General features: G+C 49.5%; 56 protein-coding genes and 6 pseudogenes (1 of these 62 running past the window's edge). 37 read left to right on the forward strand and 25 right to left on the reverse strand.

Translation table 11 applies throughout. From position 1 onward, the window contains the following. The 5 genes from P3L56_RS20980 (at position 1) to P3L56_RS21000 (ending at position 3,469) form a co-directional block, all read left to right on the forward strand. On the forward strand, positions 1-873 hold the full coding sequence (locus P3L56_RS20980; protein ID WP_052219406.1) for a RepB family plasmid replication initiator protein: 873 nt from the start codon (positions 1-3) through the stop codon (positions 871-873). A gap of 518 nt (positions 874-1,391) precedes the next feature. Beyond that, the gene (locus P3L56_RS20985) at positions 1,392-1,877 is read left to right on the forward strand and encodes a hypothetical protein (RefSeq protein WP_226617273.1); all 486 of its coding nucleotides are present in this window, start codon (positions 1,392-1,394) and stop codon (positions 1,875-1,877) included. Positions 1,878-1,939: 62 nt separating this feature from the next. Further along, positions 1,940-2,371, forward strand: coding sequence for a hypothetical protein (locus tag P3L56_RS20990; protein ID WP_144138807.1), 432 nt, complete (start codon positions 1,940-1,942; stop codon positions 2,369-2,371). Between the two features lie 185 nt (positions 2,372-2,556). Further along, entirely contained in the window at positions 2,557-3,039 is a 483-nt protein-coding gene (locus P3L56_RS20995) for a hypothetical protein (protein ID WP_042847038.1), read from the forward strand. A 58-nt stretch (positions 3,040-3,097) separates the two neighbouring features. Beyond that, positions 3,098-3,469 carry a hypothetical protein gene (locus P3L56_RS21000; RefSeq protein WP_042847037.1) on the forward strand — a complete coding sequence of 124 codons (372 nt, stop codon included), beginning with the start codon at positions 3,098-3,100 and terminating at the stop codon, positions 3,467-3,469. Positions 3,470-3,631: 162 nt separating this feature from the next. Here the strand turns inward: P3L56_RS21000 and P3L56_RS21005 are convergent, their stop codons facing one another. After that, on the reverse strand, positions 3,632-4,210 hold the full coding sequence (locus P3L56_RS21005; protein ID WP_042847036.1) for a hypothetical protein: 579 nt from the start codon (positions 4,208-4,210) through the stop codon (positions 3,632-3,634). A gap of 243 nt (positions 4,211-4,453) precedes the next feature. On the opposite strand from P3L56_RS21005, the gene P3L56_RS21010 reads away from it, so the two are divergent. Genes P3L56_RS21010 through arsC form a run of 5 tightly spaced genes read left to right on the forward strand, consistent with a single transcriptional unit; the run spans position 4,454 to position 8,738 of the window. After that, positions 4,454-4,789, forward strand: a complete 336-nt coding sequence (locus tag P3L56_RS21010; RefSeq protein WP_042847035.1) for a metalloregulator ArsR/SmtB family transcription factor — start codon at positions 4,454-4,456, stop codon at positions 4,787-4,789. Positions 4,790-4,836: 47 nt separating this feature from the next. After that, on the forward strand, positions 4,837-5,202 hold the full coding sequence (arsD, locus tag P3L56_RS21015; RefSeq protein WP_042847034.1) for an arsenite efflux transporter metallochaperone ArsD: 366 nt from the start codon (positions 4,837-4,839) through the stop codon (positions 5,200-5,202). A 13-nt stretch (positions 5,203-5,215) separates the two neighbouring features. Beyond that, positions 5,216-6,967 (forward strand): arsenical pump-driving ATPase, encoded by a 1,752-nt coding sequence (gene arsA / locus P3L56_RS21020; RefSeq protein WP_191901270.1) that lies wholly within the window; start codon positions 5,216-5,218, stop codon positions 6,965-6,967. 54 nt (positions 6,968-7,021) lie between these two features. Next, positions 7,022-8,311, forward strand: a complete 1,290-nt coding sequence (locus P3L56_RS21025; RefSeq protein WP_166267946.1) for an arsenic transporter — start codon at positions 7,022-7,024, stop codon at positions 8,309-8,311. 10 nt (positions 8,312-8,321) lie between these two features. Continuing rightward, positions 8,322-8,738 carry a glutaredoxin-dependent arsenate reductase gene (arsC, locus tag P3L56_RS21030; RefSeq protein WP_094963199.1) on the forward strand — a complete coding sequence of 139 codons (417 nt, stop codon included), beginning with the start codon at positions 8,322-8,324 and terminating at the stop codon, positions 8,736-8,738. A 300-nt stretch (positions 8,739-9,038) separates the two neighbouring features. On the opposite strand, the gene malG is transcribed toward arsC, so the two are convergent. From malG to malE, 3 genes are all read right to left on the reverse strand, one after another. Continuing rightward, on the reverse strand, positions 9,039-9,929 hold the full coding sequence (malG, locus tag P3L56_RS21035; RefSeq protein ID WP_094963198.1) for a maltose ABC transporter permease MalG: 891 nt from the start codon (positions 9,927-9,929) through the stop codon (positions 9,039-9,041). 15 nt (positions 9,930-9,944) lie between these two features. Continuing rightward, on the reverse strand, positions 9,945-11,483 hold the full coding sequence (gene malF, locus P3L56_RS21040) for a maltose ABC transporter permease MalF (RefSeq protein WP_094963197.1): 1,539 nt from the start codon (positions 11,481-11,483) through the stop codon (positions 9,945-9,947). A 66-nt stretch (positions 11,484-11,549) separates the two neighbouring features. Then, entirely contained in the window at positions 11,550-12,740 is a 1,191-nt protein-coding gene (gene malE, locus P3L56_RS21045; RefSeq protein WP_094963196.1) for a maltose/maltodextrin ABC transporter substrate-binding protein MalE, read from the reverse strand. 354 nt (positions 12,741-13,094) lie between these two features. On the opposite strand from malE, the gene malK reads away from it, so the two are divergent. The 4 genes from malK (at position 13,095) to P3L56_RS21065 (ending at position 17,115) form a co-directional block, all read left to right on the forward strand. Continuing rightward, positions 13,095-14,204 (forward strand): maltose/maltodextrin ABC transporter ATP-binding protein MalK, encoded by a 1,110-nt coding sequence (gene malK / locus P3L56_RS21050; protein WP_094963195.1) that lies wholly within the window; start codon positions 13,095-13,097, stop codon positions 14,202-14,204. 41 nt (positions 14,205-14,245) lie between these two features. Next, positions 14,246-15,547, forward strand: a complete 1,302-nt coding sequence (locus P3L56_RS21055) for a maltoporin (RefSeq protein WP_094963194.1) — start codon at positions 14,246-14,248, stop codon at positions 15,545-15,547. A 64-nt stretch (positions 15,548-15,611) separates the two neighbouring features. Then, entirely contained in the window at positions 15,612-16,514 is a 903-nt protein-coding gene (malM, locus tag P3L56_RS21060; RefSeq protein WP_094963193.1) for a maltose operon protein MalM, read from the forward strand. A 268-nt stretch (positions 16,515-16,782) separates the two neighbouring features. After that, entirely contained in the window at positions 16,783-17,115 is a 333-nt protein-coding gene (locus P3L56_RS21065) for a DUF2628 domain-containing protein (RefSeq protein WP_094963192.1), read from the forward strand. 250 nt (positions 17,116-17,365) lie between these two features. Here P3L56_RS21065 and malT read toward each other — a convergent pair whose 3' ends face one another. Beyond that, positions 17,366-20,074 (reverse strand): HTH-type transcriptional regulator MalT, encoded by a 2,709-nt coding sequence (gene malT / locus P3L56_RS21070; RefSeq protein WP_094963191.1) that lies wholly within the window; start codon positions 20,072-20,074, stop codon positions 17,366-17,368. 421 nt (positions 20,075-20,495) lie between these two features. Here malT and malP point away from each other — a divergent pair, with 421 nt between their 5' ends. Continuing rightward, on the forward strand, positions 20,496-22,904 hold the full coding sequence (malP, locus tag P3L56_RS21075) for a maltodextrin phosphorylase (protein WP_094963190.1): 2,409 nt from the start codon (positions 20,496-20,498) through the stop codon (positions 22,902-22,904). Positions 22,905-22,912: 8 nt separating this feature from the next. After that, positions 22,913-25,000 carry a 4-alpha-glucanotransferase gene (malQ, locus tag P3L56_RS21080; RefSeq protein ID WP_094963189.1) on the forward strand — a complete coding sequence of 696 codons (2,088 nt, stop codon included), beginning with the start codon at positions 22,913-22,915 and terminating at the stop codon, positions 24,998-25,000. Between the two features lie 144 nt (positions 25,001-25,144). Here malQ and P3L56_RS21085 read toward each other — a convergent pair whose 3' ends face one another. Both P3L56_RS21085 and P3L56_RS21090 read right to left on the reverse strand, forming a co-directional pair. After that, positions 25,145-25,876 (reverse strand): class I SAM-dependent methyltransferase, encoded by a 732-nt coding sequence (locus P3L56_RS21085; RefSeq protein WP_172412311.1) that lies wholly within the window; start codon positions 25,874-25,876, stop codon positions 25,145-25,147. Between the two features lie 38 nt (positions 25,877-25,914). Then, on the reverse strand, positions 25,915-26,391 hold the full coding sequence (locus P3L56_RS21090) for a GNAT family N-acetyltransferase (RefSeq protein WP_272680491.1): 477 nt from the start codon (positions 26,389-26,391) through the stop codon (positions 25,915-25,917). Between the two features lie 72 nt (positions 26,392-26,463). Here P3L56_RS21090 and P3L56_RS21095 point away from each other — a divergent pair. Then, positions 26,464-27,632 (forward strand): IS3 family transposase gene (locus P3L56_RS21095; RefSeq protein WP_094963256.1). Its coding sequence is split into 2 segments (ribosomal slippage): positions 26,464-26,713 and positions 26,713-27,632, totalling 1,170 coding nucleotides; the frame shifts between segments, so codons are not numbered across the junction. Positions 27,633-27,641: 9 nt separating this feature from the next. Here P3L56_RS21095 and P3L56_RS21100 read toward each other — a convergent pair. From P3L56_RS21100 to P3L56_RS21110, 3 genes and pseudogenes are all read right to left on the reverse strand, one after another. After that, positions 27,642-28,451 (reverse strand): annotated as a pseudogene (locus P3L56_RS21100) (DNA polymerase V subunit UmuC); the annotation flags it as partial. Next, positions 28,451-28,687 carry a S24 family peptidase gene (locus P3L56_RS21105; protein WP_214192967.1) on the reverse strand — a complete coding sequence of 79 codons (237 nt, stop codon included), beginning with the start codon at positions 28,685-28,687 and terminating at the stop codon, positions 28,451-28,453. The gene P3L56_RS21105 and the pseudogene P3L56_RS21100, both read right to left, overlap by 1 nt. Before the next feature lie 173 nt (positions 28,688-28,860). Beyond that, complete coding sequence (locus P3L56_RS21110; RefSeq protein ID WP_033557184.1) at positions 28,861-29,151, reverse strand: hypothetical protein; 291 nt, start codon at positions 29,149-29,151, stop codon at positions 28,861-28,863. A gap of 24 nt (positions 29,152-29,175) precedes the next feature. Here P3L56_RS21110 and P3L56_RS21115 point away from each other — a divergent pair, with 24 nt between their 5' ends. The 8 genes from P3L56_RS21115 (at position 29,176) to P3L56_RS21150 (ending at position 37,458) form a co-directional block, all read left to right on the forward strand. Further along, on the forward strand, positions 29,176-29,880 hold the full coding sequence (locus tag P3L56_RS21115) for an IS6-like element IS26 family transposase (RefSeq protein ID WP_001067855.1): 705 nt from the start codon (positions 29,176-29,178) through the stop codon (positions 29,878-29,880). A 631-nt stretch (positions 29,881-30,511) separates the two neighbouring features. After that, the gene (locus P3L56_RS21120; protein ID WP_001446887.1) at positions 30,512-31,249 is read left to right on the forward strand and encodes a recombinase family protein; all 738 of its coding nucleotides are present in this window, start codon (positions 30,512-30,514) and stop codon (positions 31,247-31,249) included. Further along, positions 31,246-31,470, forward strand: coding sequence for a hypothetical protein (locus P3L56_RS21125; protein WP_000743213.1), 225 nt, complete (start codon positions 31,246-31,248; stop codon positions 31,468-31,470). The genes P3L56_RS21120 and P3L56_RS21125 overlap by 4 nt, the downstream gene beginning before the upstream one ends. Before the next feature lie 210 nt (positions 31,471-31,680). Then, positions 31,681-33,174 carry an IS91-like element ISVsa3 family transposase gene (locus tag P3L56_RS21130; RefSeq protein WP_001120888.1) on the forward strand — a complete coding sequence of 498 codons (1,494 nt, stop codon included), beginning with the start codon at positions 31,681-31,683 and terminating at the stop codon, positions 33,172-33,174. Positions 33,175-33,204: 30 nt separating this feature from the next. After that, positions 33,205-34,089 (forward strand): DUF3363 domain-containing protein, encoded by an 885-nt coding sequence (locus P3L56_RS21135; protein WP_001447541.1) that lies wholly within the window; start codon positions 33,205-33,207, stop codon positions 34,087-34,089. 216 nt (positions 34,090-34,305) lie between these two features. Then, positions 34,306-35,520: a chloramphenicol/florfenicol efflux MFS transporter FloR gene (gene floR, locus P3L56_RS21140; RefSeq protein ID WP_000214122.1), complete on the forward strand. Its 1,215-nt coding sequence runs from the start codon at positions 34,306-34,308 to the stop codon at positions 35,518-35,520. A gap of 27 nt (positions 35,521-35,547) precedes the next feature. Beyond that, positions 35,548-35,853 carry a LysR family transcriptional regulator gene (locus P3L56_RS21145; protein WP_001255015.1) on the forward strand — a complete coding sequence of 102 codons (306 nt, stop codon included), beginning with the start codon at positions 35,548-35,550 and terminating at the stop codon, positions 35,851-35,853. A 111-nt stretch (positions 35,854-35,964) separates the two neighbouring features. Then, positions 35,965-37,458, forward strand: coding sequence for an IS91-like element ISVsa3 family transposase (locus P3L56_RS21150; protein WP_015344975.1), 1,494 nt, complete (start codon positions 35,965-35,967; stop codon positions 37,456-37,458). A 235-nt stretch (positions 37,459-37,693) separates the two neighbouring features. Here P3L56_RS21150 and glmM read toward each other — a convergent pair. Both glmM and sul2 read right to left on the reverse strand, forming a co-directional pair. Next, positions 37,694-37,936: pseudogene (gene glmM, locus P3L56_RS21155) on the reverse strand (phosphoglucosamine mutase); the annotation flags it as partial. Positions 37,937-38,022: 86 nt separating this feature from the next. Then, positions 38,023-38,838, reverse strand: coding sequence for a sulfonamide-resistant dihydropteroate synthase Sul2 (sul2, locus tag P3L56_RS21160; RefSeq protein WP_001043260.1), 816 nt, complete (start codon positions 38,836-38,838; stop codon positions 38,023-38,025). An 89-nt stretch (positions 38,839-38,927) separates the two neighbouring features. On the opposite strand from sul2, the gene P3L56_RS21165 reads away from it, so the two are divergent. Continuing rightward, positions 38,928-40,018 (forward strand): IS4-like element ISAba1 family transposase gene (locus P3L56_RS21165; RefSeq protein ID WP_085940648.1). Its coding sequence is split into 2 segments (ribosomal slippage): positions 38,928-39,468 and positions 39,468-40,018, totalling 1,092 coding nucleotides; the frame shifts between segments, so codons are not numbered across the junction. 196 nt (positions 40,019-40,214) lie between these two features. Here the strand turns inward: P3L56_RS21165 and P3L56_RS21170 are convergent. From P3L56_RS21170 to P3L56_RS21175, 3 genes and pseudogenes are all read right to left on the reverse strand, one after another. Next, the gene (locus P3L56_RS21170) at positions 40,215-40,700 is read right to left on the reverse strand and encodes a hypothetical protein (RefSeq protein ID WP_006581703.1); all 486 of its coding nucleotides are present in this window, start codon (positions 40,698-40,700) and stop codon (positions 40,215-40,217) included. 37 nt (positions 40,701-40,737) lie between these two features. Beyond that, positions 40,738-40,872 (reverse strand): phenol hydroxylase subunit, encoded by a 135-nt coding sequence (locus P3L56_RS22660; protein ID WP_223231885.1) that lies wholly within the window; start codon positions 40,870-40,872, stop codon positions 40,738-40,740. A 53-nt stretch (positions 40,873-40,925) separates the two neighbouring features. Further along, positions 40,926-42,425, reverse strand: a pseudogene (locus P3L56_RS21175) (Tn3 family transposase); the annotation flags it as partial. Positions 42,426-42,510: 85 nt separating this feature from the next. On the opposite strand from P3L56_RS21175, the gene P3L56_RS21180 reads away from it, so the two are divergent. Then, entirely contained in the window at positions 42,511-43,263 is a 753-nt protein-coding gene (locus P3L56_RS21180) for an IS6 family transposase (protein ID WP_000602738.1), read from the forward strand. 110 nt (positions 43,264-43,373) lie between these two features. Here P3L56_RS21180 and P3L56_RS21185 read toward each other — a convergent pair. From P3L56_RS21185 to aac(3)-IVa, 4 genes and pseudogenes are all read right to left on the reverse strand, one after another. Beyond that, positions 43,374-43,679 (reverse strand): annotated as a pseudogene (locus P3L56_RS21185) (AAC(3) family N-acetyltransferase); the annotation flags it as partial. 5 nt (positions 43,680-43,684) lie between these two features. Then, a complete protein-coding gene (gene aph(4)-Ia, locus P3L56_RS21190; protein WP_000742814.1) occupies positions 43,685-44,710 on the reverse strand; it encodes an aminoglycoside O-phosphotransferase APH(4)-Ia in 1,026 nt (341 codons plus the stop codon). Then, positions 44,697-44,831, reverse strand: coding sequence for a hypothetical protein (locus P3L56_RS21195; RefSeq protein WP_257468680.1), 135 nt, complete (start codon positions 44,829-44,831; stop codon positions 44,697-44,699). Before P3L56_RS21195 ends, aph(4)-Ia begins: the two co-directional genes overlap by 14 nt. Before the next feature lie 107 nt (positions 44,832-44,938). Next, positions 44,939-45,715, reverse strand: a complete 777-nt coding sequence (gene aac(3)-IVa / locus P3L56_RS21200; RefSeq protein ID WP_001199192.1) for an aminoglycoside N-acetyltransferase AAC(3)-IVa — start codon at positions 45,713-45,715, stop codon at positions 44,939-44,941. A 113-nt stretch (positions 45,716-45,828) separates the two neighbouring features. On the opposite strand from aac(3)-IVa, the gene P3L56_RS21205 reads away from it, so the two are divergent. The 10 genes and pseudogenes from P3L56_RS21205 to P3L56_RS21250 all read left to right on the forward strand — a co-directional run bounded on the left by P3L56_RS21205 (position 45,829) and on the right by P3L56_RS21250 (position 52,822). After that, on the forward strand, positions 45,829-46,533 hold the full coding sequence (locus P3L56_RS21205) for an IS6-like element IS26 family transposase (RefSeq protein ID WP_001067855.1): 705 nt from the start codon (positions 45,829-45,831) through the stop codon (positions 46,531-46,533). Positions 46,534-46,676: 143 nt separating this feature from the next. After that, entirely contained in the window at positions 46,677-47,231 is a 555-nt protein-coding gene (locus tag P3L56_RS21210; RefSeq protein WP_063840321.1) for a fluoroquinolone-acetylating aminoglycoside 6'-N-acetyltransferase AAC(6')-Ib-cr5, read from the forward strand. Between the two features lie 130 nt (positions 47,232-47,361). Beyond that, a complete protein-coding gene (locus P3L56_RS21215) occupies positions 47,362-48,192 on the forward strand; it encodes an oxacillin-hydrolyzing class D beta-lactamase OXA-1 (RefSeq protein WP_001334766.1) in 831 nt (276 codons plus the stop codon). Between the two features lie 137 nt (positions 48,193-48,329). Beyond that, on the forward strand, positions 48,330-48,962 hold the full coding sequence (locus tag P3L56_RS21220) for a type B-3 chloramphenicol O-acetyltransferase CatB3 (protein ID WP_000186237.1): 633 nt from the start codon (positions 48,330-48,332) through the stop codon (positions 48,960-48,962). An 84-nt stretch (positions 48,963-49,046) separates the two neighbouring features. Further along, positions 49,047-49,499, forward strand: coding sequence for an NAD(+)--rifampin ADP-ribosyltransferase Arr-3 (locus P3L56_RS21225; RefSeq protein ID WP_001749986.1), 453 nt, complete (start codon positions 49,047-49,049; stop codon positions 49,497-49,499). A 222-nt stretch (positions 49,500-49,721) separates the two neighbouring features. Then, on the forward strand, positions 49,722-50,090 hold the full coding sequence (gene qacE, locus P3L56_RS21230) for a quaternary ammonium compound efflux SMR transporter QacE (protein WP_272686060.1): 369 nt from the start codon (positions 49,722-49,724) through the stop codon (positions 50,088-50,090). Further along, positions 50,084-50,923, forward strand: a complete 840-nt coding sequence (gene sul1, locus P3L56_RS21235) for a sulfonamide-resistant dihydropteroate synthase Sul1 (RefSeq protein ID WP_000259031.1) — start codon at positions 50,084-50,086, stop codon at positions 50,921-50,923. The genes qacE and sul1 overlap by 7 nt, the downstream gene beginning before the upstream one ends. 127 nt (positions 50,924-51,050) lie before the next feature. Then, on the forward strand, positions 51,051-51,551 hold the full coding sequence (locus P3L56_RS21240; RefSeq protein ID WP_000376623.1) for a GNAT family N-acetyltransferase: 501 nt from the start codon (positions 51,051-51,053) through the stop codon (positions 51,549-51,551). A gap of 320 nt (positions 51,552-51,871) precedes the next feature. Next, positions 51,872-51,940: pseudogene (locus P3L56_RS21245) on the forward strand (EAL domain-containing protein); the annotation flags it as partial. Between the two features lie 117 nt (positions 51,941-52,057). After that, a complete protein-coding gene (locus P3L56_RS21250) occupies positions 52,058-52,822 on the forward strand; it encodes an IS6-like element IS6100 family transposase (protein ID WP_001389365.1) in 765 nt (254 codons plus the stop codon). A gap of 139 nt (positions 52,823-52,961) precedes the next feature. On the opposite strand, the pseudogene P3L56_RS21255 reads toward P3L56_RS21250, so the two are convergent. From P3L56_RS21255 to merC, 6 genes and pseudogenes are all read right to left on the reverse strand, one after another. After that, positions 52,962-53,027: pseudogene (locus P3L56_RS21255) on the reverse strand (EAL domain-containing protein); the annotation flags it as partial. Positions 53,028-53,059: 32 nt separating this feature from the next. After that, the gene (locus P3L56_RS21260; RefSeq protein WP_000993245.1) at positions 53,060-53,272 is read right to left on the reverse strand and encodes a DUF3330 domain-containing protein; all 213 of its coding nucleotides are present in this window, start codon (positions 53,270-53,272) and stop codon (positions 53,060-53,062) included. Between the two features lie 65 nt (positions 53,273-53,337). Continuing rightward, entirely contained in the window at positions 53,338-53,574 is a 237-nt protein-coding gene (merE, locus tag P3L56_RS21265; protein WP_001087807.1) for a broad-spectrum mercury transporter MerE, read from the reverse strand. Next, complete coding sequence (merD, locus tag P3L56_RS21270; RefSeq protein WP_001277466.1) at positions 53,571-53,936, reverse strand: mercury resistance co-regulator MerD; 366 nt, start codon at positions 53,934-53,936, stop codon at positions 53,571-53,573. The genes merE and merD overlap by 4 nt, the downstream gene beginning before the upstream one ends. 17 nt (positions 53,937-53,953) lie before the next feature. After that, positions 53,954-55,639 carry a mercury(II) reductase gene (gene merA, locus P3L56_RS21275; protein WP_168550181.1) on the reverse strand — a complete coding sequence of 562 codons (1,686 nt, stop codon included), beginning with the start codon at positions 55,637-55,639 and terminating at the stop codon, positions 53,954-53,956. A 38-nt stretch (positions 55,640-55,677) separates the two neighbouring features. Further along, positions 55,678-55,928, reverse strand: partial view of an organomercurial transporter MerC gene (gene merC / locus P3L56_RS21280; RefSeq protein ID WP_000522996.1) — the 3' portion only. Its footprint extends 175 nt past the window's final position; 251 of the gene's 426 nt are visible here — the last part of the coding sequence; the start codon falls outside the window, past its right edge; the stop codon is at positions 55,678-55,680.

Consider the following 55,928-nt stretch of genomic DNA (forward strand, 5'->3'; position numbering starts at 1 on the left):
ATGCAACAAAATTGTAGTAATAACATCCTGTTATTCAAGGATGCGATACCTGCTGACGAAAATTCGTCACACAGGAAACTCACAATAACAAACAGTTCGAGTGTTCAACCCGTCTCGTTATTGCGGCTTGGCGTGTTTACACCGAATATCCGATCGAAAGGAAAGGTTGGTAAGCCGTTGGACGCGAGCGAATCGCTCAGCTACCTGGAGTATGCCCGTAGTGAAGGCTACACCAACGTGGTGATCACCGGTCCACAGCTTAACTATTTCATTGATTTTCGTTGCTGGTTGGGGATTATCCATGCGTTTAGCGCATGTCCTGATGCTCTGCATGGAAATAAGATCAAGGTTAAATTCAGCGAGTTCTCGCAGTTCTGCGGGTATCCATCGAAGCGGCTAGATTCGAAATTGCGTAAGGAGATAGCCGACTCGTTAACTCGAATCAGGGCAAAGACCATCACATTCACAACGCCAGGTACCAAGAAGTTTTTGGTAACAGGCTTGCTGTTGAAGGCAGAATTTGATGTTGTCGATGATCTGGTTGTACTGGAAGCAGATGAGCGCCTTTGGGAGCTCTACAGCAATGACCACTTAAGTTTGTTACGACGCAAGCCGCTAATGGCACTGCCGAGAAATGAGACAGCCCAGGCGCTGTATACTTATTTCGAAGCGTTGCCACGACAGCCTGCGCCAATCCAAATGTCGAGGCTTCGTGAACGCTTGATGATGAATGGTAGGGTCGCAGACCAAAACCGTAAAATCACCGACGCTCTCAACGAACTGAATAGTATTGGCTATTTGCAATACGAGGTCATCAAGGCTGGACGGGACTCGGTCGTGCATGTTCACAACCGAAACCCGACGTTGGATTAAGCGAGTCATATCGGAAACCCGTCGAAAGGCGGGTTTTTTATTTGGTAAACAAAACGAATGAAAGAGTGAGTTTGAACGGGTAATTCTGATAGGAGTAAGCTTGAGAAAGGTGAGTTGTGGTGGGTATGCGTCCTGTCCAAAGTGAGTCGTAGCGGGTAACCTAGCGATAAAGTGTGTTATAGCGGGAACTGATCGGTTAAAAAGAGAACAAACTCAGGAGTTTTAGACAAGAAGCGGGCTGTAGGGACATAAAACAGGGTAAAAAATCAACATTATTCCCTTGCCATCCCATCCAATCACACCTTTTTCGTCAGGCCTTGATCAACAAGACTATATTTCCCGTTCAAACTCACCGAAACTAAGTATATATTTCCCGCTCAAACTCACTTTGGTGAGATTCGGGGCATGGTCTGAATGCAATAAAACAATAAAACTACCCGTTCAATCTCACCTTTTGACCTGGTGGCGAAAATTTCGTCACGGGCTTGGCTGGGGATACTATGGTATCAGGAGGAATTATGAATCAATTTGGTGAACAGCTGAAGCTGTACTCTGATCGCCAGCGCGATGAAAAAAAGCGGACGGCATTGGATGTTCAATACGTGCAGTCCGAAGGAAAAGAAGGTTTTCTGACGCTGAATATCTCGATGGCACCCATGACATTGGAAGGGCGCGATGTGCTCTGGGATCAGAAAATCACGATACAACTGTCCCGGTATGAATTGACCGCATTTTGCGGCGCTTTATTCGGGCTTGAAAAAGAAATGCGTGCTAAGTTCCACGGCGCGAACAAAAACAAAGGCTTTGTGGTAAATAACAATGGGTCAGTGGGTTGCGGCATGACGATCTCTGAAGCCGGGAATACAATGACATTCATGTTAGATCATGCTCGGCGAATAGAGTTGGGCGCTTTTGTACTGCGACGTCAAGCTGAAGCTTGGAAAATGTCAGCCAGTGATGTGTTGGCAATCATGCGTCAGTCGGTCAGTATCAAAAAACAGTGAGTTTGCTGAGGGGCAAACTTTCTGTTTGTGCTCCGTGGGGGAGCGATAAAAGGGGGTAAGTGTTGAAAAAGCCATTCCTGCTTCTGGCTGGTATGCTCATGTTGACAGCAGAGCTCCATGCCTCAGTCGATACATCCGATCAGCAACAGGACTCTCGCATTAATCAGATCGGTGCAAGCCCTGTGGAAACTCGGCCGTATTCTGAAATCAAACATCACGTCCATGATGGCCCGGTCGAATTATTCCTGGTTGAGGAAGTGACTTCCGTTGACCAGTCGCTGCACACCGTCGTTATTTACGACGGAAGCCGATACGAACTGAAAGGGCAGGTGGATTGGCTCAGTCCTGGAAAAGGCAACATGCCTCCTGGTGGCTGGGCATTCACTGTCTTCGCCTCTACAAAGGAAACATACGCTTGCTCGCCGGAGGTGGTGCAATCAGGCAACGGTTCATGTGTGCTGTTTGTGCCGAAAAATGAAGAAACACCGCTGTAAAGTCACAGCCCTGATTATCACAAATTTACAGACGATAATCAGGATGACGTTTCCACGGGCTGACAGGGAGGAAACCTAAAAGCCCATAAATTGAAGGTAGTCGGTATACCAGGATAATTATCCATTGTTGGGGTAACCGGCACGGCGACCGCCACCCGTAAGGGTTTTACAAACGAGTTGAGCATATGAAAATCATGATCAGGGTAATCGTATCTGTAGTGGCAATGGCCGTTTCCGCTCAGGTTGTTTCGGCAGAAATGCAATCGGTGAATTTTGTGGTGCCATCTTCAGTGGCAAATCAGGATCCGACCGGCGTAAAAAAATTACGCATGAATTTGGACCGGTTTTTTGTTAATTCTCTGGTCGAAGGGGAGCAGCAGCAACTGGTACAGCCGGTTTATTTTGAAGGGCCATATCGCTATTCACTGATCCGTGCCTTTGATGGCAATAACACCGTTATTCATCTGGCAGGCAGTAAACATGTTTTATCGGGTGTGTCGGGCAGGTTTACGCCTATGCAGGCGGGTAAAAAACTGGTGGCGTTACGTGACAGCGAAGACACCGTCTTGGTTTGTCAAGAGAGAGTGCTGCGGTTGAAGTTCGCTAAATGCTGGCAGGTTGTTCACAGTGATCTGCCGCTCGCAGTGATCCCAGAAGAAACCGAGTGAATGCATCGTAAAGTGGTCACTTTCGATCGCGCTACGTGAAATCCGAAGGAGTTTGCGGATGATTATGGCTGAATCGGTAGAATTACCGAGCTTGATTTCGTTGGGTATTACAGTTGCCAGTGCTGTGTTTTTTGTTTACTTCTGGAATAGGGATAGGCTGGGTTTTTTGTTGGTCCCGACGTTTTTTGTTTTTCTTTTGGCTTTGTCGGTCTTTTTGACTTGCTGTATGCTGCCAACTGTCAACACTGAAGACACGAAGCAAGCTAAGCATTATGCGACAGAATGCGTGTTGTTAGAAATGGGCATACCGACCCAGTTCGGCAGAATGAATAAACTGAAATGCCACGAGATCATCGAGCATGTTGGAACGGACTCTTACCAGTGGCATATGGCTCTGTACGAAAAGCTGAAGCAGAAAGAAAAGGTATAAAAAATCTGCGATCGGCGATCGGTGTGATATGCTGATGGCAACTGAAGTAGCGAGCGTGTCTGAGGGGACGCGCCGCGCGAGGGGTTCCCCCAGAGCGGGGTAGATTAAGCCACCAGCAAAATGCCGCACTAATCATGCGGCATTTTTGTTTCTAGCCATACATCACTTTAATGTAACTTCAGATCTGGAGTCATTCAGATATTTCAGGCATAAAGCTTTAAAGTCAGACTTCCATTCCTCAATTCGAAAATCATAGCGTTCTTGAAATGCACTTGTCTCTGTGTACATGGAGAACGCATAATTCTGATATAACTTTAGGGCAGTGACTGGCTGGTTAAGAGAGAAATATGCGTCGATGCATTCTTTCATCATCGGGTAGTTATGATTGGTTTTTGTGCCGCCGAAATTTAAGTCAAGCCCACCACTAGTGACTTTTTGAATAACAGGATCTGAGCTGAGCTCTGAAAAATCCATGCCTTGCTTCAAAAAATAAAGCACTTTGTCATGCGGTACTCCGAATCCCCAGTTCGACACATAAGAATTTAAGGCGGCTTTGATACTCAGAAGTCTATTTTTCGATTGTTGATATAAACCGGCTAAAGCGAGCCAGTATTCGCTGGATTCTGTGAATGAATTACAGGCCATTAGGCCGTAATGAATTGCATCCTCGATCTTTTGTTTTTCGCGAAAATGCTGTGATTGCTTAAACAAATTAACGGCAAGCAGGGGTTGTGTGCCCATTTCATCGAAAAGTCCAAAGTTTGCTCCTAGCCCTGTAATATCAAGGGCTACAGATAGTGTGTTATACGACAGTATTAACACTTGATACTATTACATTGAAAAATTAAAGGTTCTAATTTCCTCAGTAAGGAATTATCAATAAATAAAGATAGCGTTCGTTTAGATAATTCATAGGCCAATATATATGTTTTGACGAATGTATTTCCTTGGTATATCTTACACACATTAAATATAGGAGAAAGTATGGAACCACTACTGCTGTTTAAAATTTTAGCCGACCAAACCAGACTGGATATCGTGCTACTGCTAAAAGCATCTGGTGAACTGTGTGTTTGCGACATCTATACGGCCTTGAATTTATCGCAACCAAAGACTTCTCGACATCTAGCAATGCTTAGAGAGTCGGGTCTTTTGCTCGATTCAAAACATGGTAAATGGGTTCATTATCGATTATCTCCAGCATTACTACCGTGGGTGAAAAGTATCATTGATGTCACCTATGCCACAGAGAAAAATAGAGTTGCAGATTTACTCAAAAGCTTAGAGACAAAAGAACCTGCGAGTAGCTGTTCTATATAAAAATTTTTAAGTTAACATATTCGAAAAAACATATATAAGGTTGAGATATGAAAAAATTAGAAGTATTTGATCCCGCATTATGCTGTAGCACTGGTGTTTGCGGAACCGAAGTCGATCAAGCATTGGTAGACTTCGCAACAGATGTGGATTGGTTAAAAAAACAAGGGGCAAGTATAAGGCGTTTTAATTTAGCGCAAGAGCCTATGGAGTTCGTTAACAACACAAAAGCAAAAACATTTTTGGAAACCGCAGGCGCCGAGTCACTTCCACTATTGATTCTTGATGGTGAGATTGTGCTGACTGGTCGATACCCAAAACGACATGAGCTAGCAAGATGGTTTGGTATTCGGCCGAATATTGAAAAAGCCGAAATTGTTAAATCGTGTTGTGGTAATGGTAAAACGTGTTGTTAACAGGAGCAATAAAATGAAATTTTTAGATAACACACCTAATTATTTATTTTTTACTGGAAAAGGTGGTGTGGGTAAAACTTCTATTTCTTGTGCGACCGCAATTAAGTTGGCTGAAAAAGGGAAAAAAGTCTTACTGGTGAGCACTGATCCAGCTTCTAACGTTGGGCAAGTATTCTCTCAATCGATAGGCAACAATATTAAGCCAATAACATGGGTTCCAAATTTATTTGCTATTGAAATAGACCCTCAAGCTGCCGCTGAAGAATATCGAAACAAAATTATTAATCCAATCAAAGAAAGTTTACCTGAAGCGGTAATTCAAAGTATTACGGAACAGCTATCAGGTGCCTGTACCACAGAGATTGCAGCTTTCGATGAATTTACTGGGTTGTTAACCAATACCGAAATTACAAAGCAATTTGACTATATCATTTTTGATACCGCACCAACGGGGCATACCATCCGTTTATTACAACTCCCGAGTGCATGGAGTGATTTTATTACTGATAATCCTGATGGTGCGTCATGTTTAGGGCCAATGTCTGGTCTTGATAAACAACGTGAACAGTACAGCATGGCGGTGGAAGCGTTGAGTGATAAATCACTAACAAGGTTAGTATTAGTTGCACGACCTCAATCAGCGGCATTGAGAGAGGTTGCGAGAACCTATAGCGAGTTGTCATCTCTGGGTATCAGAAATCAGCAATTAATTGTCAATGGTGTTTTCCCTGAAACGGCGGTGACTGAAAATGATAAGTTATCCCATGCGCTCTACTCTCGTGAACAAGCGGCATTAGAGTCTATGCCTGAAGCACTACGCTCGTTACCTGTCGATATTCTTTATTTACAAAATATCAATATGGTGGGTGTCGATGCACTGAAGCAGTTGTTATCTAATGAGATGCCACAAATTCCAACTATTACTCCGACAAAACAACCTATTTCTTTACCTACCTTGTCAGAACTGGTTGGCGAAATATCTCAGCAACAGCATGGGCTGATTATGTTAATGGGCAAAGGTGGTGTAGGGAAAACAACGATTGCGGCATCAATTGCAGTTAAATTGGCAGAAAAAGGGCTTGATGTACATCTGACCACATCTGATCCAGCTGCGCATATTGAATCAACCCTCAATGGTGTTTTACCCAATCTTCAAGTTAGCCGAATTGACCCTATCGCTGAAACTGAGCGTTATCGTAATTATGTCTTAGAAACCAAAGGGAAAGATTTAGATGAAGAGGGGCGTGCATTACTAGAGGAAGATTTACGCTCTCCATGCACAGAAGAAATAGCGGTATTTCAGGCATTTTCTCGCATCATTAGAGACGCGGGTAAACGTTTTGTCGTCATGGATACTGCGCCGACTGGACATACATTATTACTTCTAGATGCAACAGGGGCATACCATAAAGAAATTGCTAAAAAAATGGGCGAAAAAGGCCACTATTTAACACCGATGATGCAATTACAAGATCCTGAACGCACCAAAGTTATTATTACGACACTCGCTGAAACTACGCCTGTGCTTGAGGCGGAGAACTTACAAAATGATTTAATACGGGCAGATATACATCCGTGGGCGTGGGTGATCAATAACAGTCTATCTATCACGGAAACAACATCACCATTGTTACTTTCAAGAGCAGAACAGGAAGTCGCTCAGATTGAAAAGGTGACATCAACATTGGCAAAACGTGTTGCTATTGTTCCTTTGCTTGAAACAGAGCCTGTGGGGATATCTGCATTAAGTCAGCTCGCAGAATAAGTTTTATTTTCTAAAAATAAAAGGTGCGGAAAAGCACCTTTTCATGAGGTTTTTATGTTTATTGCCGCATTCATTTTTATTTTAACGATCACCTTTGTTATTTGGCAGCCCAAAGGACTGGGTATTGGCTGGAGTGCTACGGCAGGGGCCGTTTTAGCCCTTATTTTTGGCGTCATTAGCTTTCAAGATATTCCGATAGTTTGGAATATTGTGTGGAATGCCACAGCGACATTTGTTGCAGTCATTATTATCAGCCTACTTTTAGATGAAAGTGGTTTCTTTGAATGGGCGGCATTACATGTTGCCAAGTGGGGCGGGGGTAAAGGAAGACTGTTATTCAGCTATATTGTGTTACTTGGTGCAACGGTGGCTGCTTTATTTGCCAACGATGGTGCGGCATTGATATTAACGCCCATTGTGATTGCAATGTTACTTGCGCTTGGTTTCAATAAAGGCACGACGTTAGCCTTTGTCATGGCGGCAGGGTTTATCGCAGATACAGCAAGCTTGCCGCTGATTGTCTCGAACCTCGTTAATATTGTTTCTGCGGATTTCTTTAATATTGGATTTACTGAATATGCATCGATTATGGTGCCAGTAGATATTGCAGCAATTGTTGCAACACTCGTGATGTTGCATTGGTTTTTCCGTAAAGATATTCCTAAACAATATGATGTAACCAAACTGAGTGAACCGACTTTAGCCATTAAGGATATGACTACCTTTAAAGCGGGTTGGTTAGTACTGGTGTTATTACTGGTTGGTTTTTTTGTTTTAGAGCCTTTGGGGATTCCGGTTAGTGCGATTGCCGCTATTGGCGCCTTAATTCTTTGGGTGATTGCAGCCAGAGGCCAAACGATTAATACCAAAAAAGTCTTACGTGGTGCACCGTGGCAAATCGTCATTTTCTCTTTAGGTATGTATTTGGTTGTTTATGGTTTAAGAAATGCAGGGTTAACCGATTATCTTTCTGAAACGCTCAATTACCTTGCGGATAAAGGGTTATGGGTAGCAACAATTGGTACGGGATTTATCACTGCATTTTTATCCTCAATAATGAATAACATGCCAACGGTATTAATTGGTGCGCTATCTATTGAAGGGAGTGACGCGACGGGGTTAATCCAACAAGCAATGGTTTATGCCAATGTGATTGGTGCCGATTTGGGGCCTAAAATCACACCAATAGGGAGTTTGGCGACATTGTTGTGGCTTCATGTTTTATCACAAAAGAACATGACCATTACATGGGGATATTATTTCAAAACAGGGATTATCATGACGATCCCGGTGCTCATAGTCACACTTGTTGCGCTAGTGCTCCGACTTTCACTATTAAATTAAAGGTAACCCAATGAATGATATCACCATCTACCATAACCCCAATTGCGGTACTTCGCGCAATACCCTTGCAATGATCCGCAATAGTGGTGTTGAGCCAACGATTATTTACTATCTTGACACGCCGCCGACTAAGGATGTGTTAGTAAAACTTATTGCCGATATGAAAATCACGGTAAGGGCATTACTGCGAAAAAATGTTGAACCATATGAGCAATTAAATTTAGAACAAGATAACTATACAAATGACCAACTCATTGATTTTATGTTGCAGTACCCGATTCTGATTAATCGGCCGATTGTCGTCACTCCACTAGGCGTAAAGTTGTGCCGGCCTTCTGAAGTGGTATTAGATATTTTACCAAATAGGCAACAAAGTGATTTTATCAAAGAAGATGGTGAGGTTGTGATTGATAAGCAAGGTAAATAAGCGGGGAACTGTTTATAGGCTAATCGATTTATATTGAATGCTTGTTTCTATACGGAAAAATTAAGCTGAGCTGAGTTAATCACATTTATATAAATGTGATTCTGAGTCATTGATGAAATTCCGCCAAGAGTGGCGATTGCATCGATATTAAGTTGAATGATTAGCTATCACTGAGCGCCAAATATTGACCGGAGAGTCACTATTAAAATAGCTATCTCCGGTTTGCTTATCGTAACAAAATCGCAGTTTTTATCATGTTGAAGGCCACTTAAGCTGTATGCCTTCAACGCTTTTGTGCTGTTATCCTTTAACCCCACCTGCGGTTAAGCCATTAACTAGCCAACGTTGTGCGAGTAAAAAGACGACAGTGATTGGAATGGCGGAAAGTACCGCGGCAGCCGCGAAGTCGCCCCATAAGTAGTTCTGTGGGTTGAGATATTGTTGCATTCCGACAGCGAGCGTATAGCTTTCAACATCACGCAATAATAATGAAGCAACGGGAACCTCTGTGATCGCAGCAATAAACGATAAAATAAACACGACGGCTAAAATGGGAACGGATAACGGGAGCAAGACTAATCTAAAGGCTTGCCACGGTGTTGCGCCATCTAAAGCGGCGGCTTCTTCCAGTGAGCCATCGATAGTTTCAAAATAGCCTTTAATCGTCCAAACGTGTAAAGCAATACCGCCCAAATAAGCAAAGATAACGCCACCGTGGGTATTCAAACCAATGATGGGGATGTATTGCCCTAGGCGATCAAATAGGGCATATAAAGCCACAAGAGAGAGTACGGCAGGGAACATTTGGAAAATTAACATTCCCTTTAATATTGTAGACTTACCTTTAAATTTCATGCGTGCGAAAGCATAAGCGCAGGTGGTTGATAGGGTGACGATACCAATCGCGGTAACACCTGCCACCTTTACGGAGTTCCACAGCCATAATAAAACGGGAAAAGGCGGTGGAGTGACTCTACCATCAGCATGTTCAATGCTAAAGCCAAGAGCCAGACGCCAGTGATCCCAAGAGATATGTTCAGGAATTAAACTCCCTGTTGCAAAGTTGCCGGGGCGTAATGAAATCGCGACCACCATTAGAAGTGGAAACATAATGGCAGCGATAAAAACCAGTAAAAATAAATGTGTAAATGCAATGCGCCATTTCTGTGATTTAGCTTGTACCATCGACATAGTTTGGCTTCTCCGTTAATCAAATTTCATGCGGGTTGCTTTAAGGTTAATAATGGCTAAGACACCAACAATTAAGAATATCAACGTGGCAATAGCTGCGGCTAAACCAAATTCTTGCCCACCACCGCCTTCAAAAGCAATCCGATAAGTGTAGCTTACCAGTAAGTCTGTATAACCCGCAGGGGTTGTTGTTCCGATGCGATCTGGACCACCATTCGTCAGTAGTTGAATGAGGACAAAGTTATTAAAGTTAAAGGCAAAACTGGCAATCATTAATGGGGTTAGTGGTTTAAGTAATAAGGGCAGCGTAATGTAAAAGAAATTTTGCAAAGGCCCCGCACCATCCATTGCTGATGCTTCGTATAAATCCTCTGGTATGGCTTTAAGTAACCCCATGCATAAAATCATCATATAAGGGTAGCCCAACCATGTATTGACGATAATAATCATTAATCTTGCAGTATTTGGGTCACTAAACCAGTCTGGTTTTATACCAAACAAGGTGCTCAATACCATGTTGATTTCACCAAAACTTTGATTAAATAACCCTTTGAATATCAAGATGGAAATGAACGCAGGAACGGCATAAGGTAAAATGAGTAGCAGCCTGTAGATTGCTTTCCCTTTAAGTTGCTCCCATTGAATTAGGCAGGCTAACACCATGCCAACCGCGACAGTTAAAACGACGGTCAGTACGGAAAAAACAATGGTCCATAGGAAAATCGCAATAAAGGGTTTTTGAATACCTTCATCCGTAAATACGCGAGCGAAGTTGTCCCAATTAACGGTGACCGTATAGCCAGGAGTAAGGCGTTCGCCTGTCCATTCACCTAAATTATTAATTGCTTCATAATAACCAACTTCATTATTTGGTCGATAAACAACCCCAGTTTTATTATTTGTTAGCAAGCCATCTGCCGCTAAGGTGTATAACGGGTTTGTACTGGAAAATTGGCGTAGAGAGCTAATCACTAATTTAGCACCATTAGGCATCACCGCAGTGATATCAGCCAGTTTTTGCCTGTTTTGCGTGACCGTTCGCAGTGTTGCGCGTTCACCTTCTGGCACTTTTGGCGTTTCTTCTAGCGAAATTTGTTGTTTACCATCTAACGAAAAAGGGGCGGAGCTGAATAATTGCTCACCATCTTTAAGCACGAGCTGCCATTGGTTATCTCGTTGATATAAATTGAAATTTAATGCTTTTCCTGTTTGAAATGACCTATCTAATAGGACTTCTTGTGCTCGCTCAAAGGTGAGTTGGTTGGTGCTGCTATAGTTGGTAAACGCGATGGCGATTGTGGCAACTAATGGGAAAAGCACAAATAAGGCCATTCCAGCCAAGCCTGGGTATACATAGCGCCATGCATAGGTTTTACGATTAGCATAAATATATAACCCCACGGAGCACAATGTTAGGGTTAAAATGGCAAACAGGTATTCCCCTTGTGCATACATTAAAACCACAAGGTAGCAGGATAATAAGCCAAGTAGGCTAACAAGAGACCATTTGACCAAATGGTTCTGCCACCAATGAGGTCGTTTTACGACATCCATGAAGTTGTTCCTCGACAATGGAATGCTTGATGACCCCGCTAAACCTTAACGGGGTCGTTAGGCAAATTATTTCACGATACGTTTTTGCGCATCATTTAATGCATCAGTGACCGTTTGGCGCTCAGAAAGCGCATTCAGGGTTGCAGTACGAACGGCATACCAAAAAGCAGACATTTGAGGGATGTTAGGCATGATTTCACCATTGCGCGCATTTTGCATGGTAGCGGCAATACGTGAGTCTTGTTCCAGTTTCTCTTGGTAAGATTTTAAGGCGACAGCACCGAGTGGCTTATCTTTATTAACGCTTTCTAACCCTTCATCTGTTATTAGGTAATTTTCGAGGAACTCTTTGGCGAGCTCTTTATTTGGGCTGGCTGCGTTGATCCCAGCACTGAGAACACCGACGAAAGGTTTTGACGGCTGTCCGTGGAAGGTCGGTAAAACAGCGACGCCATAATTGATATTGCTTTTATCGATATTTCCCCAAGACCAAGGACCATTGATGGTCATCGCGGTATTGCCTTTATTGAAGGCCGCTTCTGAAATGGAGTAGTCAGTGTCTGGGCTGATATGTTTATTTTTTACCATATCAACGATAAATGAGAGCCCTGCAACCGACCCTGCATTATTAACCCCGATATCTTTAACATCGTATTTGCCATTGACGGACTTAAATGCGTATCCGCCATCAGCGGCAATGAGTGGCCATGTGAAGTAAGGTTCTTGTAAGTTGAACATGATGGCACTTTTGCCTTGTTCACGCAGTTGTTTATCCAGCGCTGGGATTTCTTCCCATGTTTTAGGCGGGTTAGGGACTAAGTCTTTATTGTAGATGAGCGATAAAGACTCAACGGCAATAGGATAGGCAATGAGTTTTCCGTCAAATACCGTTGCATCCCATGCAAAATCAAACACTTTGTCTTTAAATGTTTGGTCAGGGGTGATTTCAGCTAATAAACCCGATTGTGCATAACCGCCAAATCGGTCATGGGCCCAGAAGATAATATCCGGACCATCTCCTGTTGCTGCCACCATAGGGAATTTTTCTTCTAACTTGTCAGGGTGCTCGACACTGACTTTAATACCGGTACTTTCTTCAAATTGCTTACCAACTTCAGCTAAACCATTATAGCCTTTGTCACCATTGATCCAGATGACGAGTTTTCCCTCTTCCATTTTTGCTAATGCAGAGGTAGAGAATATTGCTGTAATTAATGTTGAAAGCACGAGTAGGCGAGTGCTAGTTTTTGTTTTCATGTTCCCGTCCTGTAGTTGTGATAGAGAGCAGTACTGTTTTAAGTTTGCGTTGTCAAAACGATATTCTCATCATCCCCCACTCTACGCCTCCACCTGTTGCATTGTGATCTAATTAACATAATTGCTATTTCTGCAATCAAGGTCACAACAATCAGGTGGAATATCATGGCCTAGCGCCCAAAAATCATCAATAGCTTACGTAATTTTCTCATGACGGTTCAATTTTATCCTTCTTTCTCCTCCCTCCATAAAAAAGTACGGACGGATGATTATTCATTTTCAACAATCCGTTATAGTCCCTGCCATTGAAATATACTTGTTTGCAAACAGTAAGATGTCATGAGGATTAGAAGTATGGCGAGTGTGCAGTTACAGAATGTGACTAAGGCGTGGGGGGATGTCGTGGTATTGAAAAATATCAATCTCGATATCCAAGAGGGTGAGTTTGTTGTTTTTGTTGGGCCATCAGGCTGCGGTAAATCGACGTTATTGCGGATGATCGCAGGCCTTGAAGATATCACTAGTGGTGATTTATTCATCGGCGAAACAAAAATGAATGAAATACCACCTGCAGAACGCGGTGTTGGAATGGTTTTTCAGTCTTATGCACTCTATCCGCACCTGAGCGTTGCCGAAAACATGTCGTTTGGTTTGAAATTATCCGGTGTTAGTAAAGCGATAAGAAACCAACGAGTCACACAAGTCGCCGAGGTTTTGCAACTGGCTCATTTACTTGAGCGACGGCCTAAAGCGCTATCCGGCGGGCAACGTCAGCGTGTCGCCATTGGGCGTACCTTGGTTGCGGAGCCAAACGTATTTTTATTGGATGAACCGTTATCTAACCTTGATGCGGCTTTGCGAGTGCAAATGCGTATTGAAATATCCAAGCTGCATAAACGGTTGAAACGCACAATGATATATGTGACTCATGACCAAGTAGAAGCGATGACTCTTGCCAATAAAATTGTGGTACTGGATGCCGGAAGAGTGGCGCAAGTGGGTAAGCCTCTGGAGCTTTACCATTATCCTGCTGACCGTTTTGTTGCAGGGTTTATTGGATCGCCAAAAATGAATTTTTTACCTGTAAAGGTAACTGCCACCGCAGTAGAACAAGTTCAAGTTGAATTACCCAATAACCAAAAGATTTGGCTACCTGTTGATAGCTCAAATGTTCAAGTCGGTAGCCGGATGTCTTTAGGGGTTCGCCCTGAACATCTTTTACCGAGCAACATTGCCAGCATTGTTTTAGAGGGGACTGTGCAAGTTGTTGAGCAGTTAGGTAATGAAACACAAATCTATATTCAGATCCCTGCTATCTCCCAAAACCTTGTATATCGGCAAAACGATATTGTGTTAGTTGAGGAGGGGGCCTCATTCGCCATTGGTCTGCCACCTGAACGCTGCCACCTATTTCGAGAGGATGGTACTGCGTGTCGTCGGTTGCATAAAGAACAGGGCGTTTAACACTATCCCTACATAATAAAAGCAACTCTAGGAGTATTAAAATGATAACTTTGCGTAAGCATTCGTTAACTATGGCTATTCTTGCAGCAACAGTTCCACTACAGGCATTCGCAGTTGATTTCCACGGTTATGCGCGTTCTGGTATTGGTTGGACGGGAAGCGGTGGAGAGCAAAAATGTTTTCAAGTCACAGGTGCACAAAGTAAATACCGTTTAGGTAATGAATGTGAAACTTACGCAGAGTTAAAATTAGGGCAAGAGGTATGGAAAGAAGGCGATAAGAGCTTTTATTTTGATACGAATGTCGCTTATTCCGTTTCGCAGCAGAATGACTGGGAAAGCACTAGCCCCGCTTTTCGTGAGGTTTTTGTGCAAGGGAATAACCTGATCGACAGTTTACCAGAAGCTGATATTTGGGCGGGTAAGCGTTTCTATAAACGTCACGATATTCATATGATTGACTTTTACTATTGGGATATTTCAGGTCCAGGCACAGGGATTGATAATATTGATTTAGGTTTCGGAAAACTGGCGTTAGCGGCGACTCGCGCTTCTGAAACGGGTGGTTCCTACAACTTCATTAGTAATCAGCAACGTAAGTATGCAGATCGTACTGCAAATGATACCTATGATGTCCGTCTATCAAACCTTGAAGTCAACCCAGGTGGTGTTCTAGAACTGGGAATCGACTATGGGCGTGCAAACCCTTCTGATGGTTACCATTTAGAAAATGATGCCTCAAAAAATGGTTGGATGTTCACTGCGGAACACACTCAAAGTGTTCTCAATGGCTTCAATAAATTTGTTGTTCAGTACGCAACGGATGCGATGACATCTCAAGGGAAAGGTGTGGCGCAAGGCTCAAGTATTAACAATGACGGTAAGCTATGGCGGTTTATTGATCACGGAGGTATTTCCCTCGGTGATAAATGGGACTTAATGTATGTCGGAATGTACCAAAAACTCGACTTGGATAATGGCAAAGGAACGGATTGGTGGACGGTCGGTGTCAGACCTATGTACAAGTGGACACCAATAATGAGCACATTATTTGAAGTTGGGTACGATAACGTGAAATCCCAAGAGGTTGGCTCACATAATAGCCAATATAAAATGACGTTAGCCCAGCAATGGCAAGCCGGAGATAGTATTTGGTCTCGTCCCGCCATTCGTTTCTATGTAAGTTATGCAAAATGGGATGAAAACTGGGGCTATGCGAAAAATAGCAGCGGCGATATTACCAATAATGCATTCCGAGATAATAGCGGTAAAGGCACGTTAACCAATAGTCGTGGTGATAATGACGAATTCACTTATGGCGCTCAAATGGAAATTTGGTGGTAATTACAAAGGGAAGGTAGCGATATCTTCCCATTTATTATCAATGCGATGATAGGTGAAAAATATAATGAAAAAGAAACTTTTAGCGCTGTGTTTAAGTATGGGGTTGCTGGCGGGGGTACCTGCTATCAGTTTCGCAGAAGTGAATATCGTGCCGCAAGATTTATCAGCAGCACCCAATATAGCGACAACTGCATTACAGCAACTATCATGGATACCAGTTAATCCAGCTGAAAAATCAATTATTGATTTAGCTCAACAAGGGCAATCCCTTAATTTCGCCAATATTAGTGGCCCTGTTGCTGCTTATAGTGTTCCTGCCAATATGGGTGAGTTAACCATAAACTTGAATAGCGAAATAAACCGCCATCAAGTGTATTCGCCTAATGTGTTGGTTTTTGACCAAAATATGACGCCTTTTGCTTATTTCCCTAGCCAATATTTTACTTATCAAGAGGCCAGTGTCATGGAAGGTGATAGCCTGAGTGGCACAATTAAACTGACTCCTGCATTAGGCCAAAAACAGCTTTATTTACTGGTGTTTACCACACCGGATGATTTAAAGAACACGACAACTCAAATTGACCCAGCAAAAGCTTACGCGAAGGGTGTCGGAAATGCGGTGCCTGATATTCCAGACCCCATCGCTAAGCACGTAACTCAAGGTAAGTTAAAGCTAAATGTCGCTTCAAATTCGAATTCAAGCGTGTTGATTGGTGCACTATTTGGTTCACCTAAAGTTGCCCCTGTCACTGTGGGGGATACTGCAAGTACATCGGTTGCAGTGGCTACTCCGCCAGTAAAACAAGCCGAAATTTTATCCGGTACAGAAGATTACTTTAATCAGGCTATTAAAAAATCGATTGATAACGGTGATATAGATAGTGCATTGAAATTGCTTGATGAAGCTGAACGTTTAGGATCCAAATCGGCACGTAAGACATTTATTGAAAATGTGAAAAAGCCATAAATTTAAATACCTCGTTGTTGTTCTATGTCCTCTAAGTGCGCGTAATGCGCACTTTTTTAATGATGCGTCGAGCGTGGTGCTGTCTGTTTGCTGTGCTGGCCGTTCCTGCATTAACATGAACCAACTTCGTATGTACGGGGGTGTTCCAGTCTCCTATTCGATTCTAGATTGATCAGAGTGAATACGTTGTAATCGAACTGAAGCTCGCTATAAGCTTATTTTTTATTGTACATTGCAAGTAAAATTTAACTTATGTGATGAAAGAATTATGGATAATTCAATAAATGCTAACCTTAAATATATAACGTTTACGAAAGGTACGAACACCGTTATAGTCAAAAACGGATTCTCATGGACGGCATTTTTCTTTGGTTTTTGGGTGTATCTGTATAGAAAAATGTGGGGGTCTTTTGCTCTGTGGTTAGTTGTTGGTCTTATATTTATAACGTTGTCGCTTGGTGCGAACGGTATTGCAGAAAGTACTGGTGACACTAGGCTAGCATCGGTGATCTTTTTAATTAGAATTTTATATTCTGTGTATCAAGGTGCCACAATCAACAAAAACTATATGTTTAGATTAAAAATGCAAGGGTACGTTTGATAGTGGTGTAATGTGCGGTTATCACGAACTGAGTATCTGATGATAGTGTACTTAGCCTGAACTATATCAGTCACAACACCATTCCTCTCAGTCTTAATAAATCCAATAAAAATGCTGACATGGCAAGCTAAATTGTTTAGTTAAAGTGCTTATCGAGTTATTCATTCTAATTTTTTCAAGGTTGCCTAGTGCGGCCTCTTTTATTAGTGGTGTGAGAGGATGACAGGAGTGTTCCTGTCTTCTACTCGATTTAAACCGCATTATAGCCCATGGTTTGCAGTAATTGGCGAGCGAGTGCCACTGCTTCTTGGCGATGAAGCACGCCCAGTTTTTGATACAGATTGCGAATATGTGTTTTTATTGTGGTCGAAGCCACGTTAAATTCATTGGCTATTTGCACATTGCTATAACCTGAGTAAATCAACCCAAGGACTTGCCATTCGCGTTGAGTTAGCGGGCTAATTCTTATTAACTCAGGAACTTGAGGATGGGTTAATAAGCGATTTACAAAGTTTTCATCAAAGTGAGCAAACTTGTGGCGATGATGTTGATTGATTTCACGTAAAATATGCTGTGCTCTGTGTCTTTCTAGTTCAGAAAGGACATTAAGCTGTAGCAACAAGCGCAATTGCTGCGCCATCGATTCACCTTCAATGACAAAATAGCTCAGAAAACCAGTACGACCCGCAAGATTAAGGGCTTCAATCAGTGTCGATTGGGCGGCATTTTTGTCATTTTTCTGCCAATAAAGTTGATTAAGCAGCAGTAAATTGCGATTTAAATCACTCACTAGCTCCAAATTGCGCGCATTAAGATTCAACTCTTCAAGGATTTCAAACGCGGAGTCATATTCACCAAGTAGAATTTGGGCACGGGCAATATTACGCCATTGACGTTGTAAAAAATGATTACTTGCCAAAGCGGGTTTTAATGTTTGTTGTAACCAGCTTTCAGCGGCAGTTTTATCATTGATTAACTGCCAATAAATGACTCTCGCTTCATCAGCATTTGAGACCCAGTCATCATGATAGATCCCATTGCTGAGTAAATTTTCGATTAAATGCAAATGACTGCGAGCGTTATCAATATCACCACGAACGAGCGCATTGAGTACAACTAAAACAACACATTGCAGCTGTTGTTGAGGTTGGTAATTTGACAGTACTTTCATGCCTAAACGTGCTGCACTTTCCGATTCTTCGAGTCTTCCCCAAGCCCACATTAATTGTGAGCGAATACGTAAGAGAAATTCATGCATAGGCAATTGTTCTAGATGTTGTTCATGAATTAACTCAGACGCTTTTTCTTGAATATCATAGGCTGATTGCAGAAACCCACGCGCGAATAAAATCTCACTTTGTTGCAGCATGCTCCATAGAACATAGTGCCAAGTTGAATGGCGATGGGCCATGGCTTCGATTTCTTGCATCATGCTAAGGGAACGCTGTAAATTCCCCGTGCAATGATGAACTTCACCGAGTACAGATGTTGCAATGATATGCCCATAATAGTTGGTTTCAGGAAGCAAATTGAGCGCGGAGTGTGCCAGTTTCTCTGCTTCATTTGGGTTACCCTTATTGATAGCAACTTGGGCGCGTAGCGCGTCAAATTCACCCCGTAGCGCATGGTCGAGTTCTTTGGTCATTTCTCGCTCGGCGCTATCCAATAAAGTATTCACTTCACCATAGCGATGCTGGCTTTGCATTAACCAAGCTTGTAATAAAATAAGCTTAGGATTATCCAATAGCATTTCCCACGGTATAGCCTGTAATGAGCTTTCGAGTAATGATAATTCACTTTGATGGAATAGCTCCCATGCATGCTGTAGTAGGATGTCCCGTAACATTAATGGATTTTCAGCGGCGAGAGCGTGGTGGATAGCTTCGCTCGGGAAACCCAGTGCCATCCAGCCTTCTGCGGCAGCGTGATGCAGTTGAGGAAGTTCGCTGGCGAGTTCCCATTGGCAACGCTGCCTCAAGAAACTACTAAATAAGGGATGGTAATTAAACCAATCACCGTAGCTATCCATTCGTTGTAAAAATAGCCCTTGGCGTTCGATATCTTCCAATTGCATTTGGCCATTTTCCGTACCAGAAATACGCGCAATTAATGCATCATTCATTGAGCGCAATAATGAACTGGTCAGAAGTAAACGGCGCATTTCCCCATTTACATTGTCGAGAACCTCATCCACTAAATATTCATTTAGGTGACTGGAATTAATCCCTGATAATCGACGTGCGGAGTGTTTTGCTGCATGGGAGTCTTGCTTAGCTGATAGGGCGATTAACTGCAATGCCGTAACCCAACCCGCAACATCATCACATAACCGTTGGCATTCGCTTGTTTCCAGTGGGATTTCAAGGCGATTATCAAAAAATTGTTTGGCTTCTGGATGGGTGAAGGCTAAATGCTGACTGTCGATTTCAAGAAGCTGCTCTTGCACTCGTAAATTAGCAACACCTAACTGAGGGACATTGCGGGAGGAGATAACAAGTGTCAGGTTATCAGGTTGGTGTTTCAAAAAAAAACGCATAGCATCATGAATGGCTGGGTTATTGATCAGATGATAGTCATCAATGATTAGCCAAATGGGGTGCTGCCATTGTGTTAATTCGATAAAAAGCAATGAAAACAATGAGTTTAAATTAGCGTATTGGCGTTTTTGTGCCATTGATTCGCTATTTGGGCAACAACCTTGGGTGGCTTGTTGGATTGCCGCAATTAAATAATGGGCAAAACGTTCCGATTGGTTGTCTCCATCATCGAGTGTGTACCAACCGATATGTTGTTTCTCGGTTGCCCAATGGGAAAGTAACGTCGTTTTTCCGTACCCCGCAGGGCTAGTGACTAAAATAAGGCGGTAATGTGTTGTTGACCCTAATAAAGTTAAAAGTCGCTCGCGCACCACCGTATTTTGATGGCGGACAGGACGGCTTAACTTAGACGGAATTAACATACTCAGTGGGGTAACCATACGGAAGAAGTACTCGCTCGTGATATATCAAAGTTCTTTATATAACTTCTATCAGATTCTAGATTTATGCAAGCATGTTAGATCATTGATCATGACAAAGGTGCGCAGTATCACAATTTACTCTGATTTCGTTAGAACGCATTTTTAGCGTGAGGCAATAGAACAATATCGAAAAGCTTTTATGGGGGGATGAGGCGATCAAGAATATTGAGATAACGGTTAGATGGGATAGGAGGAATGATAAAGATTTAAATTAACTTTTTGATTTTAATTTATTTTTTGTTTTATTTTTCTCCTCCTCCTACCTACTCCCGATAGAATTTTGTCTGGGATGAGGAAGGGGGTTAAAGCGCTCTGCATACTAGGCCAATACATTCTTACTAATAATGAGGTCTGGTTATTTATGTCGCATCTTACCTTCAACAAAACACAATTTCAGGCAGCACTAAAACGTCAATGGCAATTTTTAGGGCTGGAGTCAGAACAGGAAATGACTTCCCACCAATGGTGGCAGGCAATTAGTCATGCTGTTGCTGAGTTATTGGCAGCGAATCCTAAAAAATCCACATCCTCCACACTTCGTCATGTGAATTATATTTCAATGGAGTTTCTGATTGGGCGCTTAACAGGAAATAACTTGTTAAACCTAGGTTGGTACCAGGAAATTGCAGATATATTAAAAGAATACCATATTGAGTTAAGTGATTTACTTGAAGAAGAAGTTGATCCGGCATTAGGGAATGGCGGATTAGGGCGGCTTGCAGCTTGCTTCTTAGACTCAATGGTCACTGTTGGTCAACCTGCGATTGGTTACGGCTTGAATTATCAATATGGCTTGTTTAAACAGTCATTTGTGGATGGTAAGCAAGTGGAAGCCCCTGATAATTGGCAGCGTGATAGCTATCCATGGTTTAGACATAATGCTGAGTTAAATGTACAAGTAGGTATTGGTGGCAACGTCACACAAGATGGTCATGTTTCACGTTGGGAACCTGCTTTTATCATACAGGGTGAAGCGTGGGATTTACCGGTTGTCGGTTATTTGAATAATGAAACGCAGCCTTTACGTTTATGGCAAGCGTCACATGCTCAACCATTTAATTTCGAATTATTCAATGAAGGACACTTTTTAGAGGCAGAAAAAACAGGGGTAGACGCGCAGAAACTGACCCAAGTTTTATACCCAAATGACAATCACTTAGCAGGAAAACAATTACGTTTAATGCAGCAATATTTTCAATGTGCTTGCTCTGTTGCGGATATTTTACGCCGTCACCATCGTGAAGGCAGAGCGATAGCGTCATTACCTGAATACGAAGTGATTCAATTGAATGATACGCACCCAACGATTGCTATTCCTGAAATGATGCGTGTATTGCTGGATGAACACCTGCTCGATTGGGATACCGCATGGAAAATCACGAGCCAAACATTTGCTTATACTAATCACACTCTGTTGCAAGAAGGGCTTGAGTGCTGGGATGAAAGCATTATGCAGCCGTTGTTACCTCGTCATATGCAGATCATTCATGAAATTAATCAGCGGTTTAAAAAATTGGTCGAACAAAAATGGCCAACTGACCAGACGGTTTGGCCTAAAGTTGCTGTGGTTTATGAAGGGCAGGTACGCATGGCAAACTTGTGCGTCGTATCTTGCTTCGCGATTAATGGTGTTGCCGCGTTGCACTCTAAGTTAATCACGACAGATTTATTCCCTGAATATAATCAGTTATGGCCTGAGAAATTTCTGAACATCACCAATGGCGTCACACCACGTCGTTGGATTAAACAGTGTAACCCTGAGTTAGCAGCGTTAATTGATGAGACGGTTAAGCATGAATGGGCTAATGACCTTGAAGCGATCAACGTCTTGGAAGAACATGTTGACGACCGCCAATTCCAGCAAAAATACCGTGCAATTAAGCAACGTAATAAGCAACGATTAGCAGAGTTTGTCAAAGCGCGTACAGGTATCGTGATCAATCCGCAAGCCATGTTTGATATTCAAATCAAGCGGTTGCATGAGTATAAGCGTCAGCACCTTAATTTATTACATATACTTGCTCTGTATAAAGATATTCGTGAGAACCCAACAACACCACGCGTACCTCGCGTATTCTTGTTTGGCGCTAAAGCGGCACCTGGCTATTATTTGGCTAAGAATATTATTTATGCCATCAATAAAGTTGCTGAAGCGATAAACAATGACCCAATTGTGGGGGATCAACTTAAAGTCGTCTTTTTACCTGATTACTGTGTTTCTGTTGCCGAAAAACTTATCCCAGCAGCGGATATTTCTGAACAAATCTCAACGGCGGGCAAAGAAGCTTCAGGAACGGGTAATATGAAGTTAGCGTTAAATGGGGCATTGACGATGGGAACACTGGATGGTGCAACGGTGGAAATTGCAGAACAAGTGGGCGCAGAAAATATATTTATTTTTGGACTGACTGTTGATGAAGTTAAGCAACTGAAAGCGAACGGGTATGACCCACTCACATGGCGTAAAAATAATCCTGTACTGGATGCGGTTCTCACTGAATTAGAAGATGGCACCTACAGTGACGGTGATACGCAAGCCTTTGCACAGTTGGTACAGAGTCTGGGCAAAGAAGGCGGAGACCCTTATTTATTGATGGCTGATTTTGCGAGCTACGTTGATGCACAACAAAAAGCGGCAACGTTATATCAAGATCAAGATGCATGGACACGAACAGCCATCTTAAATACAGCACGCTGCGGCATGTTCAGTTCAGACCGTACCATTGCTGATTATCAAGCGCGTATTTGGCAAGCAAAGCGTGAGGCATAGGAGAGAATATGCAGTGTGAAAGAAAGAATGTTGAAAGGCTCTCGCCAGACATCGCTGCAAACTATATTAATGCCTATGGTCAGTTGCAGGATATTGAATTAGATATCCAGCAAAAGTTGTTTGATGCTATGGGGGGGGAGGCCCCCCATTTAAAACAACAAAGTCTGCCTTTGCCAACCGTAAAAGTCATTCGTGAGAATGATGAAATCAGTATCGCCATTCAAGGGAGTGGCGAGTTTCAATGGGTGTTTGAAACGGAAAATCAGCAATGCCAACACCAAGGAAATGTGTTGGCTGGGCATCCGCTAGTGTTGCCTGCAAATCTTACTGTGGGTTACCACAGTTTGCTCCTTAAGCAGCAAGAAAAGCAATGGCATTGTACGGTGATTGTGGCACCAAAGCGTTGTTATATACCGGCTGAAATTGAGAAGGGCAAAAAGCTGTGGGGCGCGAATATTCAGCTCTATACATTACGATCAAACCGTAATTGGGGGATTGGTGACTTTGGTGATCTTCAGCATTTAGTCGGGGAAATAGCGACTCGAGGCGGTAGCTTTGTGGGCTTAAACCCCATTCACTCATTATTTCCAGCAAACCCAGAAAGTGCCAGCCCATACAGCCCATCTTCACGTAGTTGGCTCAATATTATCTATATTGATGTGGATTCGGTTGCTGACTTTCAATTAAGTGAGCAAGGAAAGCGCTGGTGGGATTTAGCGGAAACGCAGGCTCGTTTACACTCCGCTAGAACGAGTGATCTTGTTGACTATTCGACGGTTACTGAATTAAAACTAACGGCATTAACCTTTGCTTGGCAACAATTTTCATTACGAGAGAAAGCAGACTCATTACGTTTAGCTTTTGAACAGTTTGTCGATGAACGTGGTGAGAGTTTATATTGGCAAGCCGCCTTTGATGCACTACATGCGACCTTGATGGCGCAAAACGAAGCTTATTGGGGATGGCCTGTTTGGCCTGAGGAGTATCGCCATGCAGACTCTCCATCAGTAAAACAATTTTGCACAGAACATCAAGATGAAATCGCATTTTGGTCGTGGTTGCAATGGTTGGCATGGCAGCAATTTTCTGACTGTTGGCAACGTTGCCGTGATGCCAATATGCCAATAGGTTTATACCGAGATTTAGCCGTTGGTGTTACCCAAGGAGGGGCTGAGACGTGGTTCGACAGCAAGTTATATTGTACTCAAGCCTCTACTGGTGCTCCGCCTGATATCTTAGGGCCGCTAGGGCAAAATTGGGGAGTGGCGCCTTTTAACCCATACACCTTAGTAGAACGTGCTTATGCGCCTTTTATCGACTTAATACGTGCAAATATGGAAAATTGCGGGGCATTGCGTATTGATCATGTGATGTCATTATTACGTCTTTGGTGGGTGCCCGAAGGAGAAAGCGCAGCGCGTGGCGCCTATGTGCGTTATCCCGTGGATGATCTTCTGGCTATCTTGGCATTAGAAAGTCAGCGTATGAAGTGCATGGTTATTGGCGAAGATCTTGGTATCGTCCCTGAGGAAATCGTCAGTAAACTGCATGACTATGGTGTGTTTTCATACAAAGTGTTGTGGTTTGAGCATGACGACCAACGTCAAGCCCGACCTCCTGAAATGTGGGCGGAGCAAGCGATGGCTGTCATATCGACACATGATATGGCAACACTAAAAGGATATTGGGAAGGGCATGACTTTGTATTGGGTGAGCAATTAGGTCTTTATCCCGATGCCAACATGTTAGCTCACCTAAGACAGGATCGCGAGGCGGTAAAACAGGGCTTGTTAACCGCGTTAAGGTCGAGAAACACGGATAATCCACTTGCGAACGGGCATTTATCGGCAGATGAAGTATCACAAGATCTTGTCGAGCAATTACATCGTTTTGTCGCGGGCTCAAGCAGTGCATTATTGGGGTTACAACCGGAAGATTGGTTAGGAATAAAGGAGCCCGTAAATATCCCCGGAACCAGTTATGAATACCCTAACTGGCGCCGTAAGCTCACGAATACTTTAGAAGAGATGTTTGCCAGTCAGCACGTTAATCGCTTAATCGAAGAGGTGGATAAACAACGTAACCCTTTGAGTTAACTTTTATTTTTTTTTGGTGGATATGTCCTGTTGTTGGGGCATATCCATTCAAAACGCGACATTTCTTATTTTTTGCCCGCTACGAGTATAACGCAATCACCGAGATAGCAAAGGTGCAACATTTTACCCATTGTTAAGAATGTGCTAGCGGTGTGCGCTAATAATTAAAAAAGGTGAATAGCGATTAAAAATTTCAGCTTCTGGTTTTGCCAATAGGGCTTCATTAATGACTTTGGGCTCTTTAAGTGCATCGATAACAAATCCTGCGTTGAGTAACCCCATAATATAACTTTCGACAGTTCGGTGATATTTAATGACGTTATCAACAAACCATGAGGTATGACGTATAGATTCATCCTGATAATTATCGACAGGCATACAGATAAACTCACCAGACTCATTTTTCATAAATGAAGATGCATGAGCCGTACACATTGGATGTTCAACCGAAAATATAAATTTCCCGCCCTCTTTGAGGTGAGAATAGACCTCGCTTGCAAGCTGATTAAAGTTTTCGATATAGTGGATTGCAAGAGAGGAAATAATAAAGTCAAAATGTTCAACGAATGTCATAGGATCAGTCATTGACGCATGAATATACTCAATATCATCAGTATGGGTCAGCTTTTTGGCTTGTTCTATCATGTTACTTGAAAGCTCAATACCGTAAACTTTTTTCGCCCCTTTACTGTGCGCATACCGTGCAAAATCACCAAAGCCAGATCCCAAGTCGAGAACGATTTTACCTTTTAAATCAGGTAATAGCGCCCTTAGTGCCGGCTCTTCCATGATGCCATTAAGACCTGTATCATTGACTCTTAATGCTTGATAATTTTTAAAGAAAATGGGGTCATCATAAATATTTTGTTCTTTCATGGGGAGTCTCTGCATCGTTATCAATTATCTTCAATCTATTACCACTGATCACCACTGCGAAAGTCACAATAGAGTGGTTGGGAAAAATCAATTGTTTTATCTTTTGTCCATCCAAAAACACCGCCTTCTTCATCAATGGAATGAATGTAAGAGCCTTGTTTGAGCTCATAGAGCTTCCCTTCCCAAACATGCCATCCAACCGATTGATATAAATGGCGGCCTTCTTCAGAAGCAGATAACAGCCCGAGTTGATAACAATTAGCGATTATCTCATTAGTTTCTAACATGAGTTGTCGACCAATACCTTGGCGGCGGTAGTTATCTAAGACCGCCATAGCTTCGACATAGCCTACTGTGACGGGCTGATGACCTAATGCCATATTGCGCTGAACAATGGAAACGTGGCCAACAATATGTTGTTGGTCATAAGCTAAAATATGCATGCCACCTAAAGCGTGCTGAAAGTCATCTCGAGAAAAATCACTGTCAAAGCTTTGGTATAACAAAGTGTAGATTGTAGTGGTTTAATAAATTTGGCCACCTGAACAGAGGTGATATGCTTACCTCAGAACAACACAGGTGCCTTAATGAAAAAACGAAATTTCAGTGCAGAATTCAGACGTGAATCAGCTCAGCTGGTTGTGGATCAGAACTATACAGTTGCAGATGCCGCGAAAGCCATGAATGTCGGGCTTTCCACCTTGACGCGGTGGGTAAAGCAATTACGGGACGAACGGGCAGGCAAAACACCGAAAGCATCCCCTATCACGCCGGAACAAATTGAGATACGTGAGCTGAAGAAAAAAATTCAACGTATTGAAATGGAAAACGAAATATTAAAAAAGGCTACCGCGCTCTTGATGTCAGACTCCCTGAACAGGTCTCGGTGATCGGGAAACTCAGAGCGCATTATCCTGTGGCCACTCTTTGCTGCGTGTTCGGAGTTCACCGCAGCAGCTATAGATACCGGGAAAACCGGCCTGACAATCCGGACGGCAGGAGAGCCGTATTACGTAGTCAGGTTCAGGAGCTGCACGGCCTCAGTCATGGCTCAGCAGGAGCAAGAAGTATCGCTGTAATGGCAACACACAGGGGCTTCCGGATGGGACGATGGCTTGCCGGACGGCTAATGAAGGAGATGGGGCTGGTGAGCTGTCAGCAGCCTGTTCACCGGTATAAACGTGGCGGTCATGAACACATTGCTATCCCGAACCACCTTGAGCGACAGTTCGCAGTGACAGAGCCCAATCAGGTATGGTGCGGCGACGTAACGTATATCTGGACCGGTAAATGCTGGGCATACCTGGCCGTTGTACTCGACCTGTTCGCAAGGAAACCCGTGGGCTGGGCAATGTCATTTTCACCGGACAGCAAACTGACCACCAAAGCGCTGAAAATGGCATGGGAAATACGAAATAAGCCATCCGGGCTCATGTTCCACAGTGATCAGGGTAGCCACTATACAAGCAGGCAGTTCCGACAGTTACTGTGGCGATACCGGATAAAACAAAGTATGAGTAGGCGTGGTAACTGCTGGGATAACAGTCCGATGGAGCGCTTCTTCAGAAGTCTGAAAAATGAGTGGGTGCCGGTGACCGGCTACATCAGCTTCAGTGAAGCAGCCCATGCAATAACGGATTATATCGTCGGGTATTACAGCGAGGTCAGGCCGCATGAATATAACGGTGGATTACCACCAAACGAATCAGAAAACCAATACCGGAAAAACTCTAAAACCGTGGCCAATTTTAGTTGACCACTACACTGAATACTCGCAGATAGCCTGATGCATATGCTCATAGAGCTCAATTTTTTTTCCAAATGAACGTGAACAAATGATTTGCTCTTTAGTTTTTGCTACTTCTTCAAGCTCGATGCAAGATTCACCGTTCAGCTCTCTCACAGTGCGTTCTACAACCACACCGAATGTTTTACGGATCATGGTTGTTTCAGCCCTAGCCAAATCAAGCGCTGTAACTATTCCCATAGCATTTAGCCGGTTACTTATTTTTCTACCCACACCCCATACTTCATTAACAGGCACAAGGGACATGAGCCTTTTCTGACGTGAAGTAGCACTCAAATCGACTACACCGCCTGTTTTGGTCCATGTTTTAGCAGCATGGTTTGCCAGTTTAGCCAGTGTTTTAGTTTGAGCAAAACCAACACCGACAGGTACATGAGCAATCTGCAAAATTCGTTGTTGTATCTTGCGACCGTAATCTTCTAACGGGAAATTTCTAAGCATACCGGTCATATCAAGGAATTGTTCGTCAATACTATATGTTTCTACTCGTGGGGCAAAACCTGATAGTGTGTCCATTACGCGGTTGCTGATGTCAGCATAAAGAGTGTAATTACTACTAAAAACCTGAATGTCATGCTTTTTGACCAGTGACTGAATCTCAAAGTATAGAGCCCCCATTTTGATCCCAAGCAACTTCACTTCCTTGGAACGTGCAATGACACAACCATCATTGTTTGATAAAACAATAACCGGCTTATTGGCAATATCAGGGCGAAAAATCCGCTCACAACTGGCGTAGAAACTGTTTACATCAACTAAGGCAAACATTATCTCGCCTTGTGGATAATGTAAGTCACAGTGCCGAATATACTCAATTCTTCACCCTCACTGATGTATATCGGTGAGTAGTTGCTGTTCATGGGTATAAGGGCAATAACAGGGCTGGTTTGTAGTCGTTTTATCGTAAACTCTCCATCGAGAGAAGCAATGACGATATCTCCATGTTTTGCATCAATCGAACTATCTACTATGACGATATCTCCATCTAGGGGGAACCGCAGAATTCGGAAAAAATCGTACGCTAAGCTAACGGTGTTCTCGTGACAGCTCTTTGACTAGGCTTTCTAAGGCCATTCTGATAGCCCTGACTTCCTGAAAAGCCATGGCTAAAATTTGTGCGGCTAAAAGGGATAACCGATGGTAAAGTAAGTTATCCCTGTCGAGATACTGAAAAGCGTTATCCTCGTTTTTCCCAAAACTGTTTTGCCAGTTCGCTCAGAGCGCTAGTTAACTGAGCGACAGATTTCGCACTTTGCAAATTATTCTGCCCGGTCTGTACATTGGTATCAGCAGCATCGCGTATATTGATAATACTGCGGTTTATGTCTTCACTTACTGCTCCCTGCTGCTCGACCGCAGTCGCTATTTGCGCGTTCATGTCGGTAATTTCGTTAACGCGTTGGCCAATTCCATCAAGAGCTGTAGCTGCGGCACTGTTGCAAATAGTCGGTGGTGATAAACTTATCATCCCCTTTTGCTGATGGAGCTGCACATGAACCCATTCAAAGGCCGGCATTTTCAGCGTGACATCATTCTGTGGGCCGTACGCTGGTACTGCAAATACGGCATCAGTTACCGTGAGCTGCAGGAGATGCTGGCTGAACGCGGAGTGAATGTCGATCACTCCACGATTTACCGCTGGGTTCAGCGTTATGCGCCTGAAATGGAAAAACGGCTGCGCTGGTACTGGCGTAACCCTTCCGATCTTTGCCCGTGGCACATGGATGAAACCTACGTGAAGGTCAATGGCCGCTGGGCGTATCTGTACCGGGCCGTCGACAGCCGGGGCCGCACTGTCGATTTTTATCTCTCCTCCCGTCGTAACAGCAAAGCTGCATACCGGTTTCTGGGTAAAATCCTCAACAACGTGAAGAAGTGGCAGATCCCGCGATTCATCAACACGGATAAAGCGCCCGCCTATGGTCGCGCGCTTGCTCTGCTCAAACGCGAAGGCCGGTGCCCGTCTGACGTTGAACACCGACAGATTAAGTACCGGAACAACGTGATTGAATGCGATCATGGCAAACTGAAACGGATAATCGGCGCCACGCTGGGATTTAAATCCATGAAGACGGCTTACGCCACCATCAAAGGTATTGAGGTGATGCGTGCACTACGCAAAGGCCAGGCCTCAGCATTTTATTATGGTGATCCCCTGGGCGAAATGCGCCTGGTAAGCAGAGTTTTTGAAATGTAAGGCCTTTGAATAAGACAAAAGGCTGCCTCATCGCTAACTTTGCAACAGTGCCGTGCGACGAGCAGCAGCACCAGGAGCAGAAGCACGTCGAGAAAAAGCAACAGCAGATCGAGCAGCGCCCACGGCGGGCCGCTCGCATCGGATAAGTCGAAAAATCCGGCTAAAGTGGCCGAGCTGCACATCAGGCCGCGCGGTTTTCCTCCCTGATCGCCGGCGCGGTTTCTTCCTCCCTGAACCGCATGCAGACTTGCCGCCTCGGACACCCCGAGGCGGTTTTTTTTCGCCTCGCTCGAGCATCGCCGCATCCGACGATGCCGAGACGACCAGGCCGCGCACGTCGAGCTGCAGCATCGCCATTGCCGACGATGGCACCAGGTCGCCGGCGGTGGCCACCGACCTCGAGCTCGCATCGCCACATCCGACGATGCGCGCCGGCGTCGACCATCGCCAGGTCTGACGATGGCGGCCGCCCTGCCCTGGATCTCGCATCGCCATTTCTGGCGATGAGATCCACGGAGCGGCCATTTAGACCCGCCAATAACGACCCGGCCAAGATAAATCGCATGACGGCCTTTTTGGCCGGGGGTAGCATGACCGGACACTTTGCGTATGCCCAAAGGAGCCCGCAAGTATGCGCAGGACGAAGCCAGTAGCCGCGCCGATGGTGGCGCGGGTCTATCTGCGCGTCAGCACCGACGCGCAGGACTTGGAACGCCAAGAGGCGATCACTACGGCCGCGAAGGCCGCCGGCTACTACGTCGCCGGCATCTACCGTGAGAAGGCATCCGGCGCACGCGCCGACCGGCCTGAGCTGCTGCGCATGATCGGCGACCTACAGCCCGGCGAGGTGGTCATTGCCGAGAAGATCGACCGCATCAGCCGCCTACCTTTGCCCGAGGCCGAGCGCCTGGTGGCCTCGATACAGGCCAAAGGCGCAAGCCTGGCCGTCCCTGGCGTGGTCGATCTATCCGACCTGGCGGCCGAGGCCCAGGGCGTCGCCAAGATCGTGCTGGAAGCCGTGCAGATCATGCTTTTTCGCCTGGCCTTGCAGATGGCCCGCGACGACTACGAGGACAGGCGCGAACGCCAGCGCCAAGGCATTGAGTTGGCCCGCCAGGCCGGGCGGTACAAGGGCCGCCGTGCTGATCCGAAGCGCCGCGCCCAAGTTGTCGCGCTGCGCAAGTCCGGCTACAGCATCAACAAGACCGCCGAGCTGGCCGGGTACAGTGCGGCCCAGGTGAAACGGATATGGGCCGAGGTCAGCCAGGCCGAAGCGAAGCAGCACGGCGCGTTCGTGGAGGACGCATTGACGGAAGCCGATGCCCTGGCCGCTGTCGGCCAGGATGAGCGCCAGGAGGAAAGGGCATGAAGAAGCCGAACCAAGACGACGAGCCGTTTTTCATCACCGAGGAGATTGCGGCCGAAATGATCGCCGGCGGCTATGAGTTCGAGCTGCCGCCCATTCCTTGCACCATCCGCCTACGCGACGTGCTGGAGCGCATGACCGATGCTGAGCTAGCATTGCAGCCGGGCGAGATCGCCGACCAGGAGCGTGAACGCTGCCGGCGCAAGCCGTGTTCAACCTCATGATCTGGTCATGGTATTTTTCATGGCACTGAGCCTGATAGTTCTTGCAAATTGTTGTCACTAAAGGGTTTTGTGTGCTTGTTTACAATCGAGTGGGAGTGACGGGCACTGGCTGGCAATGTCTAGCAACGGCAGGCATTTCGGCTGAGGGTAAAAGAACTTTCCGCTAAGCGATAGACTGTATGTAAACACAGTATTGCAAGGACGCGGAACATGCCTCATGTGGCGGCCAGGACGGCCAGCCGGGATCGGGATACTGGTCGTTACCAGAGCCACCGACCCGAGCAAACCCTTCTCTATCAGATCGTTGACGAGTATTACCCGGCATTCGCTGCGCTTATGGCAGAGCAGGGAAAGGAATTGCCGGGCTATGTGCAACGGGAATTTGAAGAATTTCTCCAATGCGGGCGGCTGGAGCATGGCTTTCTACGGGTTCGCTGCGAGTCTTGCCACGCCGAGCACCTGGTCGCTTTCAGCTGTAAGCGTCGCGGTTTCTGCCCGAGCTGTGGGGCGCGGCGGATGGCCGAAAGTGCCGCCTTGCTGGTTGATGAAGTACTGCCTGAACAACCCATGCGTCAGTGGGTGTTGAGCTTCCCGTTTCAGCTGCGTTTCCTGTTTGCCAGCCGGCCCGAGATCATGGGGTGGGTGCTGGGCATCGTTTACCGCGTCATTGCCACGCACCTGGTCAAGAAAGCGGGCCATACCCACCAAGTGGCCAAGACGGGCGCGGTCACCCTGATCCAGCGTTTTGGATCGGCGCTCAATCTGAATGTTCACTTCCACATGCTGTTTCTCGACGGTGTGTATGTCGAGCAATCCCACGGCTCAGCGCGTTTCCGCTGGGTCAAGGCGCCGACCAGCCCAGAGCTCACCCAGCTGACGCACACCATCGCCCACCGGGTGGGTCGCTATCTGGAACGGCAAGGCCTGCTGGAACGGGATGTCGAAAACAGCTATCTGGCCTCGGATGCGGTGGATGACGACCCGATGACACCCCTGCTGGGGCACTCGATCACTTACCGTATCGCTGTCGGTTCACAGGCGGGGCGAAAGGTGTTCACTTTGCAAACTCTGCCGACCAGTGGTGATCCGTTCGGTGACGGGATTGGCAAGGTAGCCGGGTCCAGCCTGCACGCCGGCGTGGCGGCCAGGGCCGATGAACGCAAGAAGCTCGAACGGCTGTGCCGGTACATCAGCCGCCCGGCGGTATCCGAGAAGCGGCTGTCGTTAACACGAGGCGGCAACGTGCGCTACCAGCTCAAGACGCCGTACCGGGACGGCACCACGCACGTCATTTTCGAACCATTGGATTTCATTGCAAGGCTGGCCGCCCTGGTACCGAAGCCCAGAGTCAACCTAACCCGCTTCCACGGGGTGTTCGCACCCAACAGTCGGCACCGGGCGTTGGTCACGCCGGCAAAACGGGGCAGGGGCAACAAGGTCAGGGTGGCTGATGAACCGGCAACACCAGCACAACGGCGAGCGTCGATGACATGGGCGCAACGGCTCAAGCGTGTTTTCAATATCGACATCGAGACCTGCAGCGGCTGCGGCGGCGCCATGAAAGTCATCGCCTGCATTGAAGACCCTATAGTGATCAAGCAGATCCTTGATCACCTGAAGCACAAAGCCGAAACCAGCGGGACCAGGGCGTTACCCGAAAGCCGGGCGCCACCGGCTGAGCTGCTCCTGGGTCTGTTTGACTGACGAGCCTGAAGGCCAACGATACCAATCAAAATGCTGCGTTCACAGCGCCGCGGCAGGGATCCGCCGTGCTGGTTGTCGGAAAAGGAGCCGCTAGTGGGAAAGAGGAGGGTAAATTTTCAGCGTTGCTGGCTCCCCGTCAGCCGGATTGGGTTGCATCGCAGGGGTGTCGAAAGAGTCAACTGCGGTCCAAAGCTGTTGGACTTGGGTGAAAAGGGCGTTTATTCTTCCTATACGTGCCGCGTTCCAGGCGGCGACTATGAGGGCTATGTCGATGCCCATGTGCGCCGGCTGGAGGCGCTACGCCGGGCCGGTATCGTCGAGCGGATCGACGCCGACCAATGGCGCATCCCCGATGATCTGGTCAGCCGTGCCGCCGCCCATGACGCCGGCCGAGACAGTCAGGCCAGCGTTCGCGTCCTTTCCCCGGTCGATCTGAACAAACAGATCGGATCGGACGGCGCGACCTGGCTGGACCGGCGGCTGATCCACGGCGAGACGGCCGACCTTGCGCCAACCGGCTTCGGGCAACAAGTCCGCGAAGCCATGGACCAGCGCCGCGAGCACCATATCGAACAGGGCGACGCCACCCGCAGCCGGGACAGCCGCGTCTTCTACCGGCGCAACCTTCTCGCCATCCTGCGGGAGCGCGAGGTAGCCGGCGTCGGATCGGATATGGCTTTGAGTAAGGGCCTGCCGTTCCGCGCCGCCACGGACGGCGAGAGCGTCAGCGGCAAGTTTACCGGAACCGTGCATCTATCGAGCGGCAAGTTCGCCGTGGTCGAGAAATCCCATGAGTTCACCCTTGTCCCGTGGCGGCCGATCATCGACCGCCAACTCGGCCGCGAGGTTATGGGCATCGTGCAGGGCGGGTCGGTGTCGTGGCAGTTAGGGCGGCAGAGGGGGCTGGAACGCTGAGTGCGCCCATGCCGCATTGCGAAGCAAAAGATAATCGGATAAAATGTAGCAATTCATATTCGTAAGCGTGGAGTAATCAGATGGGAAATTCCAAGTCAGCAGACAAGTAAGCCGCAACAACCAGTATTGTTGTTGCGGCGCTCTGTAAGGCTAGTCTCATCTGATTGCTGACGAGCAGACGTCGCCCGGTATTCCTTAATCGAGGGTTGATTCGTCATGACCACCACACGCCCCGCGTGGGCCTATACGCTGCCGGCAGCACTGCTGCTGATGGCTCCTTTCGACATCCTCGCTTCACTGGCGATGGATATTTATCTCCCTGTCGTTCCAGCGATGCCCGGCATCCTGAACACGACGCCCGCTATGATCCAACTCACGTTGAGCCTCTATATGGTGATGCTCGGCGTGGGCCAGGTGATTTTTGGTCCGCTCTCAGACAGAATCGGGCGACGGCCAATTCTACTTGCGGGCGCAACGGCTTTCGTCATTGCGTCTCTGGGAGCAGCTTGGTCTTCAACTGCACCGGCCTTTGTCGCTTTCCGTCTACTTCAAGCAGTGGGCGCGTCGGCCATGCTGGTGGCGACGTTCGCGACGGTTCGCGACGTTTATGCCAACCGTCCTGAGGGTGTCGTCATCTACGGCCTTTTCAGTTCGATGCTGGCGTTCGTGCCTGCGCTCGGCCCTATCGCCGGAGTATTGATCGGCGAGTTCTTGGGATGGCAGGCGATATTCATTACTTTGGCTATACTGGCGATGCTCGCACTCCTAAATGCGGGTTTCAGGTGGCACGAAACCCGCCCTCTGGATCAAGTCAAGACGCGCCGATCTGTCTTGCCGATCTTCGCGAGTCCGGCTTTTTGGGTTTACACTGTCGGCTTTAGCGCCGGTATGGGCACCTACTTCGTCTTCTTCTCGACGGCTCCCCGTGTGCTCATAGGCCAAGCGGAATATTCCGAGATCGGATTCAGCTTTGCCTTCGCCACTGTCGCGCTTGTAATGATCGTGACAACCCGTTTCGCGAAGTCCTTTGTCGCCAGATGGGGCATCGCAGGATGCGTGGCGCGTGGGATGGCGTTGCTTGTTTGCGGAGCGGTCCTGTTGGGGATCGGCGAACTTTACGGCTCGCCGTCATTCCTCACCTTCATCCTACCGATGTGGGTTGTCGCGGTCGGTATTGTCTTCACGGTGTCCGTTACCGCGAACGGCGCTTTGGCAGAGTTCGACGACATCGCGGGATCAGCGGTCGCGTTCTACTTCTGCGTTCAAAGCCTGATAGTCAGCATTGTCGGGACATTGGCGGTGGCACTTTTAAACGGTGACACAGCGTGGCCCGTGATCTGTTACGCCACGGCGATGGCGGTACTGGTTTCGTTGGGGCTGGTGCTCCTTCGGCTCCGTGGGGCTGCCACCGAGAAGTCGCCAGTCGTCTAACCGACGACTGGTAGCAGGCCCGCTCCGATGCGGCGCACTAACCATCGAAACCTCGTGAATGTCGGTATCCTGTCTGGCAGGATACCGCTCATTTCCCTTGTTCAGTTCATCGCCGTCGCCGAGCATCTGAATTTTCGGCATGCGGCCAAGGCACTTGGTATCAGCCAGTCGAGCGTCAGCGCGCGTGTGAAAGCGCTGGAGGATAACCTTGGTGTCCTGCTATTTGAGCGCCATGCGCGGGGCGTTCGGCTAACAGACGCAGGCAGGCACTTCATGGAGCGTGTCACGGCGGGTGTCGATCAACTCGATCACGCAGTGAAGACCGCGGAGTGACGGGCACTGGCTGGCAATGTCTAGCAACGGCAGGCATTTCGGCTGAGGGTAAAAGAACTTTCCGCTAAGCGATAGACTGTATGTAAACACAGTATTGCAAGGACGCGGAACATGCCTCATGTGGCGGCCAGGACGGCCAGCCGGGATCGGGATACTGGTCGTTACCAGAGCCACCGACCCGAGCAAACCCTTCTCTATCAGATCGTTGACGAGTATTACCCGGCATTCGCTGCGCTTATGGCAGAGCAGGGAAAGGAATTGCCGGGCTATGTGCAACGGGAATTTGAAGAATTTCTCCAATGCGGGCGGCTGGAGCATGGCTTTCTACGGGTTCGCTGCGAGTCTTGCCACGCCGAGCACCTGGTCGCTTTCAGCTGTAAGCGTCGCGGTTTCTGCCCGAGCTGTGGGGCGCGGCGGATGGCCGAAAGTGCCGCCTTGCTGGTTGATGAAGTACTGCCTGAACAACCCATGCGTCAGTGGGTGTTGAGCTTCCCGTTTCAGCTGCGTTTCCTGTTTGCCAGCCGGCCCGAGATCATGGGGTGGGTGCTGGGCATCGTTTACCGCGTCATTGCCACGCACCTGGTCAAGAAAGCGGGCCATACCCACCAAGTGGCCAAGACGGGCGCGGTCACCCTGATCCAGCGTTTTGGATCGGCGCTCAATCTGAATGTTCACTTCCACATGCTGTTTCTCGACGGTGTGTATGTCGAGCAATCCCACGGCTCAGCGCGTTTCCGCTGGGTCAAGGCGCCGACCAGCCCAGAGCTCACCCAGCTGACGCACACCATCGCCCACCGGGTGGGTCGCTATCTGGAACGGCAAGGCCTGCTGGAACGGGATGTCGAAAACAGCTATCTGGCCTCGGATGCGGTGGATGACGACCCGATGACACCCCTGCTGGGGCACTCGATCACTTACCGTATCGCTGTCGGTTCACAGGCGGGGCGAAAGGTGTTCACTTTGCAAACTCTGCCGACCAGTGGTGATCCGTTCGGTGACGGGATTGGCAAGGTAGCCGGGTTCAGCCTGCACGCCGGCGTGGCGGCCAGGGCCGATGAACGCAAGAAGCTCGAACGGCTGTGCCGGTACATCAGCCGCCCGGCGGTATCCGAGAAGCGGCTGTCGTTAACACGAGGCGGCAACGTGCGCTACCAGCTCAAGACGCCGTACCGGGACGGCACCACGCACGTCATTTTCGAACCATTGGATTTCATTGCAAGGCTGGCCGCCCTGGTACCGAAGCCCAGAGTCAACCTAACCCGCTTCCACGGGGTGTTCGCACCCAACAGTCGGCACCGGGCGTTGGTCACGCCGGCAAAACGGGGCAGGGGCAACAAGGTCAGGGTGGCTGATGAACCGGCAACACCAGCACAACGGCGAGCGTCGATGACATGGGCGCAACGGCTCAAGCGTGTTTTCAATATCGACATCGAGACCTGCAGCGGCTGCGGCGGCGCCATGAAAGTCATCGCCTGCATTGAAGACCCTATAGTGATCAAGCAGATCCTTGATCACCTGAAGCACAAAGCCGAAACCAGCGGGACCAGGGCGTTACCCGAAAGCCGGGCGCCACCGGCTGAGCTGCTCCTGGGTCTGTTTGACTGACGAGCCTGAAGGCCAACGATACCAATCAAAATGCTGCGTTCACAGCGCCGCGGCAGGGATCCGCCGTGCTGGTTGTCGGAAAAGGAGCCGCTAGTGGGAAAGAGGAGGGTAAATTTTCAGCGTTGCTGGCTCCCCGTCAGCCGGATTGGGTTGCATCGCAGGGGTGTCGAAAGAGTCAACTGCGGTCCAAAGCTGTTGGACTTGGGTGAAAAGGGCGTTTATTCTTCCTATACGTTGTCGGCAGCGGGCCAAAAAGGAATACGTCCATGCCCATCGAGGTGAAACCGGCTGTGAGCGCGGGTTCAAGCATATAGCCCGACAGGCGCGTATCCTTGCCGATCACGACACGATGGCGGTGGTCACCGCGACGAAAGACACGGCCAGCCGCCATGCCGACGCGCAAGGCGGTTTCCGCCGTCATCGCGCCTTCGTTGGCTTTGCCACGAATACCGTCTGTGCCGAAATATTTGCGCACCATAAGGTCGATTATCCTGTCGTCGGGTCGCCCTCAAAGGGGACATGCCTGCTGAACCGCGAATATAGAGAAATATCCCGAATGTGCAGTTAACGAATTCTTGCGGTTTCTTTCAGCGCCGCCAATACCGCCAGCCCGTCGCGCAAGGGGCGCGGCTCGTGTGTGCGGATGAAGTCAGCTCCACCTGCGGCGGCGGCAAGCTCTGCAGCGAGTGTCGCGGCCCCGACATCCCCCGGACCACGGCCTGTGAGCGCGCGCAGAAAGGATTTGCGCGAAACAGACAGAAGCACCGGCAAATCGAAGCGCAGCCGCAATTCATCGAACCGCGCCAGCACCGAGAGCGAGGTTTCGGGAGCAGCCCCCAGAAAAAACCCCATGCCGGGATCAAGGACAAGGCGGTTGCGTTTGATACCGGCACCCGTCAGCGCCGCGATGCGCGCGTCAAAGAACGCCGCAATGTGATCCATGATGTCGCCAGCGGGTGCCTCGCGCCGATCTGCCTGCCCGTCTTGCACCGAATGCATAACGACGAGTTTGGCAGATGATTTCGCCAATTGCGGATAGAACGCAGCGTCTGGAAAACCGCGAATATCATTGAGATAGGCCACACCACGCGACAAGGCATAGGCTTGCGTCGCGGGTTGATAACTGTCGAGCGAGACGGGAATGCCATCTGCCTTGAGCGCGTCCAGCACCGGCGCGATACGCGCGATTTCTGTGTCGGACGAAACAGGCGCGGCGTCGGGATTGCTGGATGCCGGACCGAGGTCGATCACATCTGCCCCCTCGGCCATCAGCTTACGCGCCTGCGCAATGGCTGCGTCTGGCGCCAGATACCGGCCTCCATCGGAGAAACTGTCCGAGGTTATGTTGACGATGCCGAAAATGATGAGCGATTTATTCATGGGGGCTTCTATAATAATCTCTGTACACGACAAAAATAGATAACTCATTGAAATAATGTCACAATAATTGTTTTCTAACGACGAATACTATGACACATCTCAATGAGTTATATCTTATCTTAAACAAATCTCTAAAATGGAACAAGTCACATTTAAAGTGCTTTGCGCTCATCATGCTTGTGATTATTTTAAAGCAAACATGTAATCTTTCTTCTGCATCTAAAGCCTTGCCCATCAAGTGTTTACCACAATCATTTTATCGACGTATGCAGCGCTTCTTTGCAGGTCAGTATTTTGATTATCGTCAAATTTCTCAGTTGATTTTCAATATGTTTTCATTCGACCAAGTGCAACTGACTTTAGATAGAACCAATTGGAAATGGGGAAAACGAAATATTAATATCCTGATGCTCGCAATCGTTTATCGTGGAATAGCGATACCTATCCTTTGGACATTGCTTAATAAACGTGGAAATTCAGATACGAAAGAGCGTATTGCTTTGATTCAACGCTTTATAGCCATTTTTGGTAAAGACCGTATTGTGAATGTGTTCGCAGACAGAGAGTTTATCGGTGAGCAGTGGTTTACATGGTTAATTGAACAAGACATCAACTTCTGCATTCGTGTTAAAAAAACTTCATTGTCACCAATCATTTAGGAAAGAATCATAAAATTAGTGATTTATTTCGCCATCTTAAAGTTGGTCAAATTGAATGTCGTAAACGACGGATTTTGGTTGGTCGGGTGAAACTATATATAAGTGCACTACAGTTAGAAAATGGAGAGCTTTTACTCGTCGTTTCTCCTCAGTTTAATGCCAATGCTATTCAGGATTATGCATTACGCTGGGAAATTGAAACCTTATTCAGTTGTCTCAAAGGACGCGGGTTTAATCTTGAAAATACGCGCTTGACAGACCCTAGACGAGTGAAAAAATTGATTGCGGTGTTAGCTATAAGCTTCTGTTGGTGTTACTTAACGGGTGAATGGCAACATAATCAAAAAAAAGCGATAAAAATAAAGAAGCATGGACGACTCTCAATGAGTTTATTTCGCTATGGTTTAGACTATGTTCAAATGGCGATTCAGCGTTTAATTGGTTTTGGGAAAAAAGAAGAGTTTAAGGAAATTTTGGCAATTTTAAGAAAGCAGAATCCTGATAGGATAAGGGTTCTGTGAAATTTGTCGTGTACAGAGTATAATAATAATAATCGAGCATGAGTCTCATACGGATGCTCGGGTCGAAAGGGAATCCCCAGGCGAGTAACCTGTTTGCGGTGATCCATTAGCTGCAGGAGCAGAAGAGCATACATCTGGAAGCAAAGCCAGGAAAGCGGCCTATGGAGCTGTGCGGCAGCGCTCAGTAGGCAATTTTTCAAAATATTGTTAAGCCTTTTCTGAGCATGGTATTTTTCATGGTATTACCAATTAGCAGGAAAATAAGCCATTGAATATAAAAGATAAAAATGTCTTGTTTACAATAAAGTGGGAGTAGTAATTTCGTTACTTTGTTTAGAATTTCTTCAGAAATATTTCTTAATAAATCGTGTTTTTCAACAAGCGTAAAATTACTTTCTAAAATCTCTTGTTGTTTAGCTCGAGTTTGGGTATAAGCCCCATAATAAAATTGACGAGGATCTTTAAGCACGTACCAATCTTTCATTTGGATTACAGTACGGCCCTTATCGTAAAGATCAAATTCAGGCTGCCATAAAGGTTTGTAATGAAAATTAATTTCTTCCTGAATATCGTAGGTCGCTTCTTGATAACGTGAAGCTGGTTTATCACCAAATCTTTTTTCAATATAAGCATAAGTATTTCTTAAAGGCTTAACTGAAGATGTTTTAATATCAATTTGCATATAAATCTTCCTGATTTTTTAATAAAGACTAGAGTTTTTATTCTCTAATACCGGCCTGTCCAAATCGCCACTTCATGCGGTCATATTCAATCTTTGCAAAATCATCCGTACTTAGGTGCTGTACTTGATGGTGTGCGCAGAATTCTTCAAAAGCCTTGACTGGCATAATCATTTCTACAGCTAACTCTGGATGGGGTCGTTTGCGGGAGGGGGCGGAATCCTACGCTAAGGCTTTGGCCAGCGATATTCTCCGGTGAGATTGATGTGTTCCCATCCGAGCGGCGAAACATGGGCCAAGAGATCGGGCGATAGCAGCTTTCCATCGCGTTTCTGGTTTGCAACGACCTCGCCGAGCTTCATGGTGTTCCAGAAGATGATGATGGCGGCGAGCAGATTCATGCCGGCGATGCGGTAATGCTGGCCTTCGGCGGAACGGTCGCGGATTTCACCGCGGCGGTGGAAGCTGATTGCCCGCTTCAGCGCATGATGAGCTTCGCCTTTGTTGAGCCCGATCTGGGCACGCCGTTGGAGTTCGGCATCCAGAATCCAGTCGATCATGAACAGGGTGCGCTCGACGCGACCGACTTCCCGCAGGGCTGTCGCGAGCTCGTTCTGCCGCGGATAGGAGGCGAGTTTCCGCAGAATCTGGCTTGGCGCGACGGTCCCGGCAGCAATGGTGGCGGCGATGCGCAGGATGTCGGGCCAATTGCGCTCGATCATGGCTTGGTTGACCTTTCCGCCGATCAACGCTCGCAGGTGCGCCGGGGCGGCCGACGGATTGAACGCGTAGAGCCGTTTGGATGGCAGGTCGCGGATGCGCGGAGCGAACCGGTAGCCGAGAATGGCACATGCGGCAAAGACGTGATCGGTGAAGCCGCCCGTGTCGGTGAACTGCTCGCGGATATGGCGTCCAGCATCGTTCATCAGCAGGCCATCGAGGATGTAAGGCGCTTCGCTTGCCGTTGCAGGAATCACCTGGGTTGCGAACGGCGCATATTGGTCGGAGACGTGGCTATAGGCTTTCAGGCCCGGGGTATTGCCATATTTCGCGTTGACCAGGTTCATGGCCTCACCTTGCTCTGTAGCGACGAAGAACTGTCCGTCGCTCGAAGCCGACGTGCCCATGCCCCAGAACCGGGCCATGGGTAACGCTGCCTGTGCCTCGACCACCATGGCCAGCGCCCGGTCATAGGCTTCGCCCTCGACATGCCACCGTCCAATGCGGATCAATTCCCAGAAGGTGTGGGTGTTTGTCGCATCCGCCATTTTGCGCAAGCCGAGGTTGATCCCTTCCGCCAAGATAACGTTCATTAGCCCGATCCGGTCAGCGCAGGGTGCTCCTGTGCGCAGATGGGTGAACGCTTCGGTGAAGCCGGTCGCCGCATCCACCTCCAGCAGGAGATCGGTGATGCGCGTGGGCGGGATCTGCTTGTAGAGATCGAGCACCAGATCTTCGGCGCCTGTCGGCGCGGCGGCTTCGAGTTTCTCGATATGCAGAACGCCGTTTTCAATCGACCCGCCCGGGATCGTGCCTGCGCGAGCGGCACGGCCAAGCTCGCGCAACCGCATGTCGAGGCGAGCTTGCCGGTCTGCCAGCCATTCCTCCGGCCGCAATGGCACAGCGAGACGACCGCCTTCCGCGATGGATTGTGCCGGAACGAGTGCGTGTTTCAGATCGCCATAGCGCCGGGACCTAGTAAGCCAGACATCTCCGGAGCGGAACGCATGGCCTTGTCGCAAATTCTTCAGGTTAACTCGATGTTGACCATGGGGAGAGAAGTTGCCGCTCCTGATATTGCGGAGCGAGCCGATGATTTTGAATACCATTGCCGAAAAGCTGAAGCGCCAGTCGAAGGATGATTTCAAGGGCAGGCATTTCGAGGCCTGGCTGATTGTACAGGCGGTTGCCTGGTACTTGCGCTACCCGCTCAGCTATCGTGACTTGGAAGAGATGTTTCGCGAGCGGGGCTTCGAGGTCGATCATAGCACGATCAACCGCTGGGTATTGGCTTATGCACCTGTCATCGAGAAACGGCTGCGGCAGTTTCGTCGACCCCATTGCGGCTCGGTCCGGATTGATGAGACCTATGTCAAGATCCGCGGCAAATGGCGCTATCTGTACCGAGCCATCGATAAGCATGGCAATCCGGTGGATTTCCTGCTGACCGCTAAGCGCGATCTCGACGCTGCCAAGCGGTTCTTCCGAAAGATGCTTAAAGATGAACCCTTGTTGTCGCCGAACAGGATTGGGACGGACGGGGCCAACACCTTCCCGTCAACGATCAAAACGTCGGTTGATGATGGGCTTCTCCATCCCGATCCCGTGCATTATGTGACCAAACATCTCCAGCAGGGGATTGAGAGCGACCATTTCCGGGTGAAGAAGAACATGCCGAAGATCGGCGGTTTCCAATCCTTTAACACGGCGCGGCGAACCATCGCGGGTTTCGAGGCGATGCTGTGGCTGCGGAAGGGCTTTGGCTTTTCAGGCGGCTGGACCGTCAATGACCAGAATGATTTGCTTGCGCGCCTCTTCGGACTGCAAAAGGTTAACAAAGCATGAAAATACCGGCCTTGGCTGGGTGATAGCTGCCTCCAAAAGTGTTTGCGACACGCCCGGAACAATTCAGCCACTGCACCCATGTTCCGAGTTGGTGTGGTTTGCGGATCGTATGCCGGCATCTCGTTGCGCAAGATCTGCACCCAATCGGCAGGCACGGGCGGCGATCTCCAATCTGCGGGATCAGTCAGATCACCCGAGTGCGTGGGCATGACAATCGTGCCCTGGGGACCAACACAATCCAGAAGGGCCTGAATCACTGCGACCGGCCCTCCCGCGACCCAGCCGAGCGAGCTTAGCGAACTGTGGACGAGAACTGTGCCACCAAGCGTAAGGCCGTTCTCTCGCATTTGCCTTGCTAGGCTCGCGCGAGTTGCTGGCTGAGGCGTTCTCGAAATCAGCTCTTGTTCGGTCGGCATCTACTCTATTCCTTTGCCCTCGGACGAGTGCTGGGGCGTCGGTTTCCACTATCGGCGAGTACTTCTACACAGCCATCGGTCCAGACGGCCGCGCTTCTGCGGGCGATTTGTGTACGCCCGACAGTCCCGGCTCCGGATCGGACGATTGCGTCGCATCGACCCTGCGCCCAAGCTGCATCATCGAAATTGCCGTCAACCAAGCTCTGATAGAGTTGGTCAAGACCAATGCGGAGCATATACGCCCGGAGCCGCGGCGATCCTGCAAGCTCCGGATGCCTCCGCTCGAAGTAGCGCGTCTGCTGCTCCATACAAGCCAACCACGGCCTCCAGAAGAAGATGTTGGCGACCTCGTATTGGGAATCCCCGAACATCGCCTCGCTCCAGTCAATGACCGCTGTTATGCGGCCATTGTCCGTCAGGACATTGTTGGAGCCGAAATCCGCGTGCACGAGGTGCCGGACTTCGGGGCAGTCCTCGGCCCAAAGCATCAGCTCATCGAGAGCCTGCGCGACGGACGCACTGACGGTGTCGTCCATCACAGTTTGCCAGTGATACACATGGGGATCAGCAATCGCGCATATGAAATCACGCCATGTAGTGTATTGACCGATTCCTTGCGGTCCGAATGGGCCGAACCCGCTCGTCTGGCTAAGATCGGCCGCAGCGATCGCATCCATGGCCTCCGCGACCGGCTGCAGAACAGCGGGCAGTTCGGTTTCAGGCAGGTCTTGCAACGTGACACCCTGTGCACGGCGGGAGATGCAATAGGTCAGGCTCTCGCTGAATTCCCCAATGTCAAGCACTTCCGGAATCGGGAGCGCGGCCGATGCAAAGTGCCGATAAACATAACGATCTTTGTAGAAACCATCGGCGCAGCTATTTACCCGCAGGACATATCCACGCCCTCCTACATCGAAGCTGAAAGCACGAGATTCTTCGCCCTCCGAGAGCTGCATCAGGTCGGAGACGCTGTCGAACTTTTCGATCAGAAACTTCTCGACAGACGTCGCGGTGAGTTCAGGCTTTTTCATATCTCATTGCCCCCGGACGAGCGTCTGCTCCGCCATTCGCCGTCCGCCGTGCCAATCGGATCAGCCGTCCAAATGCGGGATTTTCGTTAGTCGGAGGCCAAACGGCATTGAGCGTCAGCATATCATCAGCGAGCTGAAGAAAGACAATCCCCGATCCGCTCCACGTGTTGCCCCAGCAATCAGCGCGACCTTGCCCCTCCAACGTCATCTCGTTCTCCGCTCATGAGCTCAGCCAATCGACTGGCGAGCGGCATCGCATTCTTCGCATCCCGCCTCTGGCGGATGCAGGAAGATCAACGGATCTCGGCCCAGTTGACCCAGGGCTGTCGCCACAATGTCGCGGGAGCGAATCAACCGAGCAAAGGCATGACCGACTGGACCTTCCTTCTGAAGGCTCTTCTCCTTGAGCCACCTGTCCGCCAAGGCAAAGCGCTCACAGCAGTGGTCATTCTCGAGATAATCGACGCGTACCAACTTGCCATCCTGAAGAATGGTGCAGTGTCTCGGCACCCCATAGGGAACCTTTGCCATCAACTCGGCAAGATGCAGCGTCGTGTTGGCATCGTGTCCCACGCCGAGGAGAAGTACCTGCCCATCGAGTTCATGGACACGGGCGACCGGGCTTGCAGGCGAGTGAGGTGGCAGGGGCAATGGATCAGAGATGATCTGCTCTGCCTGTGGCCCCGCTGCCGCAAAGGCAAATGGATGGGCGCTGCGCTTTACATTTGGCAGGCGCCAGAATGTGTCAGAGACAACTCCAAGGTCCGGTGTAACGGGCGACGTGGCAGGATCGAACGGCTCGTCGTCCAGACCTGACCACGAGGGCATGACGAGCGTCCCTCCCGGACCCAGCGCAGCACGCAGGGCCTCGATCAGTCCAAGTGGCCCATCTTCGAGGGGCCGGACGCTACGGAAGGAGCTGTGGACCAGCAGCACACCGCCGGGGGTAACCCCAAGGTTGAGAAGCTGACCGATGAGCTCGGCTTTTCGCCATTCGTATTGCACGACATTGCACTCCACCGCTGATGACATCAGTCGATCATAGCACGATCAACGGCACTGTTGCAAATAGTCGGTGGTGATAAACTTATCATCCCCTTTTGCTGATGGAGCTGCACATGAACCCATTCAAAGGCCGGCATTTTCAGCGTGACATCATTCTGTGGGCCGTACGCTGGTACTGCAAATACGGCATCAGTTACCGTGAGCTGCAGGAGATGCTGGCTGAACGCGGAGTGAATGTCGATCACTCCACGATTTACCGCTGGGTTCAGCGTTATGCGCCTGAAATGGAAAAACGGCTGCGCTGGTACTGGCGTAACCCTTCCGATCTTTGCCCGTGGCACATGGATGAAACCTACGTGAAGGTCAATGGCCGCTGGGCGTATCTGTACCGGGCCGTCGACAGCCGGGGCCGCACTGTCGATTTTTATCTCTCCTCCCGTCGTAACAGCAAAGCTGCATACCGGTTTCTGGGTAAAATCCTCAACAACGTGAAGAAGTGGCAGATCCCGCGATTCATCAACACGGATAAAGCGCCCGCCTATGGTCGCGCGCTTGCTCTGCTCAAACGCGAAGGCCGGTGCCCGTCTGACGTTGAACACCGACAGATTAAGTACCGGAACAACGTGATTGAATGCGATCATGGCAAACTGAAACGGATAATCGGCGCCACGCTGGGATTTAAATCCATGAAGACGGCTTACGCCACCATCAAAGGTATTGAGGTGATGCGTGCACTACGCAAAGGCCAGGCCTCAGCATTTTATTATGGTGATCCCCTGGGCGAAATGCGCCTGGTAAGCAGAGTTTTTGAAATGTAAGGCCTTTGAATAAGACAAAAGGCTGCCTCATCGCTAACTTTGCAACAGTGCCTTTAAGCGTGCATAATAAGCCCTACACAAATTGGGAGTTAGACATCATGAGCAACGCAAAAACAAAGTTAGGCATCACAAAGTACAGCATCGTGACCAACAGCAACGATTCCGTCACACTGCGCCTCATGACTGAGCATGACCTTGCGATGCTCTATGAGTGGCTAAATCGATCTCATATCGTCGAGTGGTGGGGCGGAGAAGAAGCACGCCCGACACTTGCTGACGTACAGGAACAGTACTTGCCAAGCGTTTTAGCGCAAGAGTCCGTCACTCCATACATTGCAATGCTGAATGGAGAGCCGATTGGGTATGCCCAGTCGTACGTTGCTCTTGGAAGCGGGGACGGACGGTGGGAAGAAGAAACCGATCCAGGAGTACGCGGAATAGACCAGTTACTGGCGAATGCATCACAACTGGGCAAAGGCTTGGGAACCAAGCTGGTTCGAGCTCTGGTTGAGTTGCTGTTCAATGATCCCGAGGTCACCAAGATCCAAACGGACCCGTCGCCGAGCAACTTGCGAGCGATCCGATGCTACGAGAAAGCGGGGTTTGAGAGGCAAGGTACCGTAACCACCCCATATGGTCCAGCCGTGTACATGGTTCAAACACGCCAGGCATTCGAGCGAACACGCAGTGATGCCTAACCCTTCCATCGAGGGGGACGTCCAAGGGCTGGCGCCCTTGGCCGCCCCTCATGTCAAACGTTGGGCGAACCCGGAGCCTCATTAATTGTTAGCCGTTAAAATTAAGCCCTTTACCAAACCAATACTTATTATGAAAAACACAATACATATCAACTTCGCTATTTTTTTAATAATTGCAAATATTATCTACAGCAGCGCCAGTGCATCAACAGATATCTCTACTGTTGCATCTCCATTATTTGAAGGAACTGAAGGTTGTTTTTTACTTTACGATGCATCCACAAACGCTGAAATTGCTCAATTCAATAAAGCAAAGTGTGCAACGCAAATGGCACCAGATTCAACTTTCAAGATCGCATTATCACTTATGGCATTTGATGCGGAAATAATAGATCAGAAAACCATATTCAAATGGGATAAAACCCCCAAAGGAATGGAGATCTGGAACAGCAATCATACACCAAAGACGTGGATGCAATTTTCTGTTGTTTGGGTTTCGCAAGAAATAACCCAAAAAATTGGATTAAATAAAATCAAGAATTATCTCAAAGATTTTGATTATGGAAATCAAGACTTCTCTGGAGATAAAGAAAGAAACAACGGATTAACAGAAGCATGGCTCGAAAGTAGCTTAAAAATTTCACCAGAAGAACAAATTCAATTCCTGCGTAAAATTATTAATCACAATCTCCCAGTTAAAAACTCAGCCATAGAAAACACCATAGAGAACATGTATCTACAAGATCTGGATAATAGTACAAAACTGTATGGGAAAACTGGTGCAGGATTCACAGCAAATAGAACCTTACAAAACGGATGGTTTGAAGGGTTTATTATAAGCAAATCAGGACATAAATATGTTTTTGTGTCCGCACTTACAGGAAACTTGGGGTCGAATTTAACATCAAGCATAAAAGCCAAGAAAAATGCGATCACCATTCTAAACACACTAAATTTATAAAAAATCTAATGGCAAAATCGCCCAACCCTTCAATCAAGTCGGGACGGCCAAAAGCAAGCTTTTGGCTCCCCTCGCTGGCGCTCGGCGCCCCTTATTTCAAACGTTAGACGGCAAAGTCACAGACCGCGGGATCTCTTATGACCAACTACTTTGATAGCCCCTTCAAAGGCAAGCTGCTTTCTGAGCAAGTGAAGAACCCCAATATCAAAGTTGGGCGGTACAGCTATTACTCTGGCTACTATCATGGGCACTCATTCGATGACTGCGCACGGTATCTGTTTCCGGACCGTGATGACGTTGATAAGTTGATCATCGGTAGTTTCTGCTCTATCGGGAGTGGGGCTTCCTTTATCATGGCTGGCAATCAGGGGCATCGGTACGACTGGGCATCATCTTTCCCGTTCTTTTATATGCAGGAAGAACCTGCATTCTCAAGCGCACTCGATGCCTTCCAAAAAGCAGGTAATACTGTCATTGGCAATGACGTTTGGATCGGCTCTGAGGCAATGGTCATGCCCGGAATCAAGATCGGGCACGGTGCGGTGATAGGCAGCCGCTCGTTGGTGACAAAAGATGTGGAGCCTTACGCTATCGTTGGCGGCAATCCCGCTAAGAAGATTAAGAAACGCTTCACCGATGAGGAAATTTCATTGCTTCTGGAGATGGAGTGGTGGAATTGGTCACTGGAGAAGATCAAAGCGGCAATGCCCATGCTGTGCTCGTCTAATATTGTTGGCCTGCACAAGTATTGGCTCGAGTTTGCCGTCTAACAATTCAATCAAGCCGATGCCGCTTCGCGGCACGGCTTATTTCAGGCGTTATGCAGCCAAATCCCAACAATTAAGGGTCTTAAAATGGTAAAAGATTGGATTCCCATCTCTCATGATAATTACAAGCAGGTGCAAGGACCGTTCTATCATGGAACCAAAGCCAATTTGGCGATTGGTGACTTGCTAACCACAGGGTTCATCTCTCATTTCGAGGACGGTCGTATTCTTAAGCACATCTACTTTTCAGCCTTGATGGAGCCAGCAGTTTGGGGAGCTGAACTTGCTATGTCACTGTCTGGCCTCGAGGGTCGCGGCTACATATACATAGTTGAGCCAACAGGACCGTTCGAAGACGATCCGAATCTTACGAACAAAAGATTTCCCGGTAATCCAACACAGTCCTATAGAACCTGCGAACCCTTGAGAATTGTTGGCGTTGTTGAAGACTGGGAGGGGCATCCTGTTGAATTAATAAGGGGAATGTTGGATTCGTTGGAGGACTTAAAGCGCCGTGGTTTACACGTCATTGAAGACTAGTCCTTTGCATAACAAAGCCATCAAACCGGACGCCAGAGATTCCGCGCCTGTTGCGCATGGCTTCGCCATTTTATGCGCAATAGGCGCGCCACCCTGTCGCCGTTTATGGCGGCGTTAGATGCACTAAGCACATAATTGCTCACAGCCAAACTATCAGGTCAAGTCTGCTTTTATTATTTTTAAGCGTGCATAATAAGCCCTACACAAATTGGGAGATATATCATGAAAGGCTGGCTTTTTCTTGTTATCGCAATAGTTGGCGAAGTAATCGCAATAGTTGGCGAAGTAATCGCAACATCCGCATTAAAATCTAGCGAGGGCTTTACTAAGCTTGCCCCTTCCGCCGTTGTCATAATCGGTTATGGCATCGCATTTTATTTTCTTTCTCTGGTTCTGAAATCCATCCCTGTCGGTGTTGCTTATGCAGTCTGGTCGGGACTCGGCGTCGTCATAATTACAGCCATTGCCTGGTTGCTTCATGGGCAAAAGCTTGATGCGTGGGGCTTTGTAGGTATGGGGCTCATAATTGCTGCCTTTTTGCTCGCCCGATCCCCATCGTGGAAGTCGCTGCGGAGGCCGACGCCATGGTGACGGTGTTCGGCATTCTGAATCTCACCGAGGACTCCTTCTTCGATGAGAGCCGGCGGCTAGACCCCGCCGGCGCTGTCACCGCGGCGATCGAAATGCTGCGAGTCGGATCAGACGTCGTGGATGTCGGACCGGCCGCCAGCCATCCGGACGCGAGGCCTGTATCGCCGGCCGATGAGATCAGACGTATTGCGCCGCTCTTAGACGCCCTGTCCGATCAGATGCACCGTGTTTCAATCGACAGCTTCCAACCGGAAACCCAGCGCTATGCGCTCAAGCGCGGCGTGGGCTACCTGAACGATATCCAAGGATTTCCTGACCCTGCGCTCTATCCCGATATTGCTGAGGCGGACTGCAGGCTGGTGGTTATGCACTCAGCGCAGCGGGATGGCATCGCCACCCGCACCGGTCACCTTCGACCCGAAGACGCGCTCGACGAGATTGTGCGGTTCTTCGAGGCGCGGGTTTCCGCCTTGCGACGGAGCGGGGTCGCTGCCGACCGGCTCATCCTCGATCCGGGGATGGGATTTTTCTTGAGCCCCGCACCGGAAACATCGCTGCACGTGCTGTCGAACCTTCAAAAGCTGAAGTCGGCGTTGGGGCTTCCGCTATTGGTCTCGGTGTCGCGGAAATCCTTCTTGGGCGCCACCGTTGGCCTTCCTGTAAAGGATCTGGGTCCAGCGAGCCTTGCGGCGGAACTTCACGCGATCGGCAATGGCGCTGACTACGTCCGCACCCACGCGCCTGGAGATCTGCGAAGCGCAATCACCTTCTCGGAAACCCTCGCGAAATTTCGCAGTCGCGACGCCAGAGACCGAGGGTTAGATCATGCCTAGCATTCACCTTCCGGCCGCCCGCTAGCGGACCCTGGTCAGGTTCCGCGAAGGTGGGCGCAGACATGCTGGGCTCGTCAGGATCAAACTGCACTATGAGGCGGCGGTTCATACCGCGCCAGGGGAGCGAATGGACAGCGAGGAGCCTCCGAACGTTCGGGTCGCCTGCTCGGGTGATATCGACGAGGTTGTGCGGCTGATGCACGACGCTGCGGCGTGGATGTCCGCCAAGGGAACGCCCGCCTGGGACGTCGCGCGGATCGACCGGACATTCGCGGAGACCTTCGTCCTGAGATCCGAGCTCCTAGTCGCGAGTTGCAGCGACGGCATCGTCGGCTGTTGCACCTTGTCGGCCGAGGATCCCGAGTTCTGGCCCGACGCCCTCAAGGGGGAGGCCGCATATCTGCACAAGCTCGCGGTGCGACGGACACATGCGGGCCGGGGTGTCAGCTCCGCGCTGATCGAGGCTTGCCGCCATGCCGCGCGAACGCAGGGGTGCGCCAAGCTGCGGCTCGACTGCCACCCGAACCTGCGTGGCCTATACGAGCGGCTCGGATTCACCCACGTCGACACTTTCAATCCCGGCTGGGATCCAACCTTCATCGCAGAACGCCTAGAACTCGAAATCTAACGTCCGTTCGGGCATCGAGGTCCATGTCGGGGTGGGACGGGCCCGTGGCTTCAAGATCACTTGCAGTCCGACCGCGATGTCTTGGTTGCGCGAGAGGTTGTCGATATCCTCCACTTCCATCATCAACCCTGGATAATGCCGCCGCCGTCATCGCCGCCGACGCCCGTGCCGGGCTTTTCGGGCCTGTCAGGCTTGCTCGGCCTTCAGCCTGCCTGGGCGAGATCTCCGGCGGACGGATTAACGGCGGAGCTTCGCCGCCTTTCGTGCGTGTGAAGGCCGAAGATAGTTCTCTCAAAAACATCCGTTTATGAGAGATACCAAATGTCATTTTCAGAAGACGACTGCACCAGTTGATTGGGCGTAATGGCTGTTGTGCAGCCAGCTCCTGACAGTTCAATATCAGAAGTGATCTGCACCAATCTCGACTATGCTCAATACTCGTGTGGGCTCTGTTGCAAAAATCGTGAAGCTTGAGCATGCTTGGCGGAGATTGGACGGACGGAACGATGACGGATTTCAAGTGGCGCCATTTCCAGGGTGATGTGATCCTGTGGGCGGTGCGCTGGTATTGTCGCTATCCGATCAGCTATCGCGACCTTGAGGAAATGCTGGCGGAACGCGGCATTTCGGTCGACCATACGACGATCTATCGCTGGGTCCAGTGCTACGCCCCGGAGATGGAGAAGCGGCTGCGCTGGTTCTGGCGGCGTGGCTTTGATCCGAGCTGGCGCCTGGATGAAACCTACGTCAAGGTGCGGGGCAAGTGGACCTACCTGTACCGGGCAGTCGACAAGCGGGGCGACACGATCGATTTCTACCTGTCGCCGACCCGCAGCGCCAAGGCAGCGAAGCGGTTCCTGGGCAAGGCCCTGCGAGGCCTGAAGCACTGGGAAAAGCCTGCCACGCTCAATACCGACAAAGCGCCGAGCTATGGTGCAGCGATCACCGAATTGAAGCGCGAAGGAAAGCTGGACCGGGAGACGGCCCACCGGCAGGTGAAGTATCTCAATAACGTGATCGAGGCCGATCACGGAAAGCTCAAGATACTGATCAAGCCGGTGCGCGGTTTCAAATCGATCCCCACGGCCTATGCCACGATCAAGGGATTCGAAGTCATGCGAGCCCTGCGCAAAGGACAGGCTCGCCCCTGGTGCCTGCAGCCCGGCATCAGGGGCGAGGTGCGCCTTGTGGAGAGAGCTTTTGGCATTGGGCCCTCGGCGCTGACGGAGGCCATGGGCATGCTCAACCACCATTTCGCAGCAGCCGCCTGATCGGCGCAGAGCGACAGCCTACCTCTGACTGCCGCCAATCTTTGCAACAGAGCCTCCGTCGCCATGCTCACCTCGCTTTGGTGCACACGAGTATTGAGCATAGTCGAGATTGGTGCAGATCACTTCTGATATTGAACTGTCAGGAGCTGGCTGCACAACAGCCATTACGCCCAATCAACTGGTGCAGTCGTCTTCTGAAAATGACACATGGCATCTGACATCAAGTTAGGGTATGCCTCAATCTGACGGCTGCGAACCGCCAGGGACAGGCGCAATGTCAGATTCTGTCGCGGCCTTGGCGCGTGCCTGGAAGCGTTCATAGCAATCCAGCCCGCAGAAATGTTCGACGTATTCCGCGCCTTCCGGGGTGAAGGCGGCATCGAGCGGAATTTCTTTGCAGCATACGCAGCAGGTGGTGCAACTGGCAGTGTTCGGGGCGTTTGCGTTCATGGTGGTACTCCTCCAGATTGGTAGCGAAGCTCAAAGCTGCCCACTCTCGGCTGGCTGGGAAGCGGTCATGATCTTCCCTTGAAGGCCCGCAGCAGCCGCGTCACAGACAGGACAAACAAGCCGGTCAGCGTGAGGGCTGCAATACCCCAGTGCTCCCCGATGAACGCGCCGGCCGTCGTGCCGGCTAGCACAATGGCGAGAATCGGCAAATGGCAGGGACAGGTGAGCACGGCCAGCGCGCCCCACAAGTAGCCGGTGATCGGTTTGTGCGTCTCAGACGGCAAGTGCTCTGGGCTGTTCATGGCAGACTCTCCGCGTGCTGTGCCGGTTCGGTTGGCATGGCGGCCAGTTGCATTTCGAGGCTGGCCAGGGCCTCGCGCCGACGCTCGACGAGTTGCCGCAACACGGCAAGCTGCGCAGACGCACCGTCACCGTCCGCAGCATCCAGCGCCCGGCACAGCCGCGCCAGTGCGTCCAGGCCGATACCCGCTTCGAAGGCAGCCCGTACAAAGCGCAGCCGTTGCAACGCGGTGTCATCGAACAAGCCGTAGCCGCCCGTGGTGTACGCGACCGGCCGTAGCAATCCGCGCAGCAGGTAGTCGCGCACGATATGCACGCTCACCCCGGCATCAAGGGCCAGCCGGGACACTGTGTAGGCGCTCATTGAACACCTCCTTTTCCTCATCCGGCGCAGCACGAAAGCTGCTTCACGTCCTTGCTGAAGGTCTGCGCCGCGAGCTTCAGCCCTTCGACCATGGTCAGGTAGGGGAACAATTGGTCGGCCAGTTCCTGCACGGTCATACGGTTGCGAATGGCGAGCACCGCCGTCTGGATCAGTTCACCCGCTTCCGGGGCCACCGCTTGCACGCCGATGAGCCGTCCGCTACCTTCCTCGATGACCAGCTTGATGAAGCCGCGTGTGTCGAAGTTGGCAAGCGCACGCGGCACGTTATCCAGTGTTAGCAGGCGACTGTCGGTCTCGATCCCGTCGTGATGTGCTTCCGCCTCGCTGTAGCCCACGGTGGCGACCTGCGGGTCGGTGAACACCACGGCCGGCATTGCGGTCAGGTCCAGGGCCGCATCGCCGCCAGTCATGTTGATCGCCGCACGAGTGCCGGCCGCTGCCGCCACATAGACGAACTGCGGCTGGTCGGTGCAGTCGCCGGCCGCGTAGATGTTCGGGCTACTGGTGCGCATGCCCTTGTCGATGACGATGGCCCCCTGCGCATTGACGGCTACCCCCGCCGCTTCCAATGCCAGGCTGCGCGTGTTCGGTGTCCGGCCGGTGGCGACCAGCAGCTTGTCGGCGCGCAATTCACCGTGCGTGGTGGTCAGCACGAATTCACCGTCCATATGGGCGACCTGGCTGGCTTGCGTGTGCTCCAGCACCTCGATGCCCTCGGCACGGAAAGCGGCTGTCACCGCCTCGCCGATGGCCGGGTCTTCACGGAAGAACAAGGTATTGCGCGCCAGGGCCGTGACCTTGCTGCCCAGCCGGGCAAAGGCTTGCGCCAGCTCCAGCGCCACCACCGACGAGCCGATTACGGCAAGGCGTTCGGGAATGGTGTCGCTCGCCAGGGCCTCGGTGGAAGTCCAGTAGGGTGACTCTTTCAAGCCCGGAATCGGCGGGACCGCCGGGCTGGCACCCGTGGCGACCAGGCAGCGGTCGAACATCACGACGCGCTCGCCACCCTCGTTCAAACTAACGATAAGGCTCTGGTCGTCCTTGAAACGCGCTTCACCGTGCAGAACGGTGATGGCTGAATTGCCGTCCAGGATGCCTTCGTACTTGGCATGACGGAGTTCTTCGACACGGGCCTGCTGCTGGGCCAGCAGCCGCTCGCGCAAGATCGTCGGCGGTGTGGGTGGCATGCCGCCGTCGAATGGGCTTTCCCGGCGCAGATGGGCGATGTGGGCGGCGCGGATCATGCTCTTGGACGGCACACAACCGACGTTGACGCAGGTGCCGCCGATGGTGCCGCGCTCAATCAGCGTGACCTGCGCGCCTTGCTCGACGGCCTTCAGTGCTGCCGCCATCGCGGCTCCACCGCTACCAATGACGACGACCTGCAACGGGCGTTCGTTGCCACTGGGCTTATCAGCGGCCCCTATCCAGCCGCGCATCTTGTCGAGCAGGCCGGCGCGGTTGTCCGTCGGTGGCGCATCGGCAAGCGTTGCCTCGTAGCCCAGTCCGGCCACGGCGGTAGTCAGCGCATCCGATGACGTGCCCGCCTCAATGGCGAGTTGCGCTGTGCCCTTCGGATAGGACACCAGCGCCGATTGCACGCCGGGCACTTTCTCCAAGGCTTCCTTGACGTGAGCCGCGCACGAGTCGCAGGTCATCCCGGTGATTTTCAGGGTGGTCATGTATTTTTCCTTTTCTGTGGTGGCTACGGCTGTTGCCGTCAGCCACGTTGTTCTGGCAATTCACAGCTGTCCGGCCCGCAGCGGCGATGTGCTGGCGAGATGAAATCCCAGACCGACACCCCAACCATCAAGGCCAGGCCGACATAGAGCAGTCCACCGCTCTGCCAGCCGTAAGCCCGCATTAAAAACACCGCTGCCAGCACCAAGATCGGGCCTATCGTGCCGAGCGCCGTGCGTCGCCACTGTCGATGATTGAGCCAAGCGATAGCATTGGCGAGTAACGCGATGC

This window comes from Providencia sp. PROV024, assembly GCF_032709665.1.
In the GTDB taxonomy this organism is placed as follows: Bacteria; Pseudomonadota; Gammaproteobacteria; order Enterobacterales; family Enterobacteriaceae; genus Providencia; species Providencia huashanensis.

What these genes read in the sequence shown, in the direction of transcription:
- P3L56_RS20980 (WP_052219406.1), top strand. Translation starts at nt 1, where the DNA reads ATGCAACAAAATTGTAGTAATAACATCCTGTTATTCAAGGATGCGATA.
- P3L56_RS20985 (WP_226617273.1), top strand. Translation starts at nt 1,392, where the DNA reads ATGAATCAATTTGGTGAACAGCTGAAGCTGTACTCTGATCGCCAGCGC.
- P3L56_RS20995 (WP_042847038.1), top strand. Translation starts at nt 2,557, where the DNA reads ATGAAAATCATGATCAGGGTAATCGTATCTGTAGTGGCAATGGCCGTT.
- P3L56_RS21000 (WP_042847037.1), top strand. Translation starts at nt 3,098, where the DNA reads ATGATTATGGCTGAATCGGTAGAATTACCGAGCTTGATTTCGTTGGGT.
- P3L56_RS21005 (WP_042847036.1), bottom strand. Translation starts at nt 4,210, where the DNA reads ATGGGCACACAACCCCTGCTTGCCGTTAATTTGTTTAAGCAATCACAG.
- P3L56_RS21010 (WP_042847035.1), top strand. Translation starts at nt 4,454, where the DNA reads ATGGAACCACTACTGCTGTTTAAAATTTTAGCCGACCAAACCAGACTG.
- arsD (WP_042847034.1), top strand. Translation starts at nt 4,837, where the DNA reads ATGAAAAAATTAGAAGTATTTGATCCCGCATTATGCTGTAGCACTGGT.
- arsA (WP_191901270.1), top strand. Translation starts at nt 5,216, where the DNA reads ATGAAATTTTTAGATAACACACCTAATTATTTATTTTTTACTGGAAAA.
- P3L56_RS21025 (WP_166267946.1), top strand. Translation starts at nt 7,022, where the DNA reads ATGTTTATTGCCGCATTCATTTTTATTTTAACGATCACCTTTGTTATT.
- arsC (WP_094963199.1), top strand. Translation starts at nt 8,322, where the DNA reads ATGAATGATATCACCATCTACCATAACCCCAATTGCGGTACTTCGCGC.
- malG (WP_094963198.1), bottom strand. Translation starts at nt 9,929, where the DNA reads ATGTCGATGGTACAAGCTAAATCACAGAAATGGCGCATTGCATTTACA.
- malF (WP_094963197.1), bottom strand. Translation starts at nt 11,483, where the DNA reads ATGGATGTCGTAAAACGACCTCATTGGTGGCAGAACCATTTGGTCAAA.
- malE (WP_094963196.1), bottom strand. Translation starts at nt 12,740, where the DNA reads ATGAAAACAAAAACTAGCACTCGCCTACTCGTGCTTTCAACATTAATT.
- malK (WP_094963195.1), top strand. Translation starts at nt 13,095, where the DNA reads ATGGCGAGTGTGCAGTTACAGAATGTGACTAAGGCGTGGGGGGATGTC.
- P3L56_RS21055 (WP_094963194.1), top strand. Translation starts at nt 14,246, where the DNA reads ATGATAACTTTGCGTAAGCATTCGTTAACTATGGCTATTCTTGCAGCA.
- malM (WP_094963193.1), top strand. Translation starts at nt 15,612, where the DNA reads ATGAAAAAGAAACTTTTAGCGCTGTGTTTAAGTATGGGGTTGCTGGCG.
- P3L56_RS21065 (WP_094963192.1), top strand. Translation starts at nt 16,783, where the DNA reads ATGGATAATTCAATAAATGCTAACCTTAAATATATAACGTTTACGAAA.
- malT (WP_094963191.1), bottom strand. Translation starts at nt 20,074, where the DNA reads ATGTTAATTCCGTCTAAGTTAAGCCGTCCTGTCCGCCATCAAAATACG.
- malP (WP_094963190.1), top strand. Translation starts at nt 20,496, where the DNA reads ATGTCGCATCTTACCTTCAACAAAACACAATTTCAGGCAGCACTAAAA.
- malQ (WP_094963189.1), top strand. Translation starts at nt 22,913, where the DNA reads ATGCAGTGTGAAAGAAAGAATGTTGAAAGGCTCTCGCCAGACATCGCT.
- P3L56_RS21085 (WP_172412311.1), bottom strand. Translation starts at nt 25,876, where the DNA reads ATGAAAGAACAAAATATTTATGATGACCCCATTTTCTTTAAAAATTAT.
- P3L56_RS21110 (WP_033557184.1), bottom strand. Translation starts at nt 29,151, where the DNA reads ATGATAAGTTTATCACCACCGACTATTTGCAACAGTGCCGCAGCTACA.
- P3L56_RS21115 (WP_001067855.1), top strand. Translation starts at nt 29,176, where the DNA reads ATGAACCCATTCAAAGGCCGGCATTTTCAGCGTGACATCATTCTGTGG.
- P3L56_RS21120 (WP_001446887.1), top strand. Translation starts at nt 30,512, where the DNA reads ATGCGCAGGACGAAGCCAGTAGCCGCGCCGATGGTGGCGCGGGTCTAT.
- P3L56_RS21125 (WP_000743213.1), top strand. Translation starts at nt 31,246, where the DNA reads ATGAAGAAGCCGAACCAAGACGACGAGCCGTTTTTCATCACCGAGGAG.
- P3L56_RS21130 (WP_001120888.1), top strand. Translation starts at nt 31,681, where the DNA reads ATGCCTCATGTGGCGGCCAGGACGGCCAGCCGGGATCGGGATACTGGT.
- P3L56_RS21135 (WP_001447541.1), top strand. Translation starts at nt 33,205, where the DNA reads ATGCTGCGTTCACAGCGCCGCGGCAGGGATCCGCCGTGCTGGTTGTCG.
- floR (WP_000214122.1), top strand. Translation starts at nt 34,306, where the DNA reads ATGACCACCACACGCCCCGCGTGGGCCTATACGCTGCCGGCAGCACTG.
- P3L56_RS21145 (WP_001255015.1), top strand. Translation starts at nt 35,548, where the DNA reads ATGCGGCGCACTAACCATCGAAACCTCGTGAATGTCGGTATCCTGTCT.
- P3L56_RS21150 (WP_015344975.1), top strand. Translation starts at nt 35,965, where the DNA reads ATGCCTCATGTGGCGGCCAGGACGGCCAGCCGGGATCGGGATACTGGT.
- sul2 (WP_001043260.1), bottom strand. Translation starts at nt 38,838, where the DNA reads ATGAATAAATCGCTCATCATTTTCGGCATCGTCAACATAACCTCGGAC.
- P3L56_RS21170 (WP_006581703.1), bottom strand. Translation starts at nt 40,700, where the DNA reads ATGCAAATTGATATTAAAACATCTTCAGTTAAGCCTTTAAGAAATACT.
- P3L56_RS22660 (WP_223231885.1), bottom strand. Translation starts at nt 40,872, where the DNA reads ATGATTATGCCAGTCAAGGCTTTTGAAGAATTCTGCGCACACCATCAA.
- P3L56_RS21180 (WP_000602738.1), top strand. Translation starts at nt 42,511, where the DNA reads ATGATTTTGAATACCATTGCCGAAAAGCTGAAGCGCCAGTCGAAGGAT.
- P3L56_RS21195 (WP_257468680.1), bottom strand. Translation starts at nt 44,831, where the DNA reads ATGCTGACGCTCAATGCCGTTTGGCCTCCGACTAACGAAAATCCCGCA.
- P3L56_RS21205 (WP_001067855.1), top strand. Translation starts at nt 45,829, where the DNA reads ATGAACCCATTCAAAGGCCGGCATTTTCAGCGTGACATCATTCTGTGG.
- P3L56_RS21215 (WP_001334766.1), top strand. Translation starts at nt 47,362, where the DNA reads ATGAAAAACACAATACATATCAACTTCGCTATTTTTTTAATAATTGCA.
- P3L56_RS21220 (WP_000186237.1), top strand. Translation starts at nt 48,330, where the DNA reads ATGACCAACTACTTTGATAGCCCCTTCAAAGGCAAGCTGCTTTCTGAG.
- P3L56_RS21225 (WP_001749986.1), top strand. Translation starts at nt 49,047, where the DNA reads ATGGTAAAAGATTGGATTCCCATCTCTCATGATAATTACAAGCAGGTG.
- qacE (WP_272686060.1), top strand. Translation starts at nt 49,722, where the DNA reads ATGAAAGGCTGGCTTTTTCTTGTTATCGCAATAGTTGGCGAAGTAATC.
- sul1 (WP_000259031.1), top strand. Translation starts at nt 50,084, where the DNA reads ATGGTGACGGTGTTCGGCATTCTGAATCTCACCGAGGACTCCTTCTTC.
- P3L56_RS21240 (WP_000376623.1), top strand. Translation starts at nt 51,051, where the DNA reads ATGGACAGCGAGGAGCCTCCGAACGTTCGGGTCGCCTGCTCGGGTGAT.
- P3L56_RS21250 (WP_001389365.1), top strand. Translation starts at nt 52,058, where the DNA reads ATGACGGATTTCAAGTGGCGCCATTTCCAGGGTGATGTGATCCTGTGG.
- P3L56_RS21260 (WP_000993245.1), bottom strand. Translation starts at nt 53,272, where the DNA reads ATGAACGCAAACGCCCCGAACACTGCCAGTTGCACCACCTGCTGCGTA.
- merE (WP_001087807.1), bottom strand. Translation starts at nt 53,574, where the DNA reads ATGAACAGCCCAGAGCACTTGCCGTCTGAGACGCACAAACCGATCACC.
- merD (WP_001277466.1), bottom strand. Translation starts at nt 53,936, where the DNA reads ATGAGCGCCTACACAGTGTCCCGGCTGGCCCTTGATGCCGGGGTGAGC.
- merA (WP_168550181.1), bottom strand. Translation starts at nt 55,639, where the DNA reads ATGACCACCCTGAAAATCACCGGGATGACCTGCGACTCGTGCGCGGCT.